The organism is Streptomyces sp. NPDC027962 (genome assembly GCF_055566095.1).
In genome coordinates this window covers 1-57,671 of sequence record NZ_JBVHTA010000044.1, presented here as the reverse complement: position 1 = coordinate 57,671, position 57,671 = coordinate 1, and the positions used below count along the sequence as shown (strand labels likewise).

The following is a 57,671-nucleotide window of genomic DNA, read 5'->3' as shown; positions in this document are numbered from 1 at the left end:
TACGAGCGACTGGGGCGGTGTCTTCCCGAGGGGCGGCTGCCGTCGTGGCGCACGGCCGAGCAGCCGGCCCGGGTGCGGATCGCCTGGCTCCGGGCCGCACTTGTCAACGACCCCACCGTGATCCGACGCGAACCGGCCGGCGAACCGCTGTACCAGGCTGTGCGCGACACGAAGATCGTGAGCGCGCACAGGCCCGAGCAACTCGTGGCCGAACTCGTACGTAGCGGCGACGGTGTGCTGCAGAGCGAGGGCCTGCGGCTCGCCCGGCAGGGCCTGCACGCCGCCCTGCTGGCACCCGGCCTGGTCGCATGTCAGATCACAGCTCTGCTGGACGCCGAAAGCACCGGTGTCGTGGCCGCCGCTCTCGCCGAACTGGCCGAACCGTGGGCGGCTCTGGAACCTCTGCCGCAAGCACGCCTGTCGTCCTTCGTCTGCGCCGGTTCCGGCGTGCGCCCGCAGGTCACAGCGGTGGCCCTGGAGACCGCGGCTCGCCACGGTCACGTTGACCTGCTTCGGCAAGCGGTCCAGGACCAAGGGCTGCCCCCGGATGCTCGCCGCCGAGCCCTGGAGCTCCTCGGGCACGGCGCGGGACGAGGCGACATCGGCCGGCTGGCAGCGCTCGCGTTGCACGACCCGCTGCTGTTCGGCGGGCCCGCGGTGGCCTGCCTCCTCGGACTCCACCGTCGCGGCATCTTCCCCGACGACGCCGATGTCCCGTCGATCGTGGGTCTGGCGCTCGCCGATCACTCCGTCCCGCCCGACGCCGTCGCAACGATTCTCTACACCTGCCGGGGCTCCACGCTGCGGTCTCTCCTGAACGCCGCCGACGGCGACATCAGCTGGCCGCGACGGCTCGCCCTGCTGGTCGCGCTCGCCGGGCAGGGAGCGGGCGAGCTTCCGATCGGGGAGGAGATCACGCGACGGCTGCCCGGCGCTTCTGCCCCCGAGCCGTTCCTCGACGCGATCCGCCGGCTTCGGCACGTGGAGGCGGAGGACGCCGTGATCGCTCTCCTGCCGACCGTGCCCGCGGGGGCGCTCGGCGCACTGGAGGCCATCGGCGGGGACCACACGGTGACGGCGCTGTGGGAAGGCCTCGGCCTGACCGGCGCAGACCGCCCGGACACCATCGCGCCCCACCTCCGCCCGGTCCGGAGCCGCGCCCTCGCGCTGCTGTGGCACCTGACCGAGGAGCCGGCCCAACGGCGGCGCCTCCTCGCCCACCTCGATCCCACCGACCTGCCGGCCCGCATAGCGACCGACCTCGGCGCACCCGACCCGCGGGAACTGGCCCTCCTCGCTTCCCACCTGGACCCGAAGCAACCCGTCGCGGCACTGTGCCGGCTGGCACGCTACGGCGACGCGTCCACCCTGCCCGCCATCCGTGACCTGCTGATGCGGATCGTGAGCGAACTGGCCACGACCCAGGAGCCCGGAGCGCCGACGGGCGCCCACCCGCAACAGCGGACCGGGGAAGCCGCCGACACGCAACGGCGGACCGGCGAACCCGCCGTCCCGCAGGAAATCCTGGACGCGCTGCACGGCCTGGGCCGCCGTCTCCACGAACGCGGCAGGATCCGTCCGTCCTGCCTGCTCGACACCGCGGTCCCGGAGGCGGCAGGGCATGCCCTGGTCGCCTCCGTGGCGTTCGATCTTCTGGCGCGCCCCGGCCTGACCGGCGCCGAGCAGGCCCTGCTGCTCGATCTGCTGCTACGTGTCCCCGGTGTGCGCACCCGCAGCCGGGTGCACCGATTGCTGCGCCACCGCGACCCGCAGGTCCGCAAGCGGGCGATCGCGCTGCTCGCCGAGGACGGCACAGGGGACGATGCCCGGGCCCTGTCCGCGACGTTGATCGCGCTCTCCGCGTCCGAGGACATCCGCACGGTGCGACAGGCGCTGCGCGCCCTCGCCCGCGCGGGAGCCCACTGGGCCTCCGCCCCGATCGCCGCGTGCCTCGACCACCCGAACATGAACGTCAAGAAGACCGCAGCAGAGGCCCTGGCTCATGCGGGTGCACCCGAATCGGTCCCACGACTGCTCTTCTGGCTCGGCCATCATGACAATCCCGGCCTGCGCACCGCCGTGTCGACGGCCCTGCGTGCCGTCCTCGGCGAGGCGTACGCGGCCACCCTGCTCGCCGCCGCCGAACGCAATGACGACCGCCGTACCCGCGAACTGCTGCTGCAGGGTCTCGACGGCGTACTCACAACCCGCTCGGTACTCGCCCTCGACGGCCAGGACTCGGCGGTCGTGCCTGTGCTGCTCGAACTGATGGCCGCCGGAACGGTCCGGCTGGCCGCCGGGGTGCCGGACGACCTGCGAGGACCCCTGGCCAGGCACGGCATCGCCGCACACCCCTCGCGAGGGGCCGCGCCGTACGGCACCCCGGACCCCGAGGTGACGTCGCTGCTGAAGAACGGCTGGGACCCCGCCGTCGCGCGACGGATCACGGAGCGCTCCCGGCAGGCCGAGGTGGTCCGGCTCGGCGACCTTCGGCACCTGCTGGCGGACTGGCTCGACCTCGCCGGTACGTCCGACGACCGGGGCCCTGTCCTCCGGCTCCTGCCACGGCTTTGCCCCGCCCCCTGGTCGGCCGGTGAACGGCGCGCCTTCGCCCGGTGTGTCCACACTCTCCTCGATGAGCTCGCCCGTGCCCGCGGCAGCCATCGGGACGGGCTCATCGCGGTACTCGAAGCGGCCGTGTCCACGCTCTCCGTCACCGAGAAAACGGCGGTCGCCGACGCCGTACGCGCCCTGCCCGCCGCACCCGCGGGAAGGCTGTCCACCCTCGGACTGCTGCGCAGCTGTGGCGCGGTACTGGTCCGCGGCGATCTCGAGCAGGCGCTTGTCGCCGCGCGGCTCGGCACCGACCCGCGGCAGGGCGAGATCGCGGTACTGCGGGACGCGTTCGGCCTGACGCCCACTGCCGCACCGGCGAAGGCACCGCAGTGGCGCGCAGCCCTGGACGCCGCCGTACGCACCGCGCCGTCGCTCGAGGAGTTCCGCCGCCGTGAGGAGGGTGCCCCGGGCTCCCGGGAACGGCTGGCCGCGCTGATCGACGCCCATGCTCTCGTCGGGCCCGGCGTACGTCCCGCCCTTCTCGACTGGATGACGGCACTCCAGCCCCTCGACGCGCCCGCGTGGACGATCGAGGAGACCGCCCGTATTCCGGAGCCTGCGCCGCGCGCCGTGCGCCCCGACGATCTGGACCAGCCCAGGTCGGGGCCGCTTCGGACGCGGCTGCTGGCCCTGCTCGACGACCCCGAGCCCGACCGCAGGGAGGCCGCTGCCGCCGAGCTCGCGACATGGCCGGAGCCGGAGACCGGGCTCGTCGTGTTGCGGGCCCACCTCCGCGGCCGGGTCACGATCCCGTGCGACGCGGTGCCCGCCGCGGCGCTGAACGCCCTCGACGACGCCCTCGACGAGAGCGGGCCGACGGCCGACGGTGTCCGCGCGGACAGGATGGCCGACCTGGTCCGGCGGCTCACGCCACGGCAAGGGGAGCGATGGCTTCCATGGCTGCTCGAACGCTGGCAGCACGGCCCGCCCGGCGACCGCGACGCGGTCCGGGAGGCCCTGCGCCATGTCCCCGGCGACCTGCTGGCGGCGCACCTCGGCGAGCACCTCGACTCCGGGGCGTGGGGGTTCCTCGATCTGCTCGTCGGCCGCCCGCTGCTGCGCACGCCGGCGCTCGAGCAGAGCTGCCGCCGGCTGCGGGCCGAGGGTCGTGACGAACTCGCCGACAAGCTGGTCCTCGTGGACGGCCCGCTGCGCGGCCCGGAAGCCGCGCTGCGGGACGCCGCCGCACTGGCCGCGCTCCGCGAACCCGTCCCCGCATCGCGGGCCGCGACCGCGGACCGGCCGTCACGTGCGGAGCTGATCGAGTCGGCCCGCACGGGTGGAGCGGAGCAGATACGCCGGGCACTCGGGCGCCTGGCGGCGGAGCACCGCGGACCGGACCCGGAGCCGGACCCCGAACTGGCCGCGCTGCTCGGCGAGTTGCTGCATCACCCCAGGGCCGGAGTCCGTCTCCGGGCGCACCGGACCGCGCGCGCGATGCTGGACCGGGAGACCTACCTGCGCCATACGGCGGTGCTGCTGGGCGACCCGCAGCCGGATGTGGCGCGCATGGCGGTGCGGACGCTCTGCCGTGCCGGTTGGGAGCCCGCGATCCCGGCCGTGGCCGGGATGCTCGAGCATGCCCACCCCGTCGTCCGCAGGGCCGCGGCCGACGGGCTCGCGCTGCTGGGCCCGGCTGCGGTGCCCGCGCTCACGCACGCTGCCGGTCGCGCCCGGCCCGACAAGCGGTCCCGCTACACGGATGTGCTCGACAGGATCGACGCGGCCGCCCCCGGGTAGGGCGGCGTCACCAGCCGCGTTCGCGCCACTCGGCCAGGTGGGGCCGTTCCTCGCCGAGGCTGGTGTCTTTTCCGTGGCCCGGGTAGACCCAGGTCTCGTCCGGGAGCCGGTCGAAGAGCTTGGCCTCGACTCCGTCGAGCAGGCCGGTGAACGCCTGCGGGTCGTTGTGGGTGTTGCCCACGCCGCCGGGGAAAAGGCAGTCGCCGGTGAAGAGGTGCGGGTGGCCGTGCGGGTCGTCGTAGACGAGCACGATCGAGCCAGGTGTGTGGCCCACGAGATGGCGGGCCGTGAGCTCGACGCGCCCCACCCGGATCGTGTCCCCGTCGTCGACCAGTACGTCGGTCGGGACGGGGATGCCCTCGGCGTCGTGCCGGCCGGCGTAGGTGCGCGCGCCGGTCGCCCGGACGACTTCCTCCAGTGCCTGCCAGTGGTCGCCGTGCCGGTGGGTGGTGACGACGGAGGCGATGGAGTCGTCGCCGATCAGATGCAGCAAGGTCTCCGGCTCGGCCGCCGCGTCGATCAGCAGCTGCTCACCGGTGGCGCGGCAGCGCAACAGATAGGCGTTGTTGTCCATCGGTCCCACGGCGACCTTGGAGATCATCAGGTCGGCGAGTTCGTGCACGTCCGCCGGGCCGCCGACCTTCACCGCTCCGCTGTATGTCATGCGTCTCAGCCTATAGCGGAGGCAGTACGGGCAGCGGGCCTCCGGCGCACTCCAGGGCGGTGCCGTCGCGGCGGCCGGAGAGCCAGCCCAGAACGTCCGCGGGGGATCCGGAGACGGTGACCGGCGTCCCGTCCGTCCCGCCGGTGCGCCATTCGCCGCCGCCGGCCAGCACGCGGGTCGGGGGCACGTCCTCTCGGCCGCTCCAGCGCTCCGCCAGGAATGCGGTCTCCCGCTCCGTGAACTCCTTCGGCAGGTCCTCCAGCTCGTAGCCGATGCCGAGGTCGACATGGTGCAGCTCGACTTCGACGAGACGGCGGAAGGGGACGCGCGCGGCCCGGTCGGTCACCCCGTTGCGCAGCTCGACGGTGCGCTGCCAGTCGGCGGAGGCGGCACCCGTGCCCTGGAAGCGGGCCGCGGACGCGCGCACGTCGTCGAGCTGCTCGGCGAGCGCGCGGGGGGCGTCGCGCTCGATGTCGGCGTCGCGGGTTTCGGCTGTGACATACATCGGCCGGCCCTCGAGAACATTTACGAGTGCGTCGGCGTTACGGGAGATGTGGGCCAGCACATGGCCGCGGGTCCAGCCCGGCAGTCGTGACGCTCCGGCTACGGCCGCGTTGTCCAGTTCGGCCGCCGCGGCGAGGAGTCGGTCGGTCGCTTCACGTACAGAGCGCAGGTCGCTCACGGGATCGATCATGAGGCCGACCCTAGCCCGCCCACTCGATCGGGTGAAGGTACCGGAACGCGTCCGTAAATCGAATGCGCGTGCTATACGCTCGGTGCAGGCATTCTTGAAAGTCAGGCATCCATCGCATGGCTGCCCCCCGTAGGCTGGATCCAGTCTGGGACCGGGGGCTGTGCCCCCGCTTCTACGCAGAAAGGTGCGGACCGGCGTGGCCGACCGTCTCATCGTTCGTGGTGCTCGCGAGCACAACCTGAAGAACGTCTCGCTCGACCTCCCGCGTGACTCCCTCATCGTCTTCACCGGGCTTTCGGGGTCGGGCAAGTCCTCTCTCGCGTTCGACACGATCTTCGCCGAGGGGCAGCGCCGGTACGTCGAGTCGCTCTCCTCCTACGCCCGGCAGTTCCTCGGTCAGATGGACAAGCCGGACGTCGACTTCATCGAGGGCCTCTCTCCGGCCGTCTCGATCGACCAGAAGTCGACCTCGCGCAACCCGCGCTCCACGGTCGGCACGATCACCGAGGTCTACGACTACCTCCGACTGCTCTTCGCCCGCATCGGCAAGCCGCACTGCCCCGAGTGCCGCCGTCCCATCACGCGCCAGTCGCCGCAGGCCATCGTCGACAGGGTCCTCGAGCTGCCCGAGGGCAGCCGTTTCCAGGTGCTCTCGCCGCTGGTGCGCGAGCGCAAGGGCGAGTTCGTCGACCTCTTCTCCGACCTGCAGACCAAGGGCTACAGCCGCGCGCGCGTCGACGGGCAGACCGTCCAGCTCGCCGAGCCGCCCAAGCTGAAGAAGCAGGAAAAGCACACCATCGAGGTGGTCGTCGACCGCCTCACCGTGAAGGACTCCGCCAAGCGTCGGCTCACCGACTCGGTCGAGACCGCGCTCGGGCTCTCCGGCGGCATGGTCGTGCTCGACTTCGTCGACCTCCCGGAGGACGATCCCGAGCGCGAGCGGATGTTCTCGGAGCACCTCTACTGCCCGTACGACGACCTGTCCTTCGAAGAACTCGAGCCCCGCTCGTTCTCCTTCAACTCGCCCTTCGGCGCCTGCCCCGACTGCACCGGCATCGGCACGCGCATGGAGGTCGACCCAGAGCTGATCGTTCCCGACGAGGAGAAGTCCCTCGACGAGGGCGCGATCCACCCGTGGTCCCACGGCCACACCAAGGAGTACTTCGGCCGTCTGATCGGCGGGCTGTCCCAGGCTCTCGGCTTCTCCACCGACATGCCCTGGGCGGGGCTCCCCGCCCGCGCCAAGAAGGCCCTCCTGCACGGACACAAGACCCAGGTCGAGGTCCGCTACCGCAACCGCTACGGGCGCGAGCGCGCCTACACGACCCCCGCCTTCGAAGGCGCCGTGCAGTTCGTCAAGCGGCGGCACTCCGAGGCCGAGAGCGACTCCAGCAGGGAGCGCTTCGAGGGCTATATGCGCGAGGTCCCCTGCCCGACCTGTGAAGGCAGCCGCCTCAAGCCGATCGTCCTCGCCGTCACCGTGATGGAGAAGTCCATCGCCGAGGTCTCCGCGATGTCCATCAGCGAGTGCGCGGAGTTCCTCGGCCGCCTCAAGCTGAACGCCCGCGACAAGAAGATCGCCGAGCGGGTGCTCAAGGAGGTCAACGAACGGCTGCGCTTCCTGGTCGACGTCGGCCTCGACTACCTCTCGCTCAACCGCGCGGCTGGCACCCTGTCCGGCGGCGAGGCCCAGCGCATCCGGCTCGCCACCCAGATCGGCTCCGGCCTGGTCGGTGTGCTCTACGTCCTGGACGAGCCATCCATCGGACTGCACCAGCGCGACAACCACCGGCTGATCGAGACCCTCGTCCGCCTCCGCGACATGGGCAACACCCTCATCGTCGTCGAGCACGACGAGGACACCATCAAGGTCGCCGACTGGGTCGTCGACATCGGCCCGGGCGCGGGAGAGCACGGCGGCAAGGTCGTGCACTCCGGGCCGTTGAAGCAGCTGCTGGCCAACAAGGAGTCGATGACCGGGCAGTACCTGTCCAAGAAGCGCTCCATCCCCACGCCGGAACTGCGCCGTCCCGCCGACCCGACGCGCAGACTCACCGTGCACGGGGCCCGGGAGAACAACCTCCAGGACATCGACGTCGCCTTCCCCCTCGGTGTGCTCACGGCCGTCACCGGCGTCTCCGGATCCGGCAAGTCGACTCTGGTCAACGACATCCTCTACACCCACCTCGCCCGCGAACTGAACGGCGCCAAGTCCGTGCCGGGCCGCCACACCCGGGTCGACGGCGACGACCTCGTCGACAAGGTGGTGCACGTCGACCAGTCGCCCATCGGCCGCACCCCGCGGTCCAACCCCGCGACGTACACCGGCGTCTTCGACCATGTCCGCAAGCTCTTCGCGGAGACGATGGAGGCCAAGGTACGCGGCTATCTGCCGGGCCGGTTCTCCTTCAACGTCAAGGGCGGCCGCTGCGAGAACTGCTCCGGCGACGGCACCATCAAGATCGAGATGAACTTCCTGCCGGACGTGTACGTCCCGTGCGAGGTCTGCCACGGAGCCCGGTACAACCGCGAGACGCTGGAGGTCCACTACAAGGGCAAGTCCATCGCCGAGGTGCTGGACATGCCGATCGAGGAGGCGCTGCACTTCTTCGAGGCCGTCCCGACGATCTCCCGCCATCTGCGCACGCTCAACGAAGTGGGGCTCGGATACGTCCGGCTGGGACAGTCGGCGCCGACGCTCTCCGGTGGTGAGGCGCAGCGCGTGAAGCTGGCGTCCGAGCTCCAGAAGCGGTCCACGGGACGCACGGTCTACGTCTTGGACGAGCCGACCACCGGTCTGCACTTCGAGGACATCAGCAAGCTGATCAACGTGCTGTCGGGGCTCGTGGACAAGGGCAACACCGTGATCGTCATCGAGCACAACCTCGACGTCGTCAAGACGGCCGACTGGGTCGTCGACATGGGACCCGAAGGCGGCAGCGGCGGTGGCCTCGTCATCGCCGAGGGCACGCCGGAACAGGTCGCCGGCGTCCCGGCGAGCCACACCGGCAAGTTCCTGCGCGACATCCTCGACGCCGACCGGATCAGCGATGCGGGGGCGGGGGCGGGGGTGCCGGGGGCGCGAAAGCCGGCTAGGCCGACGAGGTCGGTGAAGAAGGCACCGGTGGGGGCGCGGGCACGCAAGGCGTAAGCGCGGGCGGGCGGGCCGCTGCGCGGGGGCCTTTTCCCCACCCCGCCCCTTACCGAGACCGGGGGCGTTGCCCCCGGGCCCCCGGGCCTTTCCGTAACCGGGGGCGTTGCCTCCGGCCCCTCCGGCCCCTCCGGCCCCTCCGGCCCCTCCGGCCCCTCCGGCCCCTCCGGCCCCTCCGGGCCCCCGGACTCCGGGGCGCGGGGTAGCCGGGGGCTGTGCCCCCCGTTGACCCAGGCCTTGGCGTCACCGAGGGTCTTGCCCCGTGGCCTCTGCTCCCAGCCCCCGCAGGCTCTGCCCCCAGGGGACTGCGCCCGCCGCCCCCCGGCCGTGCAGCCCCTCGCTGGGTTGCTCAGTGTCGCCGGGGGCGCCCCCTACGGCTGGCGGCGTGGGATGCGCCTCCATCCACGGCCGCCAAGCCGTAGGGAGAGTCGCGGGGTACCGGGGGGGCGGAATCCCGCCGGGTGGGGCATGCTCCAGCCCCGCTGCGGGGCACCTCCCTCCGCCGCCAGGCGGAGGGGGCTGAGGGGATTCCGGCGGCGGAGCCCCCGGTGGGTCCCCCCGCAGTCGACCCGGTCTGAGTCGCGGGGATCTCCGTCGGTATCGTCGGTTCTGTCAGTGCACCCGCCCCCCATCCAGATCCAGAACCGTGGAGTTCCCCATGCCCCCGACCGCCCGCCGCACCGTTCTGAAGGGCGCGGCCCTCGCCGGGGTTGCCGGGCTGGGGGTTGCCGCGTGTTCCACCGAGTCGAAGCTCGGCCATGCCGAGACCCCGACGCCCACCGCGCCGGTCGACCTCGGCGCGGCTGACGCCGTTCCCGTGGGCGGGGCCAAGCTCTACCGTGAACAGCGGCTGATCGTGCACTGTCCCGCGAAGGGCGAGTACAAAGCCTTCAGTGCCCAGTGCACCCACGCCGGCTGTGTCCTCGACAAGGTCGAGGGCACCGAGGGCAACTGCCCGTGCCACGGCAGCCGCTTCGACGTGACGACCGGCAAGGCGCTCCAGGGGCCGGCGACCGTGCCGCTGCCCGAGGTGCCGATCAAGGCCGAGGGCGGCAAGCTCGTGGCCGGCCCGGAGGCGTAGGCCTGGGCAAAAGCGGGCGTCCGCGGGCTCAGGCCCAGTCCCATTCGATGCCCAGCATTCCCGGCCGCACCCCCTGCTCCACGAGGTGGACCGTGCGGTGCCGCCCGCTGGGCGTCAGGTCCGTGGGCACCCCGCGCGGCATGCCCGTCGTCGCCTGCGAGAAGCGGTGGCAGCGTGCGGGCAGCGCGTTCTCGTCGAAGCGCACCTGCAGTACGTACTGACCGCCCGCGTGGTCGAAGCCCCGCACGTATCCGGTGCTCGACCCGCCGCTGCCGTCCTCGAAGCCGTAGCCGAAGACATACGTCTCGCCCGCCCGCAGCGCGGCGTCGAAGAGCAGCTCCGCGACCACCACGCTGCTCGCCCGGTCCCGGCGCACCCGCCCGGTGCGGCAGTTCTCCAGGCCGCTCACTTCCACGCCCTCCGGGTCGCCGTCCGGGTCGCCGTGGTGGACGGCGAGATAGCGGTCGACGCCGTCGCGGTGGGCGCGTACGACATGCTGCGAGTGCCGCCCGAGCAGCTGGCGCCCTGCCCCGATCCGTACCCGCTCGTGCTGTCCGAGGGTCTGCAGTCCGCCGTCCTTCGGGGACTCCAGGTCGGCGAGGAGCCGTCCCACGGCCCCGGACGGATCCACCAGCGCGCGGTACGAACGGTACGAGCGGCCCCGGGCCCGGTCGACGTCACAGCTCCCGTCGCCGTCACCGCCGCCCGTGCCCAGGAGCCGGACCAGGGAATCCCCGGGGAGATCCAGGAGTTCCTCCAGCGCGCGTACCGCCCGCAGCGACTCGGGGCGCTGCGGGCGGCGGGCGCCCTGCTGCCAGTAACTGAGGCTCGTCACACCGACCTTGATCCCGCGGTGGGCGAGATGGTGCTGGACGCGCTGGAGCGGCAGACCCCGCACGGCGAGGGCGGCGCGCAACGCCAGATGGAAGGGGCCGGTGCTCAGTACCTGCGCCAGGTCGGCTTCGACTTGGCCCATGGATTCCTCCGGGACGTATCGCGTGCGGTGGGTGCTCAAGTGATGCTCTGCTGTTCGGCTGCTCGGCCGCCGTGGGCGGGCTGCGGCTCTCCGGATGGATGGGGCGGGACGGCGCTGGTCACGTCCGCGCCGCACCGTTCACGGCGTCGCGTCACCTCGCATTGAAGCGTGTTGATCTGCCCCCGACAAGGAGTGTGCGCGTCACCGGCAATCCGGGGCCCGCGACGGCCGGGGCGGGCCGGCCGTGCCTCTGGCGGACATGGTCGCGTTGTCACCGCCCGCCAGTAGGGTGGTCGGCATGGCAGACCCCTCCAGCTACCGCCCCAAGCCGGGACAGATCCCCGACTCGCCGGGGGTCTACAGGTTCCGTGACGAGCACCGCCGGGTGATCTACGTCGGGAAGGCCAAGAGCCTGCGCTCGCGCCTCGCCAGCTACTTCCAGGACCTGGCCAATCTGCACCCGCGTACGCGCACCATGGTCACCACCGCCGCCTCCGTCGAGTGGACGGTCGTCTCGACGGAGGTCGAGGCGCTCCAGCTCGAGTACTCCTGGATCAAGGAGTTCGACCCCCGGTTCAACGTCAAGTACCGCGACGACAAAAGCTATCCGTATCTCGCGGTCACGCTGAACGAGGAGTTCCCGAGGGTCCAGGTCATGCGCGGCGCCAAGCGGAAGGGCGTCCGCTACTTCGGTCCGTACGGCCACGCGTGGGCCATCCGCGAGACCGTCGACCTGATGCTCCGCGTCTTCCCCGTGCGCACCTGCTCCGCCGGCGTCTTCCGCAACCATGTGCAGAAGGGCCGTCCCTGTCTGCTGGGCTACATCGGCAAGTGCTCCGCGCCCTGCGTGGGCCGGGTCACACCCGAGGAGCACCGCGAACTGGCCGAGGAGTTCTGCGACTTCATGGCCGGCCGCACCGGCACGTACATCCGCCGCCTCGAGAAGCAGATGATGGCCGCCGCCGAGGAGATGGAGTACGAGAGGGCGGCCCGGCTGCGCGACGACATAGGGGCCCTCAAGCGCGCCCTCGAGAAGAACGCGGTGGTGCTGGCCGACGCGACGGACGCCGACCTCATCGCCGTGGCCGAGGACGAGCTCGAGGCCGCCGTGCAGATCTTCCACGTCCGCGGCGGCCGGGTCCGCGGCCAGCGCGGCTGGGTCACCGACAAGGTGGAGAACGTGGACACGGCGGGCCTCGTCGAGCACGCGCTCCAGCAGCTGTACGGCGAGGAGAGCGGCGACGCCGTCCCCAAGGAAGTCCTCGTCCCCGCCCTGCCCGAGGACGAGGGCGCCGTTACCCAGTGGCTGAGCGGCCGCCGCGGCGCGGCCGTGTCCCTGCGCATCCCGCAGCGCGGCGACAAGAAGGCCCTGATGGAGACGGTCGAGCGCAATGCGCTCCAGGCCCTTGGACTGCACAAGACCAAGCGCGCCAGCGACCTGACCACCCGCTCCCGCGCGCTGGAGGAGATCGCGGAGGCCCTCGGGCTCGACTCCGCGCCGCTGCGCATCGAGTGCTTCGACATCTCGCACCTCCAGGGCGAGGACGTGGTGGCGTCCATGATCGTCTTCGAGGACGGTCTCGCCCGCAAGAGCGAGTACCGACGCTTCCAGATCAAGGGCTTCGAAGGCCAGGACGACGTCCGGTCGATGCACGAGGTGATCACCCGCCGCTTCAAGCGGTATCTGGCCGAGAAGGACAGGACGGGGGAGTGGATCGGCGAGGACAGCCCCGCCGACGAGGCGCCCGACGACGGCCGTCCGAAGAAGTTCGCCTACCCGCCCCAGCTCGTGGTCGTCGACGGAGGGCAGCCCCAGGTCGCCGCCGCCCGGTGTGCTCTGGACGAGCTCGGCATCGACGACGTGGCCGTCTGCGGCCTCGCGAAGCGCCTCGAGGAGGTCTGGCTGCCCCACGAGGACGACCCCGTGGTCCTGCCGCGCTCGAGCGAGGGCCTGTATCTCCTGCAGCGGGTGCGTGACACGGCTCACGACTTCGCCATCCGCTACCAGCGCTCCAAGCGTTCCCAGCGCATCAGGACGAGCCCGCTGGACGCGGTGCCCGGTCTCGGGGACACCAGGAAGCGGGCCCTGATCAAACATTTCGGCTCGGTGAAGCGGTTGCGGCAGGCGACAATCGAGCAGATCTGCGAGGTTCCCGGTATGGGCCGCAAGACGGCCGAGTCCGTCGTCGTGGCCCTGGCGCAGGCGGCTCCGTCCGCACCCGCCGTGAACACCGCGACAGGAGAGATCATTGAAGAGAACGACGGGGGCGGCAGGACATGACTGAGCACGACGGAGACGGAGCAGCAGACGTGAGTACGGGCAACGGAGCCGAGCCCGGCGAGTCCACGGCGGACATGGCCATCCCCGAGCTGGTGATCATCTCCGGGATGTCGGGCGCCGGCCGCAGTACGGCGGCCAAGTGTCTGGAGGACCTCGGCTGGTTCGTCGTCGACAACCTGCCGCCCGCGTTGATCCCCACGATGGTGGAGCTCGGCGCCCGCTCCCAGGGCAATGTCGCCCGGATCGCCGTCGTGGTCGACGTGCGCGGCCGGCGTTTCTTCGACAACCTCCGCGAGTCCCTCGCGGACCTGGACGCCAAGCAGGTCACCCGCCGGATCGTCTTCCTCGAGTCGTCGGACGAGGCGCTGGTGCGCCGCTTCGAGTCGGTCCGCCGCCCGCACCCGCTGCAGGGCGACGGCCGGATCGTCGACGGCATCGCGGCCGAGCGCGACCTGCTGCGCGAGCTGCGCGGCGACGCCGACCTGGTGATCGACACCTCCAGCCTCAACGTCCACGAGCTGCGCGCCAAGATGGACGCCCAGTTCGCCGGCGACGAGGAGCCCGAGCTGCGGGCCACGGTGATGTCGTTCGGCTTCAAGTACGGCCTGCCCGTGGACGCGGACCTGGTCGTCGACATGCGCTTCCTGCCGAACCCGCACTGGGTGCCGGAGCTGCGCCCCTTCACCGGCCTGAACGAAGAGGTGTCGAACTACGTCTTCAACCAGCCCGGCGCCAAGGAGTTCCTCGACCGCTACACCGAACTGCTCCAGCTGATCGCCGCCGGCTACCGCCGCGAGGGCAAGCGGTACGTGACCATCGCGGTGGGCTGCACCGGAGGCAAGCACCGGTCGGTCGCCACCTCCGAGAAGCTCGCCGCCCGCCTCGCCTCGGCCGGCGTGGAGACCGTTGTCGTCCACCGGGACATGGGGCGCGAGTGACCGGACGCAACCTCCGGCTGCGGCGGCTGCGCAGTACCACGCGCACGCTGTCGGCGCGGAAGCGCGGCGCACAGCCCAAGGTCGTCGCCCTTGGCGGCGGCATGGGCCTGTCCGCGTCGCTCGCCGCCCTGCGCCGCATCACCGGCGACCTCACCGCGGTCGTCACGGTCGCCGACGACGGCGGCTCCAGCGGCCGGCTCCGCGAGGAGCTCGGCGTGCTGCCGCCCGGCGACCTGCGCAAGGCCCTGGCGGCGCTGTGCGGGGACGACGACTGGGGACAGACCTGGGCCCGGGTCATCCAGCACCGTTTCCAGTCCAAGGGCGAGCTGCACGAGCACGCGGTCGGCAATCTGCTGATCGTGGCCCTGTGGGAGCAGTTCGGCGATCATGTCCAGGCCTTGGACCTGGTCGGCAAGCTGCTCGGCGCTCACGGGCGGGTGCTGCCCATGTCCGCCGTCCCGCTCGAGCTCCAGGCCCTGGTCCGGGGGCACGATCCGGCGCGCCCGGACGAGGTGGAGACCGTGCGTGGCCAGGCGACGGTGGCGCTCACCCCCGGCGAGGTGCAGTCCGTGCATGTCGTGCCGCACGACCCGCCTGCCGTCCCCGAGGCCGTGGAGGCCGTGCTGGACGCCGACTGGGTGGTTCTGGGCCCCGGCTCATGGTTCTCCTCGGTGATACCGCACCTGCTGGTGCCCGAGCTGCTGGACGCCCTGGTGGAGACCAAGGCGCGCCGGGTGCTCTCGCTCAACCTCGCGCCGCAGCCCGGTGAAACAGAAGGCTTCTCCCCGCAGCGTCATTTGGAGGTTTTGGGACGACACGCGCCTAAACTCGCCCTGGACGTGGTGCTGGCCGACGAGGCCGCAGTGCCCGACCGCGAGTCCCTCGTCGATGCCGCCGAGCGGCTGGGTGCCGCGGTCGAGCTGGCTCCGGTGGCCTCTCCCGACGGACTTCCGAAGCATGACCCGGAGCTGTTGGCCGCCGCGTACGACCGTATTTTTCGGATGCATGGAAGGATCGGCCCATGGCGATGACGGCAGCGGTGAAGGACGAGATCTCCCGGCTCCCCGTCACCCGGACCTGCTGCAGAAAAGCGGAGGTCTCGGCCATCCTGCGGTTCGCGGGCGGTCTGCACCTGGTGAGCGGCCGCATCGTGATCGAGGCGGAGCTGGACACCGGCATCGCCGCGCGCCGGCTGAAGCGGGACATCCTGGAGATCTTCGGCCACAGCTCGGAGCTGATGGTCATGGCCCCCGGCGGGCTGCGGCGCGGTTCCCGCTTCGTCGTCCGGGTGGTGGCGGGCGGCGACCAGCTGGCGCGCCAGACCGGTCTCGTCGACGGCCGGGGCCGCCCGATCCGGGGCCTGCCGCCGCAGGTCGTCTCGGGCGCCACCTGCGACGCGGAGGCCGCCTGGCGGGGCGCGTTCCTTGCGCACGGCTCGCTGACCGAGCCCGGCCGCTCCTCCTCGCTGGAGGTCACCTGCCCCGGCCCGGAGGCGGCGCTGGCGCTGGTGGGCGCCGCCCGCCGGCTGTCCATCGCCGCGAAGGCGCGCGAGGTCCGCGGTGTGGACCGGGTGGTCGTTCGGGACGGTGACGCGATCGGCGCGCTGCTGACCCGCCTCGGTGCGCACGAGTCGGTGCTGGCCTGGGAGGAGCGGCGGATGCGGCGCGAGGTGCGCGCGACCGCCAACCGCCTGGCCAACTTCGACGACGCCAACCTGCGCCGCTCGGCCCGTGCCGCGGTGGCGGCCGGCGCCCGTGTACAGCGGGCGCTGGAGATCCTCGGCGAGGAGGTGCCCGAGCACCTCGCGGCAGCGGGCCGGCTGCGGATGGAGCACAAGCAGGCGTCCCTGGAGGAGCTGGGCGCGCTCGCCGACCCGCCGCTGACGAAGGACGCGGTCGCGGGCCGTATCCGCCGACTGCTGGCGATGGCGGACAAGCGGGCCCAGGACCTGGGCATCCCGGGTACGGAGTCGAATCTGACCGAGGAAATGGCCGACGGTCTGGTCGGCTGACCTCCCTGACGTGGTGTCAATTCGCCGCTGCTGTGGGCCGTTCGGGTTCATGGCGGCGGCGTTTCCGTGTCGAGGGGTGCTATTGACATGATCATGGGGTGTCATGAGCCTGGCATCTGTCCTTTTGTGCCACACGGAAGCAAGGGGAACTCATGAGGCCCAGAGCGGGATCGATCCTCGCAGCGGGTGCATTGCTGCTCGGCGGACTGGCGGCCGCACCGGCCGTCCAGGCGCAGGCCGAGGCCGGACACAGCGCCGACGCCGCCGACGCGGTGAAGGTCTTCAACGCCGATGTCACCAAGGAGCAGGTTCCCCTGCTCCTCGCACTCGGCCAGGACGCCCACGAACTGGGTGAACAGGCCCCCTCCCGGGGCACTGCCCGGGTCGAGCTCTTCCTCACCGACGCCCAGGCCCGCGGCCTGGAGAAACAGGGTGTCGAGGTCACCGAGCGCACGGTCTCCGTGAAGACCGAGGCGCGGCTGCGTGCGGTCGGCGACGGCGTCTACCGCCCGTACAGCGGCGACGGCAACCTCCAGGAGGAGATCGTCAGGGCCGGGCAGGCCAACCCGGACATCACCAAGGTGGTCTCCATCGGCAAGACCGTCCGCGGCCAGGACATCCTCGCCCTCAAGCTGACCAAGGGCGCCAAGCGGACCAAGGACGGTGCCAAACCGTCCGTGCTGTACATGTCCAACCAGCACGCCCGCGAGTGGATCACCCCGGAGATGACCCGCCGGCTGCTCCACCACTACCTCGACAACTACGGCAAGGACCCGCGGATCACCAAGGTGGTGAACTCCACCGAACTGTGGTTCGTGCTCTCCGCCAACCCGGACGGCTACGACCACACGCACCGGTCCGCCGACAACCGGCTGTGGCGCAAGAACCTCCGCGACAACGACGGCGACGGCGAGATCACCAACGCCGACGGCGTCGACCTGAACCGCAACTTCGCCTACAAGTGGGGCTACGACAACGAGGGTTCGTCCCCCGTCCCGGCCAGTCAGACCTACCGCGGCACCGGGCCGGCCTCCGAGCCCGAGACCGTCGCGATCGACCGCTTCCAGAAGCGCATCGGCTTCGAGTACGGCATCAACTACCACTCCGCTGCCGAGTTGCTGCTGTACGGCGTCGGCTGGCAGGTCGCCACCCCGACCCCCGACGACGTCCTCTACAAGGCCCTCGCGGGCACCCCGGAGAACCCCGCCGTCCCCGGCTACTACCCGCAGGTCTCCTCCGAGCTGTACACCACCAACGGTGAGGCGGACGGCCACGCGGCCAACGTCAACGGGATGATGATGTTCACCCCGGAGATGACCACCTGCCAGACCGTTTCCGACTCCGACCCGGACGACAGGTGGAAGGCCGAGGACTGCCGGTCCGGCTTCAATTTCCCCGACGACGAGAAGCTGATCCAGGCGGAGTTCGCCAAGAACATCCCCTTCGCGCTCTCCGTCGCCGAGACCGCCGCCCACCCCGACCGGCCGTCCTCCGCGGTCGGCCTGGAGGCTCCCGACTTCACCGTCGACCCCTTCGCCACCTCGTACGCCCGCGGCGGCGACCAAGAGGTGTCCGTCGTCGTCCGCAAATCGGTCCGCGACAAGGAGCTCAAGTACCGCGTCAACGGCGGCCGCACCCACGACATGGCTCTGAGGCCCTGGAAGGGCGGCGAGACCTACGGCGGCGAGGACAACATCCGCTTCGACGAGTACCGCGCCAAGGTCAAGGACGGAGACGTCGGCGACAGGGTCGAGGTGTGGTTCACCGGAGAAACCAGGAGCGGGAAGCCCACCTCCAGCGAGCGCTTCACCTACACGATCGCCGAACGCCCACGGGCCGACACCGTGGTGGTCGCCGAAGAAGGGGCCCCCAACCAGCACGCACGGAAGTACGCCGACGCGCTGAAGGCCAACGGCCGCAAGGCGGTCGTCTGGGACGTCGCCACCCAGGGCGTCCCGCACCCGCTCGGCGTCCTCGGCCACTTCTCCACGGCCGTCCACCACACCGGCGACCGCGCCCCCGGCGGACCCACCCAGCTGGCGCTCCGCGCCTTCCTCAACGAGGGCGGCAAGCTGATCGAGGCCGGCGAGCAGGCCGGCGGCAACGCGCAGGTCGGCCGGGCCGCGACCAACGACTTCAGTCAGTACTACCTGGGTGCGTACGGACGTACCTCCGCCGCGACCGCCACCGCCTTCACCGGCGCCGGGCGGCTGACCGGATTCACCGGACCGCTCGCCGGTGCCACCGGCAGCCCCGCCAACCCGCTGAACGCGGCCGGTGCCTACACGGTCACTTCCGAGACCCTGCCGCCCGGGGACTTCCCGCAGTTCAAGAGCGCTCAGGCGGGCCGCTACGAAGGAGTGGTCAACCCGTACGCTCCGTATGCGGGACAGTGGATGGTCGCCGCCGCGCACGAGGACAGCGACTGGAAGCGCCTCACCCGCACCGTCGACCTCACGGGCGTGAGCGCGGCCGACGAACCGGAACTGCGCCTCGCCCTCAACTGGAACACCGAACCGGGCTACGACCACGCCGTCCTGGAGGCCCACACGGCCGGGGCGGAGGACTGGACCACACTCCCCGAGGCGAGCGGCCTGACCGGCACGGCAGTCCCCGAGGAGTGCGAGGCGGGCTTCTTCGTCAACGGCCACCCCTTCCTGCGGCACTACCTCACCGTCCAAGCCGGGGGCTGCACCCCGACCGGCACCAGCGGGGCCTGGAACAGCTTCACCGGATCCTCCGGCGGCTGGAAGCAGGTCTCCTTCGACCTGAGCGCCTACGCGGGCAAGAAGGTCGAGCTCTCGCTCAGCTCCGTCACCGACCCCGGCAGCGGCGGACGCGGCGTCTTCGCGGACGACGCCCGGCTGGCCGTCGCGGGCGCGGAGAAGGAGACCGAGGGCTTCGAGACCGCTCTCGGCACCTGGACGGTCCCCGGTGGACCCGTCGGGAGCCCGGAGACCGCCGGTGACTGGGCCCGCTCCGGCGAGCTTTTCAAGTCATTCGCCGCCGTCACCACGCGTGACACCGTGCTGCTCGGTTTCGGTCTGGAGCACCTCCCTGCCGCCGCCGACCGCACGGCGCTGATCGGCAAGGCACTGCGCTCCCTGCGGCGTTGACGCGGCAGCGCTGCCGGAGGGGGCGAACCGCCTGCGAGGCGGCCCTTATACCTACTAACGGGTACGGGCCGCCTCGTCCCGCCACAGATGCGGTCGATGTCACTACGAGGCCCGCGGAGGGGTAGGGTCGTAGGCGGTCGGGGACATCCCATACAGCTCGCCGGCGTCGAAACCCGGCGTACCAACGAGGAGATCGGTTTCGTGACGATCCGCGTAGGCATCAACGGCTTTGGCCGCATCGGTCGTAACTACTTCCGCGCGCTGCTGGAGCAGGGTGCAGACATCGAGATCGTGGCTGTCAACGACCTGGGTGACACTGCGACCACGGCCCACTTGCTGAAGTACGACACCATCCTCGGCCGCCTCAGGGCCGAGGTGTCCCACACCGCCGACACCATCACGGTCGACGGCCACACGATCAAGGTGCTCTCCGAGCGCAACCCCGCCGACATCCCGTGGGGCGACCTCGGCGTCGACATCGTCATCGAGTCGACCGGCATCTTCACCAAGAAGGCCGACGCCGAGAAGCACATCGCGGGCGGCGCCAAGAAGGTCCTCATCTCGGCTCCGGCCAAGGACGAGGACATCACCATCGTGATGGGCGTCAACCAGGACAAGTACGACGCGGCCAGCCACCACGTCATCTCCAACGCCTCCTGCACCACCAACTGCGTGGCGCCGATGGCCAAGGTTCTCGACGAGAACTTCGGCATCGTCAAGGGCCTGATGACCACGGTCCACGCGTACACCAACGACCAGCGGATCCTGGACTTCCCGCACTCGGACCTGCGTCGCGCCCGCGCCGCCGCCGAGAACATCATTCCCACCACCACGGGTGCCGCGAAGGCCACCGCGCTGGTCCTCCCGAAGCTCAAGGGCAAGCTCGACGGCATCGCGATGCGCGTGCCGGTCCCGACCGGCTCGGCCACCGACCTGGTCGTGGAGGTGGAGCGCGAGGTCACCAAGGACGAGGTCAACGCCGCGTTCAAGAAGGCCGCCGACGACGGCGACCTCAAGGGCATCCTCTTCTACACCGAGGACCCGATCGTGTCGTCCGACATCGTCAGCGACCCGGCGTCCTGCACCTTCGACTCCTCCCTGACCATGGTCCAGGAAGGCAAGTCGGTGAAGATCCTCGGCTGGTACGACAACGAGTGGGGCTACTCCAACCGCCTCGTCGACCTCACGGTCTTCGTCGGCAACCAGCTCTGATCCGCACCGTCTGATCCGCAACGCGAGCACCACGATGTGAGCGACAGGGCTCGGCAGCGCAATGTGGCGCTGTCCGAGCCCTGTCGCGCGTGCAGCCCTCCGAGGAGCCGTAGAAAAACATGAAGACCATCGACCAGCTGCTGGCCGACGGGGTCGCGGGCAAGCGGGTATTCGTCCGCGCCGACCTCAATGTGCCGCTCGACGGCACCACCATCACCGACGACGGCCGTATCCGCGCCGTCCGGCCGACGATCGCCAAGCTGGCGGAGGCCGGCGCACGTGTCGTCGTCGCCTCGCACCTGGGCCGCCCCAAGGGAGCCCCGGACCCCGCCTTCTCGCTCGCCCCGGCCGCCAAGCGGCTCGGTGAACTGCTCGGTGCCGAGGTCGCCTTCGCGACCGACACCGTCGGCGAGTCCGCCACCGTCGCCGTCGCGAACCTCGAGAACGGCCAGGTCGCCGTCCTCGAGAACCTCCGCTTCAACGCCGGCGAGACCGCCAAGGACGACGCGGAGCGCGGCGTCTTCGCCGACCAGCTCGCGGCCCTCGCCGATGTGTACGTCGGCGACGGCTTCGGCGCCGTGCACCGCAAGCACGCCTCCGTCTACGACCTCCCGGCCCGCCTGCCGCACGCGGCCGGCTTCCTGATCGAGACCGAGGTCGGCGTCCTCAAGAAGCTCACCGACGACGTGCAGCGGCCCTATGTCGTCGTCCTCGGCGGCGCCAAGGTCTCCGACAAGCTCGGCGTCATCGATCACCTGCTGGAGAAGGCCGACCGCATCCTCATCGGCGGCGGCATGGCGTACACCTTCCTCAAGGCCCAGGGCCACGAGGTCGGCATCTCCCTCCTCCAGGAGGACCAGATCCCGGCGGTCAAGGATTACCTGAAGCGGGCGAAGGAGCGGGGCGTGGAGTTCGTGCTCCCCGTCGACGTCCTGGTCTCGCCGGAGTTCCCGGACCTGAAGACCAAGGCTCCCGCCAACCCGAGTGTCGTCGCCGCGGACGCGATCCCCGCCGACGAGGAGGGTCTGGACATCGGTCCCGAGACCCGCAAGCTGTACGCATCGAAGCTCGCCGACGCGGCCACCGTCTTCTGGAACGGCCCGATGGGCGTCTTCGAGCACCCCGACTACGCCGAGGGCACCAAGGCCGTTGCCCAGGCGCTCGTCGAATCCCCGGCCTTCTCCGTGGTCGGCGGCGGCGACTCCGCCGCGGCCGTACGGATCCTGGGCTTCGACGAGAAGGCATTCGGCCACATCTCGACCGGTGGCGGCGCGAGCCTCGAGTATCTCGAGGGCAAGACGCTTCCCGGCCTCGCCGCACTGGAGGACTGACCCCGCATGACCACCCGTACCCCGCTGATGGCGGGCAACTGGAAGATGAACCTCAACCACCTCGAGGCCATCGCTCACGTCCAGAAGCTCGCCTTTGCACTCGCCGACAAGGACTACGACGCGGTCGAGGTCGCGGTCCTGCCGCCCTTCACCGACCTGCGCTCCGTGCAGACCCTGGTCGACGGCGACAAGCTGAAGATCAAGTACGGCGCCCAGGACATCTCGGCGCACGACTCCGGTGCGTACACCGGCGAGATCTCCGGTTCGATGCTGGCCAAACTGAAGTGCACCTACGTGGCCGTCGGCCACTCCGAGCGCCGCCAGTACCACGCCGAGTCGGACGAGATCTGCAACGCCAAGGTGAAGGCCGCCTACAAGCACGGCCTGACCCCGATCCTGTGCGTCGGAGAGGGCCTGGACATCCGCAAGGCCGGCAACCAGGTCGAGTACACGCTCGCCCAGCTCGACGGCGGCCTGAAGGACATCCCGGCCGAGCAGGCCGAGACGATCGTGATCGCCTACGAGCCGGTGTGGGCCATCGGCACCGGCGAGGTCGCCACCCCGGAGGACGCGCAGGAGGTCTGCGGGGCGATCCGCGGCCGCCTCGCCGAGCTGTACTCGCAGGAGCTGGCCGACAAGGTCCGCATCCAGTACGGCGGCTCGGTGAAGGCGGGCAACGTCGCCGCGATCATGGCGCAGCCCGACGTGGACGGCGCCCTCGTGGGCGGCGCCGCGCTGGACGCCGACGAGTTCGTCAAGATCGTCCGCTTCCGCGACCAGTGAACGGAAGGGGCGCCGCAGCCTTCGGGCGCCCCGGAAGCGGACCGGCGAACCTGTGAGTATGCGGTGGCGCCGATCCGGCGTACCCTTGCGGGGGCCTGGGGCTCACACGAGCCCGGGCCCCCGTCGTCCGTATTGAGTTCCGAGAGAATTGCCAGGAAGTAGGGTCCAGCCGTGGTTATGGGATTCTCGATCGCCCTGATCATCTTCAGCGGGCTGCTGATGCTGCTCGTGCTGATGCACAAAGGGAAGGGCGGCGGTCTTTCCGACATGTTCGGTGGCGGCATGCAGTCGTCCGTCGGCGGCTCCTCGGTGGCCGAGCGCAACCTCGACCGCATCACCGTCGTGGTCGGTCTGCTGTGGTTCGCGTGCATTGTCGTACTTGGTCTGCTGATGAAGCTGGACAGCTGACCCACCGGTCAACCGTCCCGAGCTGGGGTGTAACTCCAATCACTGGACGAGCGTTGGGCCTTACGTAGACTGGGGCACTCGCGGCGCAGCCGCTGTGAGACGCTGTGCAGCACCATCACGCAGGGAGTTACGACCGTGGCAAGTGGCAACGCGATCCGGGGAAGCCGGGTCGGAGCGGGGCCGATGGGCGAGGCTGAGCGAGGCGAGTCCGCGCCGCGCCTCCGCATCTCCTTCTGGTGCTCGAACGGGCACGAGACGCAGCCGAGCTTCGCCAGTGACGCACAGGTCCCCGACACGTGGGACTGCCCGCGGTGCGGGTTCCCGGCCGGTCAGGACCGGGACAATCCGCCGGACCCGCCGCGCACCGAGCCGTACAAGACGCACCTGGCGTATGTACGTGAGCGGCGCAGCGACGCGGACGGCGAGGCGATCCTCGCCGAGGCACTCGCCAAACTGCGCGGCGAGATCTAGTACTTGAGTCCGGCCGGACACCCGACGAGGGTGCCGGCCGGACTTTCTCGTTGCCCGGGCCGCTTTCTTGTCCGCCGCCCCGCCAACGCCTCTTGGACCGGCCTGATCAATTAGGTTGGACACGCAGCGGGGCATGCAGGCAGGTACGAGAAGAAGTGGGCTGATGTCCGAAATGAACGCAGGCAAGACCAGGCTCAACCAGACGCCCGAATGGACCTCTCTCGGCAAGCACCGCGAGCAGCTGGGGGAGACGCATCTGCGGGAGCTGTTCGCCGGGGACGCGGAGCGCGGCAGCACGTACACCCTCCAGGTCGGGGATCTGTACATCGACTACTCCAAGCACCTGGTGACCCAAGAGACGCTGGGGCTGCTGCGTGAGCTCGCCGCCGCGACGGGCGTCGCCGAGCTGCGGGACGCCATGTTCCGCGGCGAGAAGATCAACACCACCGAGAACCGCGCGGTCCTGCACACCGCGCTCCGCGCTCCGCGCGACGCCGTGATCGAGGTCGACGGCGAGAACGTGGTGCCCGGTGTCCACGCCGTGCTCGACAGGATGGCCGCCTTCTCGGAGCGGATCCGCTCCGGCGAGTGGACCGGCCACACCGGCAAGCGCATCAAGAACGTGGTGAACATCGGCATCGGCGGCTCCGACCTCGGGCCCGCGATGGCGTACGAGGCTCTGCGCTCCTACAGCGAGCGGGATCTGACGTTCCATTTCGTGTCGAACGTCGACGGAGCCGATCTGCACGAGGCCGTACGGGGCCTGGACCCGGCGGAGACCCTCTTCATCGTCGCCTCCAAGACCTTCACCACCGTCGAGACCATCACCAACGCGACCTCCGCACGCGAGTGGCTGCTCACCAACCTCCAGGTGGGCCCCGACGCCGTCGCCAAGCACTTCGTCGCCCTGTCGACCAACGCCGAGAAGGTCTCCGACTTCGGCATCGACACGGCCAACATGTTCGAGTTCTGGGACTGGGTCGGCGGCCGCTACTCGTACGACTCCGCGATCGGCCTCTCCCTGATGATCGCCATCGGACCCGACCGCTTCCGGGAGATGCTCGACGGCTTCCACCTCGTCGACGAGCACTTCCGCACCGCGCCCCCGGAGGCCAACGCGCCTTTCCTGATGGGCCTGCTGGGCATCTGGTACGGGGCGTTCTTCGACGCCCAGTCGCACGCGGTCCTGCCGTATTCGCACTACCTGTCCAAGTTCACCGCGTACCTCCAGCAGCTGGACATGGAGTCCAACGGCAAGTCCGTGGACCGCGACGGCAACCCGGTCGACTGGCAGACCGGACCCGTCGTCTGGGGCACGCCCGGCACCAACGGCCAGCACGCCTACTACCAGCTGATCCACCAAGGCACGAAGCTCATCCCCGCTGACTTCATCGGCTTCGCCAATCCTGTCCCCTCCCTGCTCGCCGGGCTCGTGCCCCAGCACGACCTGCTGATGGCCAACTTCTTCGCGCAGACGCAGGCACTGGCCTTCGGCAAGACCCCCGAGGAGGTCAGGGCGGAGGGCGTGCCGGAGGAGCTGGTGGCGCACAAGACGTTCAAGGGCAACCACCCGACGACGACGATCCTCGCCGACGAACTCACGCCGTCCGTGCTGGGCCAGTTGATCGCTCTGTACGAGCACAAGGTCTTCGTGCAGGGAGCGATCTGGAACATCGACTCCTTCGACCAGTGGGGCGTCGAACTCGGCAAGGTCCTCGCGAAGAAGATCGAGCCGGTGCTCACCGAAGGAGAGGGCGGCGAGCGGCTCGACAGCTCGACGGCCAGGCTCGTCGGCAAGTACCGCACACTGCGCGGCCGCTGATCCGATGGCGGGGGACAACGCGGTGCGGCTGCGGCCGCCGAACAACCGGCTGAACGAACGGGTCGTCAACTGGTGGCGTGCGCAGTGCCTGCTGACGGCCGCCGTCCCGGCGGCCGTCCTGCTGGTGCTGGGCGCCTTCATCGAGCCGGCCCGGATGTGGCTGCTGATCCCGGCGGCGGCGATCGCCGCCGTGGGACTCGGCTGCACCGCGTTCTTCCCTGCCTGGTGGTACCGGGTGCACCGCTGGGAGGTCACCGACGAGGCGGTGTACGTGCGGACCGGGGCGCTCTGGCAGGAGTGGCGCATCGCGCCCATGTCCCGCATCCAGACCGTCGACACCGTCCGGGGACCGCTGGAGCAGGCGTTCCGGCTCGCCACGGTCACCGTCACGACCGCCTCCTCCAAGGGCGCCATCAGGATCGAGGGCCTTGACCACGAGGTGGCCGCGGAACTCGCGGAGCGCCTCACCAGGATCACCCAGGCGACACCCGGGGACGCGACATGAGCGAGCCCGAGCGGACGCCGGGTGTCCCCCCTGCCGCTGAACTGCCCAGCACCGACGGGGACGCCGCAGGGGCCCCGGAAGGGCTGGGCAGGCCCGGGGAGACCTGCGACGGCTCCCCGCAGGTCCCGGACGGGCCGCAGGCCCTCTGGCGGCGGCTCGACGGGCGGACCGTCCTCGTCACCGCCCTGGTCATGGCCGGTGTGGCGGGCGGCGCCGGACTGCCCACCCTCATCGGCCTCGCCGGCGGCATGCCCCTGTGGAAGGCGCTCGCCTGGGTACTGGCCGGGGCCGCGCTCCTCATCGCCGCCGGCACCGGCGCGGACTTCGTGCGCTGGCACCGCACGCGCTACCGCATCGGGCCCGAGCGGGCCGAACTCCACACCGGGCTCCTCCTAATCAAACGGCGTTCCCTGGCCCGCGAGCGCATCCGCACCGTCGACCTCACCGCCAACGTGCTGCTGCGTGTCCTCGGACTGGTCAAGGTCCGCATCGGCACCGGAGAGCAGGCGGGCGGCGGTGAATCCACCCTCGAACTCGACGCCGTCACCCTGGCGGAGGGGGAGCGGCTCCGTCTCGAGCTGCTGACCAGGGCCGCCACCGGAAGCACGGAAAGCGCCGCCCACCGCGACGGCACGCTCGCCGTCCTCGACCCGTCCTGGATCCGCTACGCCCCCGTGTCGTTCGTCGCGCCCCTGCTCGGCGGCGCGGCGGTCGGCGCGGTCATGCAGGTCAGCGAGTGGTTCGGGGCGCGGAACGAAGTCATCGCATGGGTGTGGGACCGCTTCGAGGACACCTCGATCCTATGGATGGTCTTCGTACTGGCCGCGGTCGCGCTGGCGACGGGGATCGTCGGCGCGCTCGGCCTCTGGATCGAAATATGGTGGAACTACCGGCTGGAGCGGGAGCCCGGCGGCACGCTGCGGGTGCGCCGCGGTCTGTTCACCGCCCGCTCGATATCCATCGAGGAACGCCGACTGCGCGGCGTCGACCTCGTCGAGCCCCTGGGCGTACGCCTGTTCGGCGCGGCCCGGCTGGACGCGGTCGCCACCGGACTGGTCAACGACGAGAAGGACAAGAAGGCCGACGCCAGCGTGCTGCTGCCCGTGGTGCCCCGGAGGCTGGCCGACGACGTCGCGGCGCAGGTGCTCCATGAGAGGTCGGCCCCCACGGACGCGTCACTGCTGACCGCCCACCCGCGGGCCGCCCGCAGGCGGCGGGTGCGGTGGGCAGTGGGCGCCGTCCTGCTCCCGACGGCGGCCCTCGCGCTCCTCGGCGTGCTGCTCACGCCCGTGCTGCTGTGGATCGCGGTGGCCTGCGCGGTGCTCGGCCTCCCGGTGGCGGCGCTTCTGGCCCTCGACGCGTACCGGGCGCTGGGCCACGGGATCTCTGGCGCGTATCTCCTCACCCGCTCGGGCACGGTGCGCCGCAGCACAGTGGCGCTCCAGCGTGCGGGTGTGATCGGCTGGACCGCCCGCCGGTCCCTCTTCCAGCGCCGCGCGGGCCTCATCACCCTGACGGCGACGACGGCGGCGGGCGGGGGAGCCTACGGCATCTACGACGCGGGGGAGGCGGAGGGCCTGACGTTCGCGTCGGACGCGGTGCCGGGTCTGCTGGAGCCGTTCCTGGAGCACGACTAGCCAGGGCCTCTCGTTTGGATCTTGCCGGGCTCGCGTCCCCCGGCACCGCGCCTCGCTGGGTGTCGTCGGTCGGCATGGCTCCGCCATGCCTCCTTCCCTACGCCTTCGGCGTGGGAGGTGCCCCGCCTCCGCCGTGCGATCCGGCCCCTGAGCCCTGGCGGGCCCGGGGAGAACCCATGCCTGAGCCCTGGCGGGCCCGGGAGACCTCATCACCAGATCCTCCCCCTACGCCCCCGCGGGCGTGGTGGGACCCCCACTCACTGATCCGGCCGGAGCCAAACGAAAGAGCCTAGGCGCGGTCGTGGCGGACGCCGGGGTGGGCGAGGGCGCTGCGGGTGAGGCGGCCGACGATCGCCGGGGCCTCCTGGACGAGCGCGTCGTCGGTGAGCGCCTCGACCATGAACAGAGCGAAGTCCACACGGCGCGTCAGGTTGTCGGCCAGCACCGGGTCGCCCACGTGCCGGCTCCACACGGGCAGGCCCTGGCTCTCGCCCTCCTCCAGGGTGCTGCCGCGCACCACGGTCCACCGGGTGTCGCTGGCGAACACCCGGCGGCACGCCTCCACCTGGTCGTCGATCTCGACGGCGCGGACGAGTTTGCCCAGCAGGGCGGCGATCCGGACGCCCGCCCGGAACGTCCGCGAGTACGTGTCCTTGCCGTCGCGCGTGATGTGCCAGCCGCAGGAGAAGACCAGGCGCGCGCCCGGTCGTGCGTGGTCGAGCACCGCTTGCGCCGTGCCCGACGCGTACTGCTGCACACCCCAGGGCACCAGCACCGTCAGCACCCCGTCGCACCTGGCGACCGCCCGCCGGATCACCTCCGGGTCGTTCGTGGGGCCGGGCACGACGGTCATCCGGCCTTCGAACTCGGCCAGTTTCGGCACGCTGCGCTCCCGGCACACGCCGACCACCTCGTAGCCGCGGTCCAGTGCGTGCCGGACCATGTACTGCCCGAGCTTCCCCGAAGCCCCGATGATGCAGACCTTCTTCACATGCTCCGTGCCCATGGCGCAGCCCTTTCTGCGGAATGCTGACCTTATGTTGTAAGGTAAGCTAGCCTTATGCCGTAAGGCAGTCAAGGGGAGAGAGAAGGGAGGAGCGGATGCGCGAGGGAGGCAAGGGCCGGCGCAGGGCGCCGGCGCGCACCCCGCTCAGTCGCGAGCGTGTGATTCGCACGGCGATGGCGGTGGCGGACGAGAAGGGCTCGGCCGCGCTCACCATGCGGGCCATCGCCGAACCCCTGGGCGTCGAGGCGATGTCGCTCTACCACCACGTCGCAGGCAGGGAGGATGTCCTCGACGGCATGGTGGACGCGGTGTTCGGCGAGATCGACCTGCCGCCGCGCGACACTGACTGGAAGAGGGCCATGCGTGACCGCGCGGCCTCTGCCCGCGCCGTGCTCCGGCGCCACCCGTGGGCCGTCCCCCTGATGGACTCCCGCACCCGGCCCGGCCCCGCGACCCTGCGCCACCACGACGCCGTCATCGGCGCGTTGCGCGTCGGCGGGTTCTCCGTCCCGATGGCCGCGCACGCGTTCTCGCTGATCGACAGCTACGTGTACGGCTTCGTGATCCAAGAGCTGAGCCTGCCGTTCAGCGGCTCGGCGGAGCTGGACGAGGTCGCGGGCGCCATTCTGCGAGATATGCCCGCCGACACCTACCCGCACCTCACGGAGCTCGTCACCGAGCACGCGCTCAAGCCCGGTTACGACTACGCCGACGAGTTCACCTTCGGCCTCACCCTCATCCTCGACGCCCTGCGCCCGGACGAGAGCGCGAGCCCTTAGCGCGTGTGCGTGCGGCGGGCCCTTTCCCCGCCCCGCCCGCACAGCGCGCGAGGCCCGGACCGCGCAGCGGCGGGCCGGGCCTCGGCGTGAGCGAGTGCGTCGTGGGCGTTACGCGGAGGCCGGCGGGTACAGCGAGCGCGGCAGTTTCGACGCAGCCGCCCGGTCCAGCAGCCACAGCGTCCGGGACCGCCCGTACGCCCCGGCCGCCGGCGCCTGGATCTCGCCCGCGCCGGACAGCGCGATCTCCGCCGCCTCCGCCTTGTCCTCGCCTGCCGCCAGCAGCCACACCTCGCGCGCCGCGCGGATCGCCGGCAGGGTGAGCGAGATGCGAGTCGGCGGCGGCTTGGGGGCGCCGTGGACCCCGACTACAGTGCGTTCCGTCTCGCGGACCGCCGGCAGCTCGGGGAAGAGCGACGCCACATGCGTGTCGGGCCCCACGCCCAGCATCAGCACGTCGAACGTCGGCACCGGGCCGTGGTCCTCCGGGCCCGCCGCCGCGGCGAGTTCCTCCGCGTACGCGGCGGCGGCCGCGTCCACGTCGGAGCCGGACGCACCGTCCGACGCGGGCATGGCGTGCACCCGCGACGGATCCACCGGCACGTGGTCGAGCAGCCCCTCACGGGCCTGCGTGACGTTGCGCTCCGGGTCGCCCTCGGGCAGGAACCGCTCGTCGCCCCACCACAGGTCGAGCCGTGCCCAGTCGATCGCGTCCCGTGCGGGGGACGCACCGAGCGCGGCCAGCAGGCCGTTGCCGTTGCGGCCGCCGGTGAGGACGACCGACGCGGAGCCGCGCGCGGCCTGGGCGTCCACGATCTTCGTGATCAGCCTGGCCGCGGCGGCCTGCGCCATCAGTTCCTTGTCGCGGTGAACCACGAGCTGCGCGGCCGCGGTCATTTCGCCGCCGCCTTCTTCGCGGGGGCGGCCTTCCTGGCCGCCGGAGCGGGCGCCGCCTTCTTGGCCGCAGGCGTCTCAGCGGACGCGGGCGCCGCCTGCGACGTCCCCCCGCCCAGCCGCTCCACGCCGTATCGCAGTGCCGACGAGTACGTGTCGTCCGGGTCGAGCCGGCGCAGTTCCTCCGCGATCAGCTCGGCCGTTTCGCGGCGCTTGAGTGCCACCGCGCGGTCGGGCTGGCCCTCGATGGAGAGCGTGGCGAGCGAACCGTCGGGGCGGTCGAGCACGATGGGGCCGCAGTTGGACTCCATCCGTACGGACGTGAGGCCGGGGCCGGACGACGACGACCGCTTCACCGGTACGTTCAGCCGGTCCGCGAGCCACATCGCCAGCAGTTCGCAGCTCGGGTTGAACTCCTCGCCCTCCACCTCGACGGAGGTGACTTCGCAGACGACCTGGTCGAGCGCCGCCGCGAGCATCGAGCGCCACGGCGTGATCCGGGTCCACGACAGGTCGGTGTCACCAGGGGTGTACGCCTGTGCGCGGGCCGTCAGCTCGCGCACCGGCTGCTCCGAGGCGTAGGTGTCGGTCACCCGGCGCTGGGCCAGCGCGCCGAGCGGGTCATGGGCCGGGTCGGTCGGCGCGTTGACCGGCCACCAGACGACGACGGGCGCGTCGGGCAGCAGCAGCGGGAGCACCACCGACTGGGCATGGTTTGTGACCTCGCCGTACAGCCGCAGGACGACCGTCTCGCCGGTGCCCGCGTCCGCGCCGACCCGCACCTCGGCGTCCAGCCGGGCCTTGGACCGGTCACGCGGCGAACGCGACACCCGCTTGATGACAACGAGGGTGCGCGAGGGGTGCTCGCGGGACGCCTCGTTGGCGGCCTTCAGCGCGTCGTAGGCGTTCTCCTCATCGGTCACGATGACCAGGGTGAGGACCATGCCGACGGCCGGGGTGCCGATCGCGCGGCGGCCCTGCACCAGCGCCTTGTTGATCTTGCTGGCCGTGGTGTCCGTAAGGTCGATCTTCATGGCCGACGCCAGCTCCGTCCGTCTCGTGCGAGCATTTCGTCCGCCTCGTCCGGCCCCCAGGTGCCGGCCGGATACTGCGCCGGCTTGCCGTTCGCGTCCCAGAAGTCCTCTATCGGGTCGAGGATCTTCCAGGACAGCTCGACCTCCTCCACACGCGGGAAGAGGTTGGAGTCGCCGAGCAGCACATCGAGGATGAGGCGCTCGTAGGCCTCCGGGCTCGACTCCGTGAACGACTCGCCGTAGGCGAAGTCCATCGAGACGTCCCGGACCTCCATCGACGTGCCGGGCACCTTGGAGCCGAACCGCATGGTCACGCCCTCGTCCGGCTGGACGCGGATGACCAGCGCGTTGTGTCCGAGCTCCTCGGTGGCGGTGGAGTCGAACGGCGAGTGCGGTGCGCGCTGGAAGACGACCGCGATCTCGGTGACGCGCCGTCCCAGCCGCTTGCCGGTGCGGAGATAGAAGGGGACCCCCGCCCAGCGGCGGTTGTCGATCTCCAGCTTGATCGCGGCATACGTGTCGGTCTTCGACTTCGGGTCGATACCGTCTTCCCGCAGATAGCCGACGGCCTTCTCTCCACCCTGCCAACCCGCCGTGTACTGCGCGCGGACGGTGTCCTTCGCAAGGTCCTTGGGCAGCTTCACCGCGCCCAGCACCTTGGTCTTCTCGGCTGCGAGCGCGTCCGCGTCGAAGGAGGCGGGCTCTTCCATGGCAGTCAGCGCGAGCAGTTGGAGCAGGTGGTTCTGGATGACGTCACGGGCGGCGCCGATGCCGTCGTAGTAGCCCGCCCGGCCGCCGATGCCGATGTCCTCGGCCATCGTGATCTGCACATGGTCGACGTAGGACCGGTTCCAGATGGGCTCGAAGAGCGTGTTGGCGAACCGCAGCGCCAGGATGTTCTGGACGGTCTCCTTGCCCAGGTAGTGGTCGATACGGAAGACCTCGTTCGGCGGAAAGACCTCGTGCACCACCTGGTTGAGCTCCTTGGCGGAGACCAGGTCGTGGCCGAACGGCTTCTCGATGACCGCGCGCCGCCAGGAGCCCTCCTTCTGGTCCGCCAGCCCGTGCTTCTTCAGCTGCTGGACGACCTTGGGGAAGAACTTGGGCGGCACGGAGAGGTAGAACGCGAAGTTGCCACCGGTGCCCTGCACCTTGTCGAGGTCCTCGATGGTGGACTTCAGCTGCTCGAAGGCGTCGTCGTCGTCGAAGGTGCCCGGGACGAAGCGCATCCCCTGGATGAGCTGCTGCCAGACCTCCTCACGGAACGGCGTACGCGCATGCTGCTTGACCGCGTCGTGGACCTCCTGCGCGAAGTCCTCGTCCGCCCACTCGCGGCGGGCGAAGCCGACGAGCGAGAAGCCCGGCGGCAGCAGCCCCCGGTTCGCCAGGTCGTAGACCGCGGGCATCAGCTTCTTGCGCGACAGGTCGCCCGTGACACCGAAGATGACCAGGCCCGACGGCCCCGCGATGCGCGGGAGCCGTCGGTCGGCAGCATCACGGAGCGGGTTGGCTCCGTCAATACCGGACAAGTCGCTCAGTCCTCCGAGGGTGCGAGGCGCTTGAGTTCCGCCTCGGTCGACTTGAGCAGGTCGTTCCAGGACGCCTCGAACTTCTCGACGCCCTCGTCCTCGAGCAGCTGGACGACCTCGTCGTACGAGATACCGACGGCGGCGACCGCTTCCAGCTCGGCGCGCGCCTGGTCGTACGCGCCGCGCACCGTGTCACCGGTGATCTCGCCGTGGTCGGCCGTGGCCTCGAGGGTGGCCTCCGGCATGGTGTTCACCGTGCCCGGCGCGACCAGCTCGTCGACGTACAGGGTGTCCTTGTAGGCCTTGTCCTTGACGCCGGTCGAGGCCCACAGCGGACGCTGCTTGTTGGCCTGTGCCTTGTCCAGCGCGGCCCAGCGGTCGGAGGAGAAGACTTCCTCGAACGCCTCGTAGGCGAGCCGCGCATTGGCCACGGCCGCCTTGCCACGGGCTTCCTTGGCCTCCGGGGTGCCCAGCGCGTCCAGACGCTTGTCGACCTCGGTGTCCACGCGGGACACGAAGAACGAGGCGACCGAGCGGATCTTGGACAGGTCGAGGCCCGCGGCCTTGGCCTTCTCGAGACCCGCCAGGTAGGCGTCCATGACCTCGCGGTAACGCTCCAGCGAGAAGATCAGAGTGACGTTGACGCTGATGCCGAGGCCGATGACCTCGGTGATCGCCGGCAGGCCCGCCCTGGTGGCCGGGATCTTGATGAAGGTGTTCGGCCGGTCCACCAGCCAGGCCAGCTGCTTGGCCTCCGCGATCGTCGCCTTCGTGTTGTGTGCGAGACGGGGGTCGACCTCGATCGACACCCGGCCGTCCTGGCCGCCCGTGCGGTCGTAGACCGGGCGCAGCACGTCGGCGGCGTCACGGACGTCCGCCGTCGTGATCATGCGGAGGGCTTCCTCGACGGTCACCCTGCGGGCCGCGAGGTCCTCCAGCTGCTGGTCGTACCCCTGGCCCGAGGAGATCGCCTTCTGGAAGATCGACGGGTTGGTGGTGACGCCCACGACGTGCTGCTGGTCGATCAGCTCGGCCAGGTTGCCCGAGGTGATCCGCGTGCGCGAAAGGTCGTCCAGCCAGATCGCGACGCCTTCGTCGGAGAGGCGCTTGAGTGCGTCTGTCATGAGAATCTCCTACTTGTCGTGTAACGGCGTCAGCGCGCGTCGGCGTGGATCTGAGTCGTCGAATCCAGCACGGCCCGCGCGGCGGCGGCGACGGCCTCGGCGGTGAAGCCGAACTCGCGGAAGAGGACCTTGCCGTCCGCCGAAGCGCCGAAGTGCTCCAGCGAGACGATGCGCCCGGCGTCGCCGACGTAGCGGTGCCAGGTCAGGCCGATACCCGCCTCGACCGCGACCCGCGCCTTGAGTGACGGGGGAAGCACCAAGTCCCGGTACCCCTGGTCCTGCTCCTCGAACCACTCCACGGACGGCATCGACACCACCCGGGTCGGCACGCCGGCGGCCTGGAGCTGCTCGCGGGCCGCGACGGCCAGCTGCACCTCGGAGCCGGTGCCGATCAGCACGACCTGCGCGTCGCCGCCTTCGGCGTCGAACAGGACGTAACCGCCCTTGGCCGCGTCCTCGTTCCACTCGTACGTCGGCACACCCTGGCGGGTCAGCGCCAGGCCGTGCGGGGCTCCCTTGCCGAACTCCTTGGTGTACCGCTTGAGGATCTCGCGCCAGGCGATGGCGGTCTCGTTGGCGTCGGCGGGGCGCACGATGTTGAGGCCCGGGATCGCGCGCAGCGAGGCCAGGTGCTCGACCGGCTGGTGAGTGGGGCCGTCCTCGCCGAGGCCGATCGAGTCGTGCGTCCACACGTAGGTGACCGGCAGGTGCATCAGCGCGGAGAGGCGGACGGCGTTGCGCATGTAGTCGGAGAACACCAGGAAGGTGCCGCCGTAGATGCGGGTGTTGCCGTGCAGCGCGATGCCGTTCATGACCGCGGCCATGGCATGCTCGCGGATGCCGAAGTGGATCGTACGGCCGTACGGGTCGGCCTCCGGCAGCGGGTTGCCCACCGGCAGGAAGGACGACGTCTTGTCGATCGTCGTGTTGTTCGAGCCGGCAAGGTCGGCGGAGCCGCCCCACAGCTCGGGCACGACCGCGCCCAGCGCCTGCAGGACCTTGCCCGAGGCGGCGCGGGTGGCGACACCCTTGCCGGTCTCGAACTCCGGCAGCGCGTCCTCCCAGCCCTCGGGCAGCTCGCCCGCGCGGATCCGGTCGAACTCGGCGGCACGCTCCGGGTTGGCCGTACGCCAGGCGGCGAACGTCTTCTCCCACTCGCCACGGGCCTCACGGCCCCGGTCCAGGGCGCCACGGGTGTGCCCGAGGACCTCGTCGGAGACCTCGAAGGACTTCTCCACGTCGAAGGCGAGGACGCGCTTGGTGGCCGCGACCTCCTCGTCGCCGAGCGCCGAGCCGTGGGCGGCCTCGGTGTTCTGCGCGTGCGGGGCGGGCCAGGCGATGATCGAGCGGGCCGCGATGAACGACGGGCGCTCGGTCTCGGCCTGCGCGGCCTTCAGGGCGTTGTACAGACCGACCGGGTCGAGGTCGCCGTTCTCCAGCTGCGCCACGCGCTGGACGTGCCAGCCGTACGCCTCGTACCGCTGGAGGGTGTCCTCGGAGACGGCCGTCTCCGTGTCGCCCTCGATCGAGATGTGGTTGTCGTCCCACAGCAGGACCAGGTTGCCCAGCTTCTGGTGTCCGGCCAGCGACGACGCCTCGGCCGAGATGCCCTCCTGGAGGCAGCCGTCACCGGCGATGCACCAGACGGTGTGGTCGAAGGGCGACGTGCCGGGCTCCGCGTCCGGGTCGAACAGGCCACGCTCGTAACGGGCCGCCATCGCCATGCCCACGGCGTTGGCGACACCCTGGCCGAGCGGCCCGGTGGTCGTCTCGACGCCCGTGGTGTGGCCGTACTCGGGATGGCCCGGAGTCTTCGAGCCCCAGGTGCGGAACGCCTTCAAGTCGTCCAGCTCAAGGCCGTACCCGGCCAGGTAGAGCTGGATGTAGAGCGTCAGCGACGAGTGTCCGGCGGACAGGACGAACCGGTCACGGCCCGTCCAGTCGGCGTCCGCGGGGTCGTGCCGCATCAGCTTCTGGAAGAGCACATACGCGGCGGGGGCCAGGCTCATGGCCGTACCCGGATGGCCGTTGCCGACCTTCTGTACGGAATCCATGGCCAGGACGCGGACGGTGTCGACTGCCCGCTGGTCCAACGCGGTCCACTCGAGGTCTGTGGTGGTCGGCTTGGTGCTCACCCTGAGTCAGGGCTCCTCTCCACATGTCGAATCCCGGTGACGAGGGGTGTACCGGGCGCTGTCGAGCCTACCCTCGCAGCAACGCGCCACTTTTCGGCCGCGCGTCTTTCCCATTGGACACTGTTCCAGAGTGCGGGTGCCGGGTGTTCCCCGCCTGTCGGGGACGATGTCCCACATGAGTACGGCCGGTGTCGCGCGGGTGCTCAACACGACCCGACCCCGGCGAAGATCGGGGTACGGGCAACGTCTAGAGTGGCGTGGTACGCGCAAGTCTTTACGCGGGTTTTTTCCACCATGAGCCCTTTGGGCACGGGAGGCGCCCGGCGAGGCTTGCTGGGATTTCTCTGTCAGGGGTGTGCGTGACGGCCGTCGAGTCCCGACCCGCAGGGGTCGTCTTGGCTACCGGCCCGGGGGGCCATCGGCCGTTCGGAGCCCGCGTCAAGGCATTCGTGGCGCTGACCAAGCCGCGGATCATCGAGCTGCTGCTGATCACCACCGTCCCGGTGATGTTCCTGGCCGAGCAGGGTGTTCCGGATCTGTGGCTGGTGCTCGCGACATGCCTCGGCGGTTATCTCTCCGCCGGCGGCGCCAACGCGCTGAACATGTACATCGACCGCGACATCGACGCCCTGATGGACCGCACCTCGCAGCGTCCGCTCGTCACGGGCATGGTCTCGCCGCGCGAGGGACTCGTCTTCGGCCTGTCGCTCGCCGTGATCTCCACCCTCTGGTTCGGGCTGCTCGTCAACTGGCTGTCGGCTGCGCTGTCGCTCGGTGCCCTGCTGTTCTACGTCGTCGTCTACACGATGATCCTCAAGCGCCGCACCGCGCAGAACATCGTCTGGGGCGGCATCGCCGGCTGCATGCCGGTCCTCATCGGCTGGTCCTCCGTCACCGGCTCGGTGTCGTGGGCCGCCGTCATCCTCTTCCTCGTCATCTTCTTCTGGACGCCGCCGCACTACTGGCCGCTGTCGATGAAGGTGAAGGACGACTACGAGCGCGTCGGCGTGCCGATGCTCCCGGTCGTCGCGGGCAACAAGGTCGTGGCCCGGCAGATCGTCGTCTACAGCTGGGTCATGGTCGCCGTCTCGCTGCTGCTGACGCCGCTCGGCTACACCGGCTGGTTCTACACCGCGGTCGCGCTGGTCACCGGCGGCTGGTGGCTTTGGGAGGCGCACGCGCTGCAGAGCCGGGCCAAGGCGGGTGCGGCGGGCGCCAAGCTCAAGGAGATGCGGCTGTTCCACTGGTCCATCACCTATGTGTCGCTGCTCTTCGTGGCCGTCGCCGTGGACCCCTTCCTGCGCTGACGGGCACGGCAGCTCGCCGGGGGTGGCCGAGGCCACTCCGTCCGGCCGTCGCCGAACGATCTACCCGCGAGTAGCATGCGGGCATGGCAGAAACCAACGTTGAAGAGCGCACGTCCGGTTCCGCGCACGACGCCCGCGCCGCGCGCAAGGCGGCGAAGCTCGCCAAGCAGATCCAGGCGTTCTCCAAGGCGCACGGCGGCGCCGAGGGACAGCTCGCGTACATCGGCCAGACGGGCACCCGCATCGTGCTCGTCGGCGACGACGGCGGCTGGGGCGACCTCGTGGCACCGAGCCACGCCATCGCCGTCAGCGCCGCGGAGAAGTCCGGGATCACCCTGCACGAGTCCTTCGACGGCGACTTCGCGGCGAAGGTCCGCACCGGACCGTACGAGTGGACCCGGATGGCAGGCATCCAGGTCGGCGGCCCGTCCAACGGCTGACCAACACCTCGCACGGGGCTCACCCGTTAGGACTGTGGAAGCACGGTCCTAGACAGGGAGCTCCCGATGATCGACGCCGCGACCTCGGTGCGCCTGGTCGACCAGTACTGCCACGGGGTGCTCCGCGCGGAAGTGGGCCTCGGCACCTTCGAGACGTACCTGGGGCCCGCGGCCGGAGCGCCGCCGGCCTCCGGCACCACCTTCTTCGACACCCAGACCGGGTTCGCGGTACGGCGCTGGTGCCCGCCGCTTCTGGGCCTCGAACCCCACTGCCCGCCCGCCCACTACCTGGCCCGCCGCCGCGAGCTCGGAGTGGTCGAGGCGGGCAGACGGCTTCTGCGGGGAACCGGCATCGCCACCTATCTCGTGGACACCGGCCTGCCGGGGGACCTCGCCGGACCGGCCGAGATCGCCGCGGTGGGCGAGGCGGAGGCGCGCGAGATCGTACGCCTCGAGCTGCTGGCGGAGCAGGTCGCGGACACGTCAGGGACGGTGGAGTCGTTCCTGGCCAACCTGGCGGAGGCCGTGCACGGGGCGGCGGGCTCCGCCGTCGCCTTCACCACGGTCGGCGCGGGCCGGCACGTCTGCGGCCGACCGGAACCGCCGGGGCCGGGGGAGGTGCGCGGGGCGGCCGGACGCTGGCTCGGCGAACGCCACGTGGGCGACCCGCCGACCGACCCCGTGCTGCTGCGGCACCTGCTGTGGACCGCCGTCGCCACGGGCCTCCCGCTCCAACTGCACGTCGGCGTCCGCGACCCGATGCTTCTCGCGGATTTCGCGGCGACGACGGCAGGCCTGGGCACGGACCTGGTCCTGCTGCACGGCTACCCGCACCACCGCGGCGCCGCCCACCTCGCGAGCACCCACCCGCACGTCTACGCGGACCTCGGCCCGGCCCTCGCGCAGACGGGGGCGCGGGCGGCGGCGGTTCTCGCGGAGACCCTCGAACTCGCCCCGTTCGGCAAGCTGCTGTTCTCGACGGGCGCGCGCGGCCTGCCGGAACTCCATGTGGTCGGCGCCCGTACCTTCCGCCACGCGCTCAGCCAGGTGCTGGGCGGGTGGGTGGCGGAGGGCGCGTGGGCGCGGGCGGACGCGGAGCGGGTGGCCACGATGCTCGCGTCGGGGAACGCGGGGCGGGTGTACGGGCTGGGGAGCGGGGGGTGACCGGCGCTCCGAGGGGGCCGGGCGTGGGACGCCGCGTCAGGCCGAGGTCAGCGCGTCCGCGTGCTCGGACCGGGCCACGGGACCGGGCGTGGACTGACGCTCCCGCAGGCTCAGCGCCAGCCTCAGCACCGCGATCCACATCAGCGACGAGCCGAACATGTGCGCTCCGACCAGGATCTCGGGCACGCCCGTGAAGTACTGCACATAGCCGAGCGCACCCTGGAGCAGCAGCACCAGCAGCAGGTCCCGAGCGCGCGCCCGGATGTCGTCCGGGGCGTCCACCACACGCAGTACGAGCCACATCGCGACGGCAAGCGCGCACACCACCCACGCGGCGATCGCGTGGACATGTGCGGCCGCGGACCAGTCCCACGGCATGCGCGGCACATCGCTGCTGTCGCCCGCGTGCTTGCCGGAACCGGTCACCGTGGTGCCCAGGGTGATCAGCGCCGCGGAGACCACGACGATCGCCCAGGAGAGCTTGCGGACCGGCCGGGGAACCCGCGGGCGGGGCACGGCGTCGCCCTCGCCGGCGCGCACCCATGTGATCGTCGCCACCGTGAGCAGTGCGTTGGCGAGCAGGAAGTGCCCTGCCACCGACCAGGGGTTGAGGCCCGCCCACACGGTGATGCCGCCGATGACGGCGTTGCCGAGGACGATCCAGAACTGCGCCCAGGCGAGCCGGCTCAGCCCGCGCCGACGCGGCTTCGCGGAGCGTGCCGCGATGATCGCCCAGCCGACCGCGGCGGAAAGGACGTACGTCAGCATCCGGTTGCCGAACTCGATCGCGCCGTGGAGGCCCTGCTCGGGTGTGGCGAAGAGGCTGTCGTCCGTGCACTTGGGCCAGGTGTCGCAGCCGAGACCGGAGCCGGTCAGCCGTACGGCACCGCCGGTGATGATGATGACGACGGTCATCAGGACGGCGGAAAGCGCGGCGCGCCGCAGGATTTTGGGCGACGGTGTCCAGCGCTGGGCGATATGGGCGAGGGGGGTCTGCACGGCACCCATCGTAGGCGGGTGTTTGTGCATGCTTTCACGAGGGGTCGGCGGAGGGCTCGTACGTCGCACGGAAGCGCGACCCGTCGAGGTGGTCCTCCTCCTCCCACCACAGCGCGAAGCGCCAGGGTGTGGCGGGCGGCGGCAGGTCGGGGGAGTTGCGGAAGGCGTCCGTCAGATCGGCGGCCACCGCCTCCGCGGTGACGTCGGTGACAGCGTCCGTACCGCGCCACGGATATGCCATCGGCGTCCATGACCCGTCGTCCGCCCGCACGTCGAACCGCCACACCGCCCGCCAGGAGTGCGCGCGCAGGATCCGGCACACCTCGGCGCGGTCCAGCGCCAGGCCCTCCGCGATGGCCTCCGGTGCCACGCCGTCGATCCGTGCCGCCAGGACCGCGAGCGGCAGGAGGCGTTCCGGCAGGAGCTCGCGCTTGCGCAACTGGGTGAGCCCGTCCTCGAAGGGACAGCGGCGCAGTCTGCGTTCGAGCTGGTCGCCCAGGTGCTCCAGGATCGCGGCGCGGCTGCGCTCCGCGGGGTCCGGCGCCTGCCACAGTGAGTGGAACTCCCGTTCCGCCCGTACGGCCCACTCCGCCGCGTCCACCGGCCTGCCGAGCTCTTCCAGCCGGTCGCCGAGGAAGACGTGCGCCTGGGCGAGGCCCTCACGGTTGCACGGCTCCGACTGGTCGAGCCCCTCCCAGACGGCGATCGCCCGGTGAGTGGCCTCCACGGCGGCCAATCCCGCCAGCAGGTCTTCCGCGCAGGGCTGTTCGCCGAGCGGGTGGAAGGCGTAGCGGGGCAGGCCGAGTTCGTCGCTGAGCGGCTCCGCGAGGTAGACCGCCTGGCTGATCAGCGCCCGCGCGTACCGGCGGGCGTGTTCGGCATCGTGCTTCGCCGGTTCCGCGCAGTGCCGCACCGCCTCGTCGGCGGCGCCCAGCGCGTCGACGCGCCGGCCGGTGTCGAAGTGGTGGCGGGCCAGGTCCCCGTAGCGCAGGCTCAGCCGGGCGGAGAGGGAGTGGTCGTCCACGGCGTGCGGGGCGAGCGCCGCGATCAGGTCGGTCAGCATGCGTTCGCGTTCGTGTGGTGAAGCGGCGGGGCGGCCCGCTCTGACCTTCGCCCACTCCGCGTCCAGTCGCAGTGCGGCAGTGCGCTCCATCCAGGCCTCCCACCGTGCGGGTCTCGACAGGGTCATCCTGGCGCGCGTGTCACTCCCAGCGGAAGGTCCGGGCGGCCGCGCCCAGCCCGAGCACCGCCCAGAGGGCGAGGATGCCCAGATTGCCCCACGGCATGCCCGCACCGTGCTGGAGCACGTCGCGCAGCCCGTCGGAGAGCGCCGAGATGGGCAGCAGCCCGAGCACCGAGGAGACCCCCTCGGGGAACTTGTCCAGCGGCACGATCACGCCGCCGCCGACGAGCAGCAGCAGGAAGACGAGGTTCGCGGCGGCCAGCGTCGCCTCGGCCTTCAGCGTTCCGGCCATCAGCAGGCCGAGTCCGGAGAAGGCCGCGGTGCCGAGGACGAGCAGCAGCAGGACGTACACGGGGTTGCCGTGCGGCGACCAGCCCAGCGCGAACGCGATGACGGTCAGCAGCACGACCTGCAGGATCTCGGTGACCAGGACGGACAGCGTCTTGGCGGCCATCAGGGCCCAGCGGGGGACCGGCGAGGCCCCGAGCCGCTTCAGCACGCCGTAACGCCGCTCGAAGCCGGTCGCGATGGCCTGGCCGGTGAAGGCGGTGGACATCACGGCGAGTGCGAGCACGCCCGGCGTGAGGAAATCGACGGCCCTGCCGTCTCCGGTGTCGACGATGTCGACGGTGGAGAACAGCACGAGCAGCAGGGACGGGATGATCACCGTGAGCAGCAGCTGCTCGCCGTTGCGCAGCAGCATTTTCGTCTCGAAGACGGCCTGCGCCGTGATCATGCGTGTCAGCGGTGCGGCGCCCGGCTGCGGTGTGTACGTACCGGCGCTCATGCGCGCAGCTCCTTGCCCGTCAACTCGAGGAACACGTCCTCGAGGGTGTGCCGTTCGACCGAGATGCCGTGCGGCAGTACGCCGTGCTGGGCGCACCAGGAGGTGACGGTCGCCAGCAACTGCGGGTCCACCTCGCCGGTGATCCGGTACGCGCCCGGTGTCAGCTCCGCCGCGGCCGTGCCGTCGGGCAGGGCCTTGAGCAGGGAGCCGAGGTCGAGGCCGGGGCGGCCGGTGAAGCGCAGGGTGTTCTCCGCGCCGCCGCGGCACAGCTCCTCGGTGCTGCCACGGGCGATGACGCGGCCGGCGTCGACGATCGCGACGGCGTCGGCCAGTTCCTCGGCCTCGTCCATGAAGTGCGTGGTCAGTACGCAGGTGACGCCGTCCGTCCGCAGTTCGCGCACGAGGTCCCAGGTGGCGCGGCGCGCCTGCGGGTCGAGGCCCGCGGTCGGCTCGTCGAGGAAGACCAGTTCGGGCCTGCCGACGACGGCCATCGCCAGTGCGAGGCGCTGCTGCTGGCCGCCGGACAGCCGCCGGTAGGTCGTACGCCCGCAGCTGCCGAGGCCCAGGCGCTCGATCAGGGCGTCCACGTCCAGCGGGTGGGCGTGCAGGGTGGCCATGTGGCGGAGCATCTCGTCGGCCCGGGCGCCGGAGTAGACGCCGCCGGACTGGAGCATCACGCCTATGCGGGGCCGCAGGAGCGGGGCGTCGGCGACCGGGTCGAGGCCGAGGACGCGCACGGTGCCGGCGTCGGCACGGCGGTAGCCCTCGCAGGTCTCGATCGTGGTGGTCTTGCCGGCTCCGTTGGGGCCGAGGACGGCGGTCACGGAGCCCGTGGCGACGTCGAGGTCCAGGCCGTCCACGGCGGTCTTGGATCCGTACCGCTTGACCAGGCCACGGATGTGGACGGCGGGCTCGCTTCGCATGCGGGGAAGTCTAGGCGGGCCCAGCGGGGCCCCGGCCCGCGGGTCCCTGGGGTGGGGCGGGCCAGGCGCGGGAGGGTCCGGGGCATCCGCTGCCGTCACCGCCGACACCGGGGCGGGCAGCGGCTCCACCGGCCTTGCGGCGGCTGACCGCTCAGGGTGCCGACGGGCGCACCGTACGTACGGGCGGCAGCGTCTCTCACCCGCGGACTCCGGGGCGGGGCGCTGCGGCGGCACGGATCGCGCCTTGTGCGAGCGGGGTCCACGGCGTGCGCTGCTGTCGTCGCGGCGGGCGGCCGCTCCACCGGGCCTTGCCGGCGGCAGCCCTCAGGGTGGCGACGGACGCACCGTACGTACGGAATCACCTGTGGACCCCGGAGCAGGCAAGAGCCCGAAGGTGCCGACGCGGCGCCCGCCCGCGGGGTCGGATGGTCGCCCGCAGCGAATGACCGGAGGTCGGCGTACCCGCCGCGCGGCAGCGCATACGCACCGTGACGCTCAGGGCCCCGCCCCGTCTGCGATGCTTCCTGGCCGTGGCGGGTGCCTCGGCCAGGCACCCGAACAGCGCAGGGCCGGTCCCCCGGATTCATGGTCGCCTACGGCCGGTTCGATCTACGTTTCGGGGCGCATCGGACAGGACGTCGGCGAAGTTTTTCGCGCTGCCGAGCGTCGGATCCGGCCCGCCCGCGAGCCCGCCGGGGCGGTCCGGCCACGGGTCGACGGCCTGCTGAAACGCCTCCCGGCAAACGCCCGCGTGATCATTTCCGCAGGTCAGCTTAGGTTTGCCTAAGTGATGCACGGCACCAGGTGCCCACCCGGAGCGCGCTTGTCAGTCTCTGAGGAATTACGCAACAATGGCGTTGTGAAAAACCTCGGCGAGGCTCCCCAGGAGGAACTCGCGACCGGTGAGCGCTCCACGCGCAACCGCGTCGCGCGATCGATCCTGGATCACGGTCCGTCCACCGTGGCCGATCTCGCCGGCCGCCTCGGGCTCACCCAGGCAGCCGTCCGCCGCCACCTCGACTCGCTCGTCACCGAGAACGTCGTGGAGCCGCGCGAGCAGCGCGTCTACGGAGCCCGCACACGCGGCAGGCCGGCCAAGGCCTTCGCGCTCACCGACTGCGGCCGGGATGCCTTCGACCAGTCGTACGACAAGCTGGCCGTGGACGCCCTGCGCTGGATAGAGAAGTCCGCAGGCGGCGGGGCAGCCGGGGAGGCGGCCGTCGCCGCCTTCGCCCGGGACCGTATGGAGACCCAGTCGCAGGCGTACCGCGCGGCGGTCGAGGCCGCCGCCCCCGAGGAGCGCACCGAAGCGCTGGCGAAGGCGCTGAGCGCCGACGGGTACGCTGCTACGGCTCGTACCGCCCCGGTGGGCGAGCAACTCTGCCAGCACCACTGCCCCGTCGCCCACGCGGCCGAGAAGTACCCGCAGCTGTGCGAGGCGGAGACCGAGTTCTTCTCGCGGCTCCTCGGGACGCATGTGCAGCGGCTCGCCACGATCGCCCACGGCGACGGCGTCTGCACCACGTTCATTCCGCGCGGTGCGCCGCAGGGCGGCACCGAGGCCCGCAACGGCACCACACAGACCAGCACCAACCCATCAGCATCTGCAAGCACGGCCGGGAGGAACCCCGCATGACTCTCCCCACGGAGACTGCCCACCCCGAACTCGAGGGTCTGGGTAAGTACGAATTCGGCTGGGCCGACTCCGACGCGGCAGGCGCCACTGCCAAGCGCGGTCTCTCCGAGGACGTCGTCCGCGACATCTCCGAGAAGAAGAACGAGCCGGAGTGGATGCTGAAGCTGCGGCTGAAGGGTCTGCGCCTCTTCGACAAGAAGCCGATGCCGAGCTGGGGCTCCGACCTGTCGGGTATCGACTTCGACAACATCAAGTACTTCGTGCGCTCCACCGAGGCGCAGGCCGCCTCGTGGGAGGACCTGCCCGAGGACATCAAGAACACGTACGACAAGCTCGGTATCCCGGAGGCGGAGAAGCAGCGCCTGGTCGCCGGTGTCGCCGCGCAGTACGAGTCCGAGGTCGTCTACCACCAGATCCGCGAGGACCTGGAGGAGCAGGGCGTCATCTTCCTGGACACCGACACCGCGCTCAAGGAGCACCCGGAGCTCTTCCAGGAGTACTTCGGCACGGTCATCCCGGTCGGCGACAACAAGTTCGCGTCGCTGAACACCGCGGTGTGGTCCGGCGGATCGTTCATCTACGTTCCCAAGGGTGTCCACGTCGACATCCCGCTGCAGGCCTACTTCCGTATCAACACGGAGAACATGGGCCAGTTCGAGCGGACGCTGATCATCGTCGACGAGGACGCCTACGTCCACTACGTCGAGGGCTGCACCGCCCCGATCTACTCCTCGGACTCGCTGCACAGCGCCGTGGTCGAGATCATCGTCAAGAAGGGCGGCCGCTGCCGCTACACGACCATCCAGAACTGGTCGAACAACGTCTACAACCTGGTCACCAAGCGCGCCGTGGCGTACGAGGGCGCGACCATGGAGTGGGTCGACGGCAACATCGGCTCCAAGGTGACCATGAAGTACCCGGCCGTCTACCTGATGGGCGAGCACGCCAAGGGCGAGACCCTGTCCATCGCCTTCGCGGGCGAGGGCCAGCACCAGGACGCCGGCGCCAAGATGGTCCACATGGCCCCGAACACCTCGTCCAACATCGTCTCCAAGTCGGTGGCGCGAGGCGGCGGCCGTACCTCCTACCGCGGTCTGATCGAGATCGGCGAGGGTGCGCCCGGCGCCAAGTCCAACGTGCTGTGCGACGCGCTGCTGGTCGACACGATCTCCCGCTCGGACACCTACCCGTACGTCGACGTCCGCGAGGACGACGTCTCCATGGGACACGAGGCCACCGTCTCCAAGGTCTCCGAGGACCAGCTCTTCTACCTGATGAGCCGCGGCATGACCGAGTTCGAGGCGATGGCGATGATCGTCCGCGGATTCGTCGAGCCGATCGCCAAGGAACTCCCCATGGAGTACGCGCTGGAGCTCAACCGGCTGATCGAGCTGCAGATGGAGGGCTCGGTGGGCTGACGCCCTCCCGTCCCCGTCCGACCGCAGCGACTGACTTCTCACGTAGTTACGCAGGAAGAGAGCAAGACGACAGCCATGGCTGAGGCTCAGAACATCCCGGTGGGCTCCACCACCGCCGGCTCGATCGCGGTGGCCGCCGAGTCGACCGTCGCCACCCGTATGAGTGCGCCCCCGTCCTTCGACGTGGCGGACTTCCCGGTCCCGCACGGCCGCGAGGAGGAGTGGCGCTTCACTCCGCTGGAGCGCCTCGCCGGCCTGCACGACGGCACCGCCGTCGCCACCGGCGCCGCGCTCAAGGTCGCGATCGACGCCCCCGACGGAGTCACCGTCGAGAGCGTCGGCCGCGACGACGCGCGGCTCGGCAGGGCCGGCACCCCGGTGGACCGGGTCGCCGCCCAGGCGTACTCCTCCTTCGAGCAGGCCACGGTCGTGACCGTGCCGAAGGAGACGCAGCTCGCCGAGCCGATCCGTATCGTGGTGCACGGCGAGGGCGGCACCGCCTTCGGCCACCAGGTCGTCGAGCTCGGCGCGTTCGCCGAGGCCGTCGTGGTCATCGACCACACCGGTGACGCGGTGCTCGCCGCCAACGTCGACTACGTCCTGGGCGACGGCGCCAAGCTGACCGTCGTCTCCGTCCAGGACTGGGACGACAAGGCCGTCCACGTCGCCCAGCACAACGCGCTGGTCGGCCGGGACGCGTCCTTCAAGTCGGTCGTGGTCACCTTCGGCGGCGACGTCGTACGGCTCCATCCGCGGGTCTCCTACGCCGGCACCGGCGGTGAGGCCGAGCTCATCGGCCTGTACTTCACCGACAAGGGCCAGCACCAGGAGCACCGCCTCCTCGTCGACCACAACACCCCGCACTGCAAGTCGAACGCCGTGTACAAGGGCGCGCTCCAGGGCGACGACGCCCACGCGGTGTGGATCGGCGACGTCCTGATCAGGGCCGCGGCCGAGGGCACCGACACCTACGAGATGAACCGCAACCTCGTCCTCACGGACGGCGCGCGCGTCGACTCGGTGCCGAACCTCGAGATCGAGACCGGCGAGATCGTCGGCGCCGGTCACGCCTCCGCCACCGGCCGCTTCGACGACGAGCAGCTGTTCTACCTGATGGCCCGCGGCATCCCGGCGGCCGAGGCCCGGCGTCTGGTCGTCCGCGGCTTCTTCGCCGAGCTGGTCCAGCAGATCGGCCTGGCGGACGTGGAGGAGCGCCTGCTCGCCAAGATCGACGCCGAGCTGGAGGCGTCGGTGCTGGAGGCGTCCGCCTGATGGCCTTCGTCAAAGTCTGCGCGCTGAGCGAGCTGGAGGACGACACCCCCAAGCGGGTGGAAATCGACGGCACGCCCGTTTCCGTGGTGCGCACCGAGGGGGAGGTGTTCGCGATCAACGACATCTGCTCGCACGCGAACGTCTCCCTGTCGGAGGGCGAGGTGGAGGACTGCTCCATCGAGTGCTGGCTGCACGGCTCCAGCTTCGACCTCCGCACCGGCAAGCCGTCCGGCCTTCCCGCGACGCGCCCCGTCCCCGTATACCCCGTAAAGATCGAAGGGGACGATGTGCTCGTCTCCGTCACCCAGGAGTCCTGAGTCACCCATGGCAACGCTTGAAATCCGCGACCTGCACGTTTCCGTCGAGGCCGACAACGCCACGAAGGAGATCCTCAAGGGCGTCGACCTGACCGTGAAGCAGGGCGAGACCCACGCCATCATGGGCCCCAACGGCTCCGGCAAGTCGACCCTCGCCTACTCGCTGGCGGGCCACCCCAAGTACACGATCACCGGCGGCGCCGTGACCCTGGACGGCGAGGACGTCCTGGAGATGACCGTCGACGAGCGCGCCCGCGCCGGCGTCTTCCTCGCCATGCAGTACCCGGTCGAGGTCCCCGGCGTCTCGGTCTCCAACTTCCTCCGCACGTCGGCGACGGCGATCCGCGGCGAGGCCCCCAAGCTGCGCCTGTGGATCAAGGAGGTCAAGGAGGCCATGGAGCGCCTCAACATGGACCCCGCCTTCGCCGAGCGCAACGTCAACGAGGGCTTCTCCGGCGGTGAGAAGAAGCGCCACGAGATCCTCCAGCTCGAGCTGCTCAAGCCGAAGATCGCGATCCTCGACGAGACCGACTCCGGCCTCGACGTCGACGCGCTGCGGATCGTCTCCGAGGGCGTCAACCGCGTCCGCGAGAGCGGCGAGGTCGGCACGCTGCTGATCACGCACTACACGCGCATCCTGCGCTACATCAAGCCCGACTTCGTGCACGTCTTCGCGAACGGCCGTATCGCCGAGTCCGGCGGCGCCGAGCTCGCCGACAAGCTCGAGGCCGAGGGCTACGAGGCTTACACGAAGGGTGGCGTATCCGCGTGACAGTGGCCCACCAGGGGCTTTCCGGCCTCCTCGACACAGAGGCGCTCCGCAAGGACTTCCCGATCCTCGACCGGGTGCTCCACGACGGCAAGAAGCTCGTCTACCTGGACAACGCGGCGACCTCCCAGACGCCGCGCCAGGTGATCGACGTACTCAGCGAGTACTACGAGCAGCACAACGCTAACGTCCACCGTGGTGTGCACGTGCTCGCCGAAGAGGCCACGGCGCTGTACGAGGGCGCCCGCGACAAGGTCGCCGCCTTCATCAACGCGCCGAGCCGCGACGAGGTGATCTTCACCAAGAACGCCTCCGAGGCGCTCAACCTCGTGGCCAACATGCTCGGCTGGGCCGACGAGCCCTACCGGGTGGACCGCGAGACCGAGGTCGTCATCACGGAGATGGAGCACCACTCCAACATCGTTCCGTGGCAGCTGCTCTCGCAGCGCACCGGCGCGAAACTGAAGTGGTTCGGCCTCACCGACGACGGCCGGCTCGACCTGTCCAACATCGAAGAGGTCATCACCGAGAAGACGAAGATCGTCTCCTTCACGCTGGTCTCCAACATCATGGGCACGGTCAACCCGGTCGAGGCGATCGTCCGCCGCGCCCAGGACGTCGGCGCGCTGGTGCTGATCGACGCCTCGCAGGCGGCCCCGCACATGGTGCTCGACGTGCAGGCGCTGCAGGCCGACTTCGTGGCCTTCACCGGCCACAAGATGTGCGGCCCGACCGGCATCGGTGTGCTGTGGGGCCGGCAGGAACTGCTCGAGGACCTGCCGCCGTTCCTCGGCGGCGGCGAGATGATCGAGACCGTGTCGATGCACTCGTCGACGTACGCTCCCGCGCCGCACAAGTTCGAGGCGGGTACGCCCCCGATCGCGCAGGCCGTCGGCCTCGGCGCGGCCGTGGACTACCTCTCCTCGATCGGCATGGACAGGATCGCCCAGCACGAGCACGTGCTCACCGAGTACGCGGTGAAGCGGCTCATCGAGGTCCCCGACCTGCGGATCATCGGCCCCACGACGGCCGAGGACCGCGGTGCGGCGATCTCGTTCACACTCGGCGACATCCACCCGCACGACGTGGGCCAGGTCCTCGACGAGCTGGGCATCGCGGTCCGCGTGGGTCACCACTGCGCGCGCCCGGTCTGCCTGCGGTACGGAATTCCTGCGACCACGCGGGCGTCGTTCTATCTGTACTCCACGCCGGCAGAGGTCGATGCTCTGATCGACGGCCTGGAGCACGTCCGTAACTTCTTCGGATGAGGGGCTGACGACGCGTGAAGCTGGATTCGATGTACCAGGACGTCATCCTGGACCATTACAAGCACCCGCACGGCCGGGGCTTGCGGGACGGGGACGCCGAGGTGCACCACGTCAATCCGACGTGCGGCGACGAGATCACGCTCCGGGTGAAGTACGACGGATCGCGCATCGAGGACGTGTCCTACGAGGGGCAGGGCTGTTCCATCAGCCAGGCCAGCGCGTCCGTGCTGAACGAACTGCTGGTCGGCAAGGAGCTCGCCGAGGCGCAGAAGATCCAGGGCACGTTCCTGGAGCTGATGCAGTCCAAGGGCCAGATCGAGCCGGACGAGGCGATGGAGGAGGTGCTGGAGGACGCGGTCGCGTTCGCCGGCGTCTCCAAGTACCCCGCCCGAGTGAAGTGCGCGCTGCTGAGCTGGATGGCGTGGAAGGACGCGACGGCCCAGGCGATGGGTGAAACCCGCGACAACGCGGAGAGGGAGACCGCATGAGCGAGAACGAGACGGTAGCGACGAAGCCGGCGTCCGAGGAGGAGGTCCGCGAGGCGCTCTACGACGTCGTCGACCCCGAGCTGGGCATCGACGTCGTCAACCTCGGCCTCATCTACGGCATCCACATCGACGACTCCAACGTCGCAACGCTGGACATGACGCTGACATCGGCTGCCTGTCCACTGACCGACGTGATCGAGGACCAGGCGAAGGCCGCGACCGACGGCATCGTCAACGAGCTGAAGATCAACTGGGTCTGGATGCCGCCGTGGGGCCCGGACAAGATCACGGACGACGGGCGTGAGCAGTTGCGCGCGCTCGGCTTCAACGTCTGACCCGCGTTTCCCGGGAACGGCCATGCCCTCCCCCAAGCTCTGCGAGCAGGGGGGACCCCCAGCACACCGGCGGGCATGGCCGTTTCTCAGTACCGGACCGCGATCGACTGTCGTGACGGGGAAGCGCTCGCCCGTTCTGGGACTAGAGAGGAGCGCCCGGCGGGTCGGGCCGGACGGCGAGGGCGTCGTGGGCGCTCAGCGCAGCCCTCACCCGCATGACGTCCGCACCCGACGTGGCGTCCAGGCCGGTGGCCACGACGACGCGACGCAACCGGTAGTCGACCGTGTTCGGGTGCACCCGCAGCCGTTCCGCGGTGAGCTGCCGGCTCAGACCGCACGCCAGGAACATACGGAGCGTGCCCAGCAGTTCGGGGCGGTCCGCCAGCGGCCGCATCAGCTCCGCCAGCGCATCGCGGGAGGGGCCGGGCTGCATCAGCTGGTACTCCAGCAGCACGTCACCGAGCCGGTGGACGCCGGGCCCGCGGCCCGCGGCCACCGCCACCCGCCGCACCTCCTGGGCCAGGCGGGCCGCATCGGCCACCTCCTCGGGGGCGGCTGCCGCCGCTCCGGCCACGATGCCGACGCCGGCGACCTTGCTCATGTGCGACACCACGCCGGACAGCCAGGTCCAGTCCCGGTCCGACAGCTGAGCGGCCGGCGTCCGGCAGGGGATCAGCGCGGTGCCGCCGTCGCCGGACAGGGCGGACAGCGCCGGGCCCTCCACATGCCGGTCCAACTCGACCCGTAGCCTGCGCAGTTTGCGTCTGCCGGCGATCACAGGATTGATCCCGTCGGCGCTCTCGTCGGGGTGGGCGCCGACAGAGAGACCGAGGACCAGATAGCAGGCCGGGAGCGCGATACCCCAGCGGGCAGCCGTGCCACGGATGTCGTCGCCCTTGAGGAGCGCCGCCAGCATCGACTGCCGGGCCGACTGCTCGTCGCTCACGACCGCCTGCCGTTCGGCGAAGTAACCGGCGACGACGGTCGCCGTCATCTGCTCCAGGAACCTCAGGACCAGCAGATGGACGGCCTGCACCGCCGCCAGGTCCGCCGGGGTCGCATGCAGGGACATCCTCTCCAGGCACTCCTGGGCGCCCACGTGGTAGGCGCTGATCACCGCCTCGACCGGCACGCCCTCTTCCGCCCGCTTGGCGGCCGACTGCCGGAGTATCTGCAGCTGCGCCTCGTCCGGCAGCTCTCCGGTGCGCAGGACGGTGGTGAACGTGCGTATGCCCTGCTCGATGACCCGGCGGGTCTCGCTGCGCAACTGCTCCGCCGGCAGCGTGCCGTAGACCGGCACCAGGTCGACGAGCCGCGCGAGGACGTAGGACGCCAGCTCGTGCGCCGATCCGGCGAGCCGCTGATGGACCGGGACCCCGCCGAAGGAGAGCGGCACGTACCCGCCACCGTCCGCCCCGCCGCCGACTCCCCCGTCACCGTCCGCCCTGCCACGGACCACCCCGTCACCGACCACGATGCGACCTCATAGACGCCCCCGTCCTTACTGTCCGGTAACAAAGGTCGCCGCAGCCCACACGCAGTGTCAAGGAGATCCGGGTGCTTGTGACGGCTCACAAACCCCCGGCCGGATCTTTGGACGCCCCCCGGGGCACGATGCGCCGGATTCCGGCCAGTCTTCTTCGGTGCACGCACTGTGCCACCCCCACCGCCCTTCGGCCCGGGACGGGCTGAGCGACTCCCAGGAGCCCTCCATGTCAGCGAACGAGTGGTCTGCGCGGAGAACGCGCACCGGTGCGACCGCGGCCGCCGTCGCGGCCGCGGCCCTGCTCACCTGTGCCGCCGCCCCGGCGCAGGCCGCCGAGCAGGAGCCGCTGCGGGAAGGCGGCGTGGGGCAGGCCCTGTGGAACTACGCGACCTCACCGGGCGCGGTGGCCGGAGCCAACGACTGGTCGTGCAGGCCGAGCGCCGAGCACCCCGACCCGGTGGTCATGCTGCCGGGCACGTTCTTCAACATCGGCGCCAACTTCGTGAAGGCGGCGCCGCGTCTGAAGAACGAGGGCTACTGCGTCTACGCCATGAACTACGGGTTCACACCGTTCTCCTTCGGCCGCGTGGGCGGTCTCGGCAGCAACAAGGACTCGGCCGCGCAGCTGGACGCCTTCGTGACCAAGGTCCAGCAGGCCACCGGCGCGAAGAAGGTGGACGTCGTCGGTCACTCGCTCGGCGGGAGCGTGGCGATGTGGTGGATGAAGAAGATGGACGGTGCCGCCAAGGTCGACCGCTACGTCGGCTGGGCCCCGAGCTCCCACGGAACAGACCTCAACGGCATCGTCGACCTCGGCAACAGACTGAGGGTCATGGGCTTCGTCACCGGCCTGGCGAACGCGGCGCGCTTCCCGGGCGTCATCGAGCAGACCGACACCAGCGACTACACCACGCAGATGTGGGCGGACGGCGACACGGTTCCGGAAGGCCCCCGGTACACCGTGATCATGACCGAGTACGACACCGTCGTCACGCCGTACGCGACGCAGGCACTCGAAGGCAAGGATGTCGAGAACGTCGTCCTCCAGGACAAGTGCCCCGACGACAGAGCCGGTCACATGGGCCTGTTCAACGACGACCCGACCCTGCAGATCACCATGAACGCACTCGCCGACGGGCCCGCCGGCTTCCGGCCCGTCTGCCGCGGCTACGGCATGGAGTGGCTCTGACTCAGAACCCGGGAGCGGCCGGTGACGCCTGCGCAGGCACGCCGGCCGCCTCGGCGAGGGCCGGGGCCAGGTTCTCCGTGCGGATGCGCCGGTCGACGTAGAGCAGGCTCACCACCAGCTGAGGGAACGCGGCCGTCAGGGCCTGGCCGACGAGCGAGGCGAACAGGCCGAACGCCAGCGACGTGATGACGATCGTGAGGGCAGCCCCGCTGGTGGACACGTCGTCCGTCAGGCTCGGGCCGAAGAGGTTGAGCAGCGACAGCGGCAGCTGGACGAGGTAGCCGGCCACTCCCGCCATCGCGTAGGCCAGCAGCGAGATACCGAAGATCCGCCACCAGTCGCCACGCACCAACTGCGCGGAGCGGCTCATCGCCGCGATGGTGCCCTGCCCCTCGAACACGGCGGCGGCGGGGGCGAGAGCGAACTTCACCCAGAGCCAGACGGCCGCCGGACCGGTGGCCAGCGCACCGAGGACGGCGACCAGGATCAGCCAGCCGAAGTCGCCGACCGTACCGTCCAGGCTCAGCGTGATCAGCGAGAGGAACAGCGTCAGGCCTGCCGCCGCGAACAGCAGCAGCGGCACCGCCGCGATCAGCGCGGTGAGCAGGACACTGCCCAGCACGGACCACATCCTCGCCAGGCTGCGGCCCCACACGGCGCCGAACGTCGACGGCCGGCCCAGGACAGCGTCCTGGAGGACCGCGGGACAGGACGCGTAGACCAGCGCGTTGGCCATCAGCAGCACGAGCAGGCCGAAGAGGTACACCCCTCCGAAGGTGAGCAGGAGCGGCCAGACGTCGTCCCAGCCGGACGAGCCCTCCGGCTCCAGCACTCGGTCGAGGCGGTCGGAGACCGCCGCGTACGCGATGCCGATGGCCCCGCCGATGCCCACGAGCGCCATCCCGTACGCGGCGAAGGCCATACCGAGCAACTGCTTCCAGTGGCGGCCGATCGTCGCGAAGGCCCCGCCGAGTATCTCGCCGAGACCGAGCGGCCCGAGCGGTACGACCCCCGGCTGGGGCGGCGGCGGCATCCAGCCGCCCCAGCCGGGCGGTGGGCCCGGCGGCGGGCCGAGCGGTCCCGGCGCACCTGCGTGCGGCGGCAAGTTTCCGTAGGTCATCGATCCCCCCGAGTGCTTCTGCAGTTCGATCGCACACCGTAGCGCCCGTCGACTGAGACCGGTTCGCCCGGGTGGTACCTCGCCGGTTAGGTTTTCTGTCATGACCGACACGCCCGCACCCCGCACCACCGGCGCCGTCGCCGCCGGCCTCGCCACCATCACCGACGACGGCGTCGTTCTCGACACCTGGTTCCCCGCCCCCGCGCTCGTCGCCGAGCCCGGCCCCGCCGGCACCGAGCGGCTGACCGCCGAGCAGGCCGCCGGGCTCCTCGGCGCCGCCGCCACGGACGCCGTCGGCCCCGACGCGCGACGCGGTGTCGAGGTCGTCGCCGTCCGCACCGTCATCGCCTCACTCGACGACAAGCCCCTGGACGCCCACGACGCCTACCTGCGTCTGCACCTGCTCTCCCACCGGCTCGTCAAGCCGCACGGCCAGAGCCTGGACGGCCTCTTCGGTCTGCTCGCCAACGTCGCCTGGACCAGCCTCGGGCCCGTCGCCGTCGACCAGGTCGAGACGGTGCGCCTCAACGCCCGCGCCGAGGGCCTGCACCTCCAGGTCACCTCGATCGACAAGTTCCCGCGGATGACGGACTACGTCGCCCCCAAGGGCGTGCGCATCGCCGACGCCGACCGGGTCCGCCTCGGCGCGCACCTCGCCGAGGGCACCACCGTCATGCACGAGGGCTTCGTCAACTTCAACGGCGGCACGCTGGGTACCTCGATGGTCGAGGGCCGCATCTCCGCGGGCGTCGTCGTGGGCAACGGCTCCGACATCGGCGGCGGCGCCTCCACCATGGGCACCCTGTCCGGCGGCGGCAACGTGATCATCGCCATCGGCGAGCGCTGCCTGATCGGCGCGGAGGCGGGCGTCGGCATCGCGCTGGGCGACGAGTGCGTCGTCGAGGCCGGTCTGTACGTCACCGCCGGCACCCGGGTCACGATGCCCGACGGGCAGATCGTCAAGGCCCGCGAGCTCTCCGGCGCGAGCAACATCCTCTTCCGCCGCAACTCGGTCACCGGCACCGTCGAGGCCCGTCCGAACAACGCGGTCTGGGGCGGCCTCAACGACGTGCTGCACAGCCACAACTGACCACCGGCGGCCGTGACCTGCGGCCGGCCTACCGATCAACGTCCTGAACTGCTGCTGAGCTGCCGGTAGCTGTCGACGTTGGTCATCGATGAGCGCCCTTCCACGGCCCCAGGACGGCCCGGGAGGGCGTTCGTGCGTCGGGGGAGACATCTGCCTTGTAAGACTGGCGCGGGCGGTAGACCAGTCTCGGCTGGTCAACAGGCTTGGGAAGCCGCCGAGCCCAGCGACGCACACCGCGCCACTACACACCCGAGTTGACCGCGGCTGACCGCTCGATCTGGCACGGATCTGGCACGGCTCCCTCCGACCGACAGAGACGGCTCCCGTCAGGACCTAAGTGTGCCTCGACCGGCGGCAGGCGAAGCCTTTGACGCGTCAAGGGAGTCCAAGAGGATCTGGGACGTGTACTTGTCGCTGAGCGTCTGTGCCAGTTGCTCGACGAGTGTCCCCACAGTCGGGACACGCTCGCCCCGAGCCGCAATCGTTGCTGCTCGCGGACTTGTCGAAGACACCCATGGTTGCCCCCAGATGCCGTTTGTGCGGTGTTTGCCGTCCTTGCGGAGATCTTGCCACTCGGCGAGCGCAGCCGGACCCTGCCCGTGGCCACCCGGTCGAGGGGGTTCCGCACTCCAGGGCGATCTTCGAGGCGGGTTGCCGAAGCTGAGTTGTCGGTCAGCCGCCCTGGTAGATCGTGGTGCACAGCAGCGTGGCGCCGTCGTCCACCAGGTAGGCCCAGTAGCGCGTCCGGTCGCCTGCCACCCGGCGGCAGTTGTTCGCGTCGGCGCCCGCCGGGGCTCGGTAGACGCCTGTGATGTGCATGATCTGGTTGTACGGGGCGGGCACCGGCTCGCGTCGGCAGGCCACGGCCGTCATCATGCCGAGGGAGATCGAGTAGCCGGACTGCTGGCCGAGCATGCAGTAGGAGGCGTGGTAGATGCGGGTGAGGCAGAGCTTCGTGGTGTTGCCGGTGGTGGCGGACTGGTAGCTCCAGTACGACTTCCCATGGCTGGTGGGGCAGGCCGTGTCGGTGGCGGTCACCTGAACCTGCGCCTGCGCGCCGGCGCAGGACACGGGGTCCGGCGGAACATCGACGCTCCAGTCGATGCTGGCGGTGCCCCCGCGGCCCGTGTCGTAGACCGCCAGGCAGTCGCCGGCCGAGATGGCTTTGAACGTCTCTTCGGTGGGATCCGGAGTGGCTGTCGACGGCTCGGGGTCGGCCTCCTCAGCGTCCCCCTCACTGATGCCAGGGTCATCGGGGATGTCGACGGGGATGTCGACGGTCGGCGAAGACGTGGACGGGGCTGGGCTGGAACTGGATGGGGGCGAGTCGGCCAACAGATCCTTCAGCTCCGTCGCGTTGCTCACGCCCAGCCAGGTCAGGATCGACAGCACGGATGCGATTCCGCCGATAAGCGCCAATAACTTGGCAGTGGAATGATCATCGGATGCGCCTGCCACAATGCCCTCCCCCGCCGCGGCTCAGGCGATATTAGCTTTTCCGGCGCCGCTGAGAGTCGAACTCCCGTTATCCCGCCCCGTTGGCCCCCCCCGCACAGATCCAGCGCCCCACGGATCGTCGCCCGGCCAGATCATCCGTTCATCTGTATGGGTCATGTGCGGAGGATCGGTCTCGCCGCGCGGCGAGCGGAGCGAGCCACTCACCATGGGCCTCCGGCGGGGTGGGATCGTCGGTCTCCGCCGGGTCGACGTCGGTCTGGACAAGCGCGTGCTTTGCGTCCGCCGGCAGACTCGGCGTCGGCGTGGCGTCCTCTGCAACGACGACCCCAAGGGCCGCCGTCGTCGGGCTGTACCGATCCCGGCGATGTGCATCGCGACGCTTCGCCGGCACCGGATGCGCCAGGCCGCTGCCAAGCTGCGCGCGGGGGAGTCGTGGGATGGTGATGTCAAAAGACCCCGGACCATGATCGGTCCGGGGCCTTTTGACTGGTGCCCCCGGCAGGATTCGAACCTGCGACACCCGCTTTAGGAGTTCGACCGGAGGTCGCTCCGCAGGTCATCGTCGAAGGGTGCGACAGCTGGACAGGGGTGCTGGTGCCCGCCCCCGTTCGGCGTTGTTGATGTCAGCTGGCTGTACTTCGCGCCCATGGTTTCAGGCCGGTGCTGCGCTCGGTTACCACTGATCCGATCTGCGAGAACATCCGTCTGAACCCGCGAGTCTCGGTCCCAAGATGCACCTGATCGGACCGGGTTTTCGAATGAATCGTAGGGATTGTTACTGAGGTTGAACTCGTGGTGTCGTGCGGATGGTCAAGCCAAGGGGAGCCGTGTGGCCCGAACTGAGACGGCCATATGCCCTCGTTTGCTGACTCCTTCAGCCAAGACGTTCGGGAGCTCCGGCGGGGGCCCACGGTTTGGAACGGCCTGTGGCGGCGCGACTGGCGATCAATTGGGTCGCCAGTGAGATGCTTGATTTCATGACGACGACGGTGTGAACCGCCCCGGGTTCGGTGGAGATCTCAGACTGTGGTTGTGACCTGGGGTTTCGTGAGTTCGGTGTAGTAGTTGGCTTCGTATTCGACGGGCG

The 57,671-nt window shown here is 70.5% G+C and carries 46 protein-coding genes and 1 pseudogene (1 of these 47 running past the window's edge); 31 read left to right on the top strand and 16 right to left on the bottom strand.

The features are described 5' to 3' along the window. Positions 1 to 4,356: the 3' portion of a HEAT repeat domain-containing protein gene (locus ACZ4SA_RS30590; RefSeq protein WP_468280946.1), read on the top strand. It extends 243 nt beyond the left edge of the window; 4,356 of the gene's 4,599 nt are visible here — the last part of the coding sequence; its start codon lies beyond the left edge, outside the window; its stop codon occupies positions 4,354 to 4,356. 7 nt (positions 4,357 to 4,363) lie between these two features. Here the strand turns inward: ACZ4SA_RS30590 and ACZ4SA_RS30585 are convergent, their stop codons facing one another. Then, positions 4,364 to 5,020: an MBL fold metallo-hydrolase gene (locus ACZ4SA_RS30585; protein ID WP_468280944.1), complete on the bottom strand. Its 657-nt coding sequence runs from the start codon at positions 5,018 to 5,020 to the stop codon at positions 4,364 to 4,366. A 10-nt stretch (positions 5,021 to 5,030) separates the two neighbouring features. After that, positions 5,031 to 5,714, bottom strand: coding sequence for a maleylpyruvate isomerase family mycothiol-dependent enzyme (locus ACZ4SA_RS30580; protein WP_468280942.1), 684 nt, complete (start codon positions 5,712 to 5,714; stop codon positions 5,031 to 5,033). Positions 5,715 to 5,910: 196 nt separating this feature from the next. On the opposite strand from ACZ4SA_RS30580, the gene uvrA reads away from it, so the two are divergent. Together uvrA and ACZ4SA_RS30570 are read left to right on the top strand one after the other, a co-directional pair. Continuing rightward, complete coding sequence (uvrA, locus tag ACZ4SA_RS30575; RefSeq protein ID WP_468280940.1) at positions 5,911 to 8,865, top strand: excinuclease ABC subunit UvrA; 2,955 nt, start codon at positions 5,911 to 5,913, stop codon at positions 8,863 to 8,865. 658 nt (positions 8,866 to 9,523) lie between these two features. After that, positions 9,524 to 9,946: a Rieske (2Fe-2S) protein gene (locus tag ACZ4SA_RS30570; RefSeq protein WP_468280938.1), complete on the top strand. Its 423-nt coding sequence runs from the start codon at positions 9,524 to 9,526 to the stop codon at positions 9,944 to 9,946. A gap of 28 nt (positions 9,947 to 9,974) precedes the next feature. On the opposite strand, the gene ACZ4SA_RS30565 is transcribed toward ACZ4SA_RS30570, so the two are convergent. Continuing rightward, complete coding sequence (locus ACZ4SA_RS30565) at positions 9,975 to 10,922, bottom strand: hypothetical protein (RefSeq protein WP_468280936.1); 948 nt, start codon at positions 10,920 to 10,922, stop codon at positions 9,975 to 9,977. 298 nt (positions 10,923 to 11,220) lie between these two features. Here ACZ4SA_RS30565 and uvrC point away from each other — a divergent pair, with 298 nt between their 5' ends. From uvrC to ACZ4SA_RS30500, 13 genes are all read left to right on the top strand, one after another. Further along, positions 11,221 to 13,203 (top strand): excinuclease ABC subunit UvrC, encoded by a 1,983-nt coding sequence (gene uvrC / locus ACZ4SA_RS30560; protein WP_468280934.1) that lies wholly within the window; start codon positions 11,221 to 11,223, stop codon positions 13,201 to 13,203. Continuing rightward, on the top strand, positions 13,200 to 14,141 hold the full coding sequence (gene rapZ / locus ACZ4SA_RS30555; RefSeq protein WP_468280932.1) for an RNase adapter RapZ: 942 nt from the start codon (positions 13,200 to 13,202) through the stop codon (positions 14,139 to 14,141). Before uvrC ends, rapZ begins: the two co-directional genes overlap by 4 nt. Then, positions 14,138 to 15,172: a gluconeogenesis factor YvcK family protein gene (locus ACZ4SA_RS30550; protein WP_468280930.1), complete on the top strand. Its 1,035-nt coding sequence runs from the start codon at positions 14,138 to 14,140 to the stop codon at positions 15,170 to 15,172. Before rapZ ends, ACZ4SA_RS30550 begins: the two co-directional genes overlap by 4 nt. After that, on the top strand, positions 15,163 to 16,152 hold the full coding sequence (gene whiA, locus ACZ4SA_RS30545; protein ID WP_005318962.1) for a DNA-binding protein WhiA: 990 nt from the start codon (positions 15,163 to 15,165) through the stop codon (positions 16,150 to 16,152). The genes ACZ4SA_RS30550 and whiA overlap by 10 nt, the downstream gene beginning before the upstream one ends. A gap of 152 nt (positions 16,153 to 16,304) precedes the next feature. Continuing rightward, positions 16,305 to 19,268 (top strand): M14 family metallopeptidase, encoded by a 2,964-nt coding sequence (locus ACZ4SA_RS30540; protein WP_468280929.1) that lies wholly within the window; start codon positions 16,305 to 16,307, stop codon positions 19,266 to 19,268. Between the two features lie 201 nt (positions 19,269 to 19,469). Further along, the gene (gene gap, locus ACZ4SA_RS30535; protein WP_468280928.1) at positions 19,470 to 20,480 is read left to right on the top strand and encodes a type I glyceraldehyde-3-phosphate dehydrogenase; all 1,011 of its coding nucleotides are present in this window, start codon (positions 19,470 to 19,472) and stop codon (positions 20,478 to 20,480) included. Between the two features lie 119 nt (positions 20,481 to 20,599). Next, positions 20,600 to 21,811 (top strand): phosphoglycerate kinase, encoded by a 1,212-nt coding sequence (locus tag ACZ4SA_RS30530; RefSeq protein WP_468280927.1) that lies wholly within the window; start codon positions 20,600 to 20,602, stop codon positions 21,809 to 21,811. 6 nt (positions 21,812 to 21,817) lie between these two features. Beyond that, on the top strand, positions 21,818 to 22,594 hold the full coding sequence (gene tpiA, locus ACZ4SA_RS30525; protein ID WP_468280926.1) for a triose-phosphate isomerase: 777 nt from the start codon (positions 21,818 to 21,820) through the stop codon (positions 22,592 to 22,594). A gap of 177 nt (positions 22,595 to 22,771) precedes the next feature. Next, the gene (gene secG, locus ACZ4SA_RS30520; RefSeq protein ID WP_005318972.1) at positions 22,772 to 23,002 is read left to right on the top strand and encodes a preprotein translocase subunit SecG; all 231 of its coding nucleotides are present in this window, start codon (positions 22,772 to 22,774) and stop codon (positions 23,000 to 23,002) included. Between the two features lie 135 nt (positions 23,003 to 23,137). After that, complete coding sequence (locus ACZ4SA_RS30515; RefSeq protein ID WP_003957010.1) at positions 23,138 to 23,473, top strand: RNA polymerase-binding protein RbpA; 336 nt, start codon at positions 23,138 to 23,140, stop codon at positions 23,471 to 23,473. Positions 23,474 to 23,645: 172 nt separating this feature from the next. After that, complete coding sequence (gene pgi / locus ACZ4SA_RS30510; RefSeq protein ID WP_468280960.1) at positions 23,646 to 25,295, top strand: glucose-6-phosphate isomerase; 1,650 nt, start codon at positions 23,646 to 23,648, stop codon at positions 25,293 to 25,295. A gap of 4 nt (positions 25,296 to 25,299) precedes the next feature. Further along, positions 25,300 to 25,800 (top strand): PH domain-containing protein, encoded by a 501-nt coding sequence (locus tag ACZ4SA_RS30505; RefSeq protein ID WP_468280925.1) that lies wholly within the window; start codon positions 25,300 to 25,302, stop codon positions 25,798 to 25,800. Next, on the top strand, positions 25,797 to 27,437 hold the full coding sequence (locus ACZ4SA_RS30500; RefSeq protein WP_468280924.1) for a PH domain-containing protein: 1,641 nt from the start codon (positions 25,797 to 25,799) through the stop codon (positions 27,435 to 27,437). The genes ACZ4SA_RS30505 and ACZ4SA_RS30500 overlap by 4 nt, the downstream gene beginning before the upstream one ends. A gap of 289 nt (positions 27,438 to 27,726) precedes the next feature. Here the strand turns inward: ACZ4SA_RS30500 and ACZ4SA_RS30495 are convergent, their stop codons facing one another. Further along, positions 27,727 to 28,443, bottom strand: a complete 717-nt coding sequence (locus ACZ4SA_RS30495) for an NAD(P)-dependent oxidoreductase (protein ID WP_468280923.1) — start codon at positions 28,441 to 28,443, stop codon at positions 27,727 to 27,729. A 95-nt stretch (positions 28,444 to 28,538) separates the two neighbouring features. On the opposite strand from ACZ4SA_RS30495, the gene ACZ4SA_RS30490 reads away from it, so the two are divergent. Further along, a complete protein-coding gene (locus ACZ4SA_RS30490) occupies positions 28,539 to 29,222 on the top strand; it encodes a TetR/AcrR family transcriptional regulator (RefSeq protein ID WP_468280922.1) in 684 nt (227 codons plus the stop codon). A gap of 108 nt (positions 29,223 to 29,330) precedes the next feature. On the opposite strand, the gene pgl is transcribed toward ACZ4SA_RS30490, so the two are convergent. From pgl to tkt, 5 genes are read right to left on the bottom strand one after another with little or no spacing between them, the layout of a single operon-like run. Further along, the gene (pgl, locus tag ACZ4SA_RS30485; protein ID WP_468280920.1) at positions 29,331 to 30,116 is read right to left on the bottom strand and encodes a 6-phosphogluconolactonase; all 786 of its coding nucleotides are present in this window, start codon (positions 30,114 to 30,116) and stop codon (positions 29,331 to 29,333) included. Further along, complete coding sequence (gene opcA, locus ACZ4SA_RS30480; protein ID WP_468280919.1) at positions 30,113 to 31,147, bottom strand: glucose-6-phosphate dehydrogenase assembly protein OpcA; 1,035 nt, start codon at positions 31,145 to 31,147, stop codon at positions 30,113 to 30,115. The genes pgl and opcA overlap by 4 nt, the downstream gene beginning before the upstream one ends. Next, complete coding sequence (gene zwf / locus ACZ4SA_RS30475) at positions 31,144 to 32,667, bottom strand: glucose-6-phosphate dehydrogenase (RefSeq protein WP_468280958.1); 1,524 nt, start codon at positions 32,665 to 32,667, stop codon at positions 31,144 to 31,146. Before zwf ends, opcA begins: the two co-directional genes overlap by 4 nt. A 14-nt stretch (positions 32,668 to 32,681) precedes the next feature. After that, a complete protein-coding gene (gene tal, locus ACZ4SA_RS30470; protein WP_468280917.1) occupies positions 32,682 to 33,800 on the bottom strand; it encodes a transaldolase in 1,119 nt (372 codons plus the stop codon). A 29-nt stretch (positions 33,801 to 33,829) separates the two neighbouring features. Further along, complete coding sequence (gene tkt / locus ACZ4SA_RS30465; RefSeq protein ID WP_468280915.1) at positions 33,830 to 35,935, bottom strand: transketolase; 2,106 nt, start codon at positions 35,933 to 35,935, stop codon at positions 33,830 to 33,832. Positions 35,936 to 36,288: 353 nt separating this feature from the next. Here tkt and ACZ4SA_RS30460 point away from each other — a divergent pair, with 353 nt between their 5' ends. The 3 genes from ACZ4SA_RS30460 (at position 36,289) to ACZ4SA_RS30450 (ending at position 38,846) form a co-directional block, all read left to right on the top strand. Continuing rightward, positions 36,289 to 37,242: a heme o synthase gene (locus ACZ4SA_RS30460; protein WP_468280913.1), complete on the top strand. Its 954-nt coding sequence runs from the start codon at positions 36,289 to 36,291 to the stop codon at positions 37,240 to 37,242. A gap of 83 nt (positions 37,243 to 37,325) precedes the next feature. Then, positions 37,326 to 37,682: a hypothetical protein gene (locus ACZ4SA_RS30455; RefSeq protein ID WP_468280911.1), complete on the top strand. Its 357-nt coding sequence runs from the start codon at positions 37,326 to 37,328 to the stop codon at positions 37,680 to 37,682. A 66-nt stretch (positions 37,683 to 37,748) separates the two neighbouring features. Beyond that, positions 37,749 to 38,846 carry an amidohydrolase family protein gene (locus ACZ4SA_RS30450; RefSeq protein WP_468280910.1) on the top strand — a complete coding sequence of 366 codons (1,098 nt, stop codon included), beginning with the start codon at positions 37,749 to 37,751 and terminating at the stop codon, positions 38,844 to 38,846. Between the two features lie 36 nt (positions 38,847 to 38,882). Here the strand turns inward: ACZ4SA_RS30450 and ACZ4SA_RS30445 are convergent, their stop codons facing one another. From ACZ4SA_RS30445 to ACZ4SA_RS30430, 4 genes are read right to left on the bottom strand one after another with little or no spacing between them, the layout of a single operon-like run. After that, positions 38,883 to 39,875, bottom strand: coding sequence for a COX15/CtaA family protein (locus tag ACZ4SA_RS30445; RefSeq protein ID WP_468280909.1), 993 nt, complete (start codon positions 39,873 to 39,875; stop codon positions 38,883 to 38,885). A 4-nt stretch (positions 39,876 to 39,879) separates the two neighbouring features. Further along, positions 39,880 to 40,998, bottom strand: coding sequence for a hypothetical protein (locus tag ACZ4SA_RS30440; protein WP_468280907.1), 1,119 nt, complete (start codon positions 40,996 to 40,998; stop codon positions 39,880 to 39,882). A gap of 49 nt (positions 40,999 to 41,047) precedes the next feature. Then, a complete protein-coding gene (locus ACZ4SA_RS30435; protein ID WP_468280905.1) occupies positions 41,048 to 41,815 on the bottom strand; it encodes an ABC transporter permease in 768 nt (255 codons plus the stop codon). Further along, on the bottom strand, positions 41,812 to 42,738 hold the full coding sequence (locus ACZ4SA_RS30430; RefSeq protein WP_468280904.1) for an ABC transporter ATP-binding protein: 927 nt from the start codon (positions 42,736 to 42,738) through the stop codon (positions 41,812 to 41,814). The genes ACZ4SA_RS30435 and ACZ4SA_RS30430 overlap by 4 nt, the downstream gene beginning before the upstream one ends. A gap of 859 nt (positions 42,739 to 43,597) precedes the next feature. Here ACZ4SA_RS30430 and ACZ4SA_RS30425 point away from each other — a divergent pair. From ACZ4SA_RS30425 to ACZ4SA_RS30390, 8 genes are all read left to right on the top strand, one after another. Beyond that, positions 43,598 to 44,374, top strand: coding sequence for a helix-turn-helix transcriptional regulator (locus ACZ4SA_RS30425; RefSeq protein ID WP_468280903.1), 777 nt, complete (start codon positions 43,598 to 43,600; stop codon positions 44,372 to 44,374). Beyond that, positions 44,371 to 45,792 (top strand): Fe-S cluster assembly protein SufB, encoded by a 1,422-nt coding sequence (gene sufB, locus ACZ4SA_RS30420; RefSeq protein ID WP_468280901.1) that lies wholly within the window; start codon positions 44,371 to 44,373, stop codon positions 45,790 to 45,792. The genes ACZ4SA_RS30425 and sufB overlap by 4 nt, the downstream gene beginning before the upstream one ends. A 75-nt stretch (positions 45,793 to 45,867) precedes the next feature. Continuing rightward, positions 45,868 to 47,064: a Fe-S cluster assembly protein SufD gene (gene sufD / locus ACZ4SA_RS30415; RefSeq protein WP_468280899.1), complete on the top strand. Its 1,197-nt coding sequence runs from the start codon at positions 45,868 to 45,870 to the stop codon at positions 47,062 to 47,064. Then, positions 47,064 to 47,381, top strand: a complete 318-nt coding sequence (locus ACZ4SA_RS30410; RefSeq protein WP_468280896.1) for a bifunctional 3-phenylpropionate/cinnamic acid dioxygenase ferredoxin subunit — start codon at positions 47,064 to 47,066, stop codon at positions 47,379 to 47,381. The genes sufD and ACZ4SA_RS30410 overlap by 1 nt, the downstream gene beginning before the upstream one ends. A 7-nt stretch (positions 47,382 to 47,388) precedes the next feature. After that, positions 47,389 to 48,153, top strand: coding sequence for a Fe-S cluster assembly ATPase SufC (sufC, locus tag ACZ4SA_RS30405; RefSeq protein ID WP_468280894.1), 765 nt, complete (start codon positions 47,389 to 47,391; stop codon positions 48,151 to 48,153). Further along, positions 48,150 to 49,418 (top strand): cysteine desulfurase, encoded by a 1,269-nt coding sequence (locus ACZ4SA_RS30400; RefSeq protein ID WP_468280892.1) that lies wholly within the window; start codon positions 48,150 to 48,152, stop codon positions 49,416 to 49,418. The genes sufC and ACZ4SA_RS30400 overlap by 4 nt, the downstream gene beginning before the upstream one ends. Before the next feature lie 14 nt (positions 49,419 to 49,432). After that, entirely contained in the window at positions 49,433 to 49,906 is a 474-nt protein-coding gene (gene sufU, locus ACZ4SA_RS30395; RefSeq protein ID WP_468280890.1) for a Fe-S cluster assembly sulfur transfer protein SufU, read from the top strand. Further along, a complete protein-coding gene (locus ACZ4SA_RS30390; RefSeq protein ID WP_100106553.1) occupies positions 49,903 to 50,241 on the top strand; it encodes a metal-sulfur cluster assembly factor in 339 nt (112 codons plus the stop codon). The genes sufU and ACZ4SA_RS30390 overlap by 4 nt, the downstream gene beginning before the upstream one ends. Before the next feature lie 142 nt (positions 50,242 to 50,383). Here the strand turns inward: ACZ4SA_RS30390 and ACZ4SA_RS30385 are convergent, their stop codons facing one another. Beyond that, a complete protein-coding gene (locus tag ACZ4SA_RS30385; protein ID WP_468280888.1) occupies positions 50,384 to 51,715 on the bottom strand; it encodes a PucR family transcriptional regulator in 1,332 nt (443 codons plus the stop codon). A gap of 238 nt (positions 51,716 to 51,953) precedes the next feature. On the opposite strand from ACZ4SA_RS30385, the gene ACZ4SA_RS30380 reads away from it, so the two are divergent. Continuing rightward, positions 51,954 to 52,916 carry an alpha/beta hydrolase gene (locus tag ACZ4SA_RS30380; protein WP_468280886.1) on the top strand — a complete coding sequence of 321 codons (963 nt, stop codon included), beginning with the start codon at positions 51,954 to 51,956 and terminating at the stop codon, positions 52,914 to 52,916. A 1-nt stretch (position 52,917) separates the two neighbouring features. Here ACZ4SA_RS30380 and ACZ4SA_RS30375 read toward each other — a convergent pair whose 3' ends face one another. Beyond that, positions 52,918 to 54,036, bottom strand: coding sequence for a DUF7847 domain-containing protein (locus ACZ4SA_RS30375; protein ID WP_468280884.1), 1,119 nt, complete (start codon positions 54,034 to 54,036; stop codon positions 52,918 to 52,920). Between the two features lie 100 nt (positions 54,037 to 54,136). Here ACZ4SA_RS30375 and dapD point away from each other — a divergent pair, with 100 nt between their 5' ends. Further along, positions 54,137 to 55,126, top strand: a complete 990-nt coding sequence (dapD, locus tag ACZ4SA_RS30370) for a 2,3,4,5-tetrahydropyridine-2,6-dicarboxylate N-succinyltransferase (protein ID WP_468280882.1) — start codon at positions 54,137 to 54,139, stop codon at positions 55,124 to 55,126. 672 nt (positions 55,127 to 55,798) lie between these two features. Here dapD and ACZ4SA_RS30365 read toward each other — a convergent pair. After that, positions 55,799 to 56,518, bottom strand: coding sequence for an LppU/SCO3897 family protein (locus ACZ4SA_RS30365; RefSeq protein WP_468280880.1), 720 nt, complete (start codon positions 56,516 to 56,518; stop codon positions 55,799 to 55,801). A gap of 265 nt (positions 56,519 to 56,783) precedes the next feature. Between ACZ4SA_RS30365 and ACZ4SA_RS30360 the strand changes: the two are divergent. Next, a pseudogene (locus tag ACZ4SA_RS30360) lies at positions 56,784 to 57,020 on the top strand (site-specific integrase); the annotation flags it as partial. Positions 57,021 to 57,671: the final 651 nt, after the last annotated feature.

What these genes read in the sequence shown, in the direction of transcription:
- ACZ4SA_RS30585 (WP_468280944.1), bottom strand. Translation starts at nt 5,020, where the DNA reads ATGACATACAGCGGAGCGGTGAAGGTCGGCGGCCCGGCGGACGTGCAC.
- ACZ4SA_RS30580 (WP_468280942.1), bottom strand. Translation starts at nt 5,714, where the DNA reads ATGATCGATCCCGTGAGCGACCTGCGCTCTGTACGTGAAGCGACCGAC.
- ACZ4SA_RS30570 (WP_468280938.1), top strand. Translation starts at nt 9,524, where the DNA reads ATGCCCCCGACCGCCCGCCGCACCGTTCTGAAGGGCGCGGCCCTCGCC.
- ACZ4SA_RS30565 (WP_468280936.1), bottom strand. Translation starts at nt 10,922, where the DNA reads ATGGGCCAAGTCGAAGCCGACCTGGCGCAGGTACTGAGCACCGGCCCC.
- uvrC (WP_468280934.1), top strand. Translation starts at nt 11,221, where the DNA reads ATGGCAGACCCCTCCAGCTACCGCCCCAAGCCGGGACAGATCCCCGAC.
- rapZ (WP_468280932.1), top strand. Translation starts at nt 13,200, where the DNA reads ATGACTGAGCACGACGGAGACGGAGCAGCAGACGTGAGTACGGGCAAC.
- whiA (WP_005318962.1), top strand. Translation starts at nt 15,163, where the DNA reads ATGGCGATGACGGCAGCGGTGAAGGACGAGATCTCCCGGCTCCCCGTC.
- ACZ4SA_RS30540 (WP_468280929.1), top strand. Translation starts at nt 16,305, where the DNA reads ATGAGGCCCAGAGCGGGATCGATCCTCGCAGCGGGTGCATTGCTGCTC.
- ACZ4SA_RS30530 (WP_468280927.1), top strand. Translation starts at nt 20,600, where the DNA reads ATGAAGACCATCGACCAGCTGCTGGCCGACGGGGTCGCGGGCAAGCGG.
- tpiA (WP_468280926.1), top strand. Translation starts at nt 21,818, where the DNA reads ATGACCACCCGTACCCCGCTGATGGCGGGCAACTGGAAGATGAACCTC.
- secG (WP_005318972.1), top strand. Translation starts at nt 22,772, where the DNA reads ATGGGATTCTCGATCGCCCTGATCATCTTCAGCGGGCTGCTGATGCTG.
- pgi (WP_468280960.1), top strand. Translation starts at nt 23,646, where the DNA reads ATGAACGCAGGCAAGACCAGGCTCAACCAGACGCCCGAATGGACCTCT.
- ACZ4SA_RS30505 (WP_468280925.1), top strand. Translation starts at nt 25,300, where the DNA reads ATGGCGGGGGACAACGCGGTGCGGCTGCGGCCGCCGAACAACCGGCTG.
- ACZ4SA_RS30500 (WP_468280924.1), top strand. Translation starts at nt 25,797, where the DNA reads ATGAGCGAGCCCGAGCGGACGCCGGGTGTCCCCCCTGCCGCTGAACTG.
- ACZ4SA_RS30495 (WP_468280923.1), bottom strand. Translation starts at nt 28,443, where the DNA reads ATGGGCACGGAGCATGTGAAGAAGGTCTGCATCATCGGGGCTTCGGGG.
- ACZ4SA_RS30490 (WP_468280922.1), top strand. Translation starts at nt 28,539, where the DNA reads ATGCGCGAGGGAGGCAAGGGCCGGCGCAGGGCGCCGGCGCGCACCCCG.
- pgl (WP_468280920.1), bottom strand. Translation starts at nt 30,116, where the DNA reads ATGACCGCGGCCGCGCAGCTCGTGGTTCACCGCGACAAGGAACTGATG.
- opcA (WP_468280919.1), bottom strand. Translation starts at nt 31,147, where the DNA reads ATGAAGATCGACCTTACGGACACCACGGCCAGCAAGATCAACAAGGCG.
- tal (WP_468280917.1), bottom strand. Translation starts at nt 33,800, where the DNA reads ATGACAGACGCACTCAAGCGCCTCTCCGACGAAGGCGTCGCGATCTGG.
- ACZ4SA_RS30455 (WP_468280911.1), top strand. Translation starts at nt 37,326, where the DNA reads ATGGCAGAAACCAACGTTGAAGAGCGCACGTCCGGTTCCGCGCACGAC.
- ACZ4SA_RS30450 (WP_468280910.1), top strand. Translation starts at nt 37,749, where the DNA reads ATGATCGACGCCGCGACCTCGGTGCGCCTGGTCGACCAGTACTGCCAC.
- ACZ4SA_RS30445 (WP_468280909.1), bottom strand. Translation starts at nt 39,875, where the DNA reads ATGCACAAACACCCGCCTACGATGGGTGCCGTGCAGACCCCCCTCGCC.
- ACZ4SA_RS30440 (WP_468280907.1), bottom strand. Translation starts at nt 40,998, where the DNA reads ATGGAGCGCACTGCCGCACTGCGACTGGACGCGGAGTGGGCGAAGGTC.
- ACZ4SA_RS30435 (WP_468280905.1), bottom strand. Translation starts at nt 41,815, where the DNA reads ATGAGCGCCGGTACGTACACACCGCAGCCGGGCGCCGCACCGCTGACA.
- ACZ4SA_RS30430 (WP_468280904.1), bottom strand. Translation starts at nt 42,738, where the DNA reads ATGCGAAGCGAGCCCGCCGTCCACATCCGTGGCCTGGTCAAGCGGTAC.
- sufB (WP_468280901.1), top strand. Translation starts at nt 44,371, where the DNA reads ATGACTCTCCCCACGGAGACTGCCCACCCCGAACTCGAGGGTCTGGGT.
- sufD (WP_468280899.1), top strand. Translation starts at nt 45,868, where the DNA reads ATGGCTGAGGCTCAGAACATCCCGGTGGGCTCCACCACCGCCGGCTCG.
- ACZ4SA_RS30410 (WP_468280896.1), top strand. Translation starts at nt 47,064, where the DNA reads ATGGCCTTCGTCAAAGTCTGCGCGCTGAGCGAGCTGGAGGACGACACC.
- sufC (WP_468280894.1), top strand. Translation starts at nt 47,389, where the DNA reads ATGGCAACGCTTGAAATCCGCGACCTGCACGTTTCCGTCGAGGCCGAC.
- ACZ4SA_RS30390 (WP_100106553.1), top strand. Translation starts at nt 49,903, where the DNA reads ATGAGCGAGAACGAGACGGTAGCGACGAAGCCGGCGTCCGAGGAGGAG.
- ACZ4SA_RS30380 (WP_468280886.1), top strand. Translation starts at nt 51,954, where the DNA reads ATGTCAGCGAACGAGTGGTCTGCGCGGAGAACGCGCACCGGTGCGACC.
- ACZ4SA_RS30375 (WP_468280884.1), bottom strand. Translation starts at nt 54,036, where the DNA reads ATGACCTACGGAAACTTGCCGCCGCACGCAGGTGCGCCGGGACCGCTC.
- dapD (WP_468280882.1), top strand. Translation starts at nt 54,137, where the DNA reads ATGACCGACACGCCCGCACCCCGCACCACCGGCGCCGTCGCCGCCGGC.